This window comes from Bradyrhizobium cenepequi, assembly GCF_020329485.1.
GTDB lineage: Bacteria > Pseudomonadota > Alphaproteobacteria > Rhizobiales > Xanthobacteraceae > Bradyrhizobium > Bradyrhizobium cenepequi.
Genome location: NZ_JAGKJI010000002.1, coordinates 1 through 57,671, shown reverse-complemented (window position 1 = coordinate 57,671; position 57,671 = coordinate 1). Strand labels below are relative to the sequence as shown.

The window sequence follows — 57,671 nt, the reverse complement described above, 5'->3', positions numbered from 1 at the left end:
CGGGCATATCCAGCCACCGATTCGAGATGAAAGCGTGACTGCTCGCCGCGAGAGGTTTTGGTTATCGTGAAGCACCGTTACCCCAATCTTAACGCGGGCTTTTTGACCCTGAGCAGCGTTCCTCCTGACAACCTTGGATTAATCCTCGACTTTACTTCAAGTGCCGTCAAGGGAAATCAATCTCGCGCCCCCCGCGGCCGACGCCACACCCGCGCTCCCCTGCGCTGCACCGCAAGCAAAAAAGTTCTTCGAGTTTCACTTCTGAGCAAGCCGCCCTTCCCTCTTGGGCAAGTCGCGCGTCCATGAAGGGGATAGGGAAGAGGAACCAAGAAAAGCAGGCCGTCTCGGCGGCAGGCATAAAGATCATCATTGGGAGGAAATCACTATGCGCAAGGTGCTATTCGCGACCTCTCTCGGCGCCATCGCGGCGTTGGGTGGAGGTGTTGCCAGTGCCAATGAAGAACTCAGCAAGATGGCGCAGAACCCGAAGGACTGGGTCATGCCGGCGGGTGACTATGCCAACACGCGCTACTCGAAGCTGAATGAAATCAACGCCTCGAACGTCGGAAAGTTGCAGGTCGCTTGGACCTTTTCGACTGGCGTGCTGCGTGGCCACGAGGGCGGGCCGCTGATCATCGGCAACATGATGTACGTGCACACGCCTTTCCCGAACAAGGTCTATGCTCTTGACCTGTCGCAGGACAACAAGATCGTCTGGAGGTATGAACCGAAGCAGGATCCTAACGTGATCCCGGTGATGTGCTGCGACACGGTGAACCGCGGCGTGGCCTATGGCGACGGCAAGATCTTCCTGCACCAAGCCGACACCACGCTGGTGGCGCTCGACGCCAAGACTGGCAAGGTGGAATGGACCGCCAAGAACGGGGATCCCGGCAAGGGAGAGACCGGAACATCCTCGCCGCTGGTCGTGAAGGACAAGGTGCTGGTCGGCATCTCCGGCGGTGAATTCGGCGTGCAATGCCACGTTACGGCCTACGACCTCAAGAGCGGCAAGCAGGTCTGGCGCGCCTACTCAGAAGGGCCTGATGATCAGATCAAAGTCGACCCCGAGAAGACCACCGATCTCGGCAAGCCGGTTGGCAAGGATTCGAGCCTCAAGACCTGGCAGGGTGACCAGTGGAAAGTCGGCGGCGGCTGCACCTGGGGCTGGATGTCCTACGATCCCTCGCTGAACCTCGTCTATTACGGCTCCGGCAATCCCTCGACCTGGAACCCGAAGCAGCGTCCGGGCGACAACAGATGGTCGATGACGATCTTCGCCCGCAATCCGGATAACGGCATGGCCAAGTGGGTCTATCAGATGACGCCCCACGACGAATGGGACTATGACGGCGTCAACGAGATGATCCTGAGCGACCAGCAGATCAACGGCCAGGAACGGAAGCTGCTGACGCATTTCGATCGTAACGGTCTCGCCTATACGCTCGATCGCAACAACGGCGAACTGCTCGTCGCCGAGAAGTATGACCCGAAGGTCAACTGGACTACCGGCGTCGACATGAACAAGAGCTCGCCGACCTATGGCCGGCCGAAGGTCGTCGACCAATACTCGACCGACAAGCAGGGCGAGGATGTCAACGTCAAGGGCATCTGCCCGGCCGCGCTCGGCACCAAGGACGAGCAGCCGGCGGCCTATTCGCCGGAGACGCAGCTGTTCTACGTGCCGACCAACCACGTCTGCATGGACTATGAACCGTTCAAGGTGAGCTACACCGCAGGCCAGCCCTATGTCGGCGCGACGCTTTCGATGTATCCCCCTCCCGGCGAAACCCACATGGGTAACTTCATCGCCTGGGACAACAAGACCGGAAAGATCGTCTGGTCGAACAAGGAGCAGTTCTCGGTCTGGTCAGGCGCGCTTGCGACCGCTGGCGGCGTGGTGTTCTACGGCACGCTCGAAGGTTATCTCAAGGCGGTCGACGCCAAGACCGGCAAGGAGCTCTACAAGTTCAAGACTCCGTCCGGCATCATAGGCAACGTCACGACCTATGACCAGGGCGGCAAGCAGTATGTAGCCGTGCTGTCCGGTGTCGGCGGCTGGGCGGGCATCGGCCTTGCTGCTGGTCTGACCGATCCGACAGCTGGTCTCGGCGCGGTCGGAGGTTATGCGGCGCTGAGCAACTATACCGCGCTCGGCGGAACGCTCACCGTGTTCTCCCTCCCGCAGTGAGCCGAACGTCGTTCCGGCGCGTGGACCATCCACGCGCCGGTTTTGCCTGTATCTGATCTTGAGGACATGCCCTTGCGTAAAAGCTGGTTTGTAGTTGCGGCGATGATCGTCGCCGTATCTGGAGGATTCTCCCTTGCCGACGATGCGGTCGATCCGACCGCCGTGAAGGAAGAGAACGGCAAATATTTGGACAAGGAAGGTAACCCGACCTTCAAGGTCGCAGCCGACGGGACGGTAGATTGGTACACCTACTCCGGATACCGGCGCTATCATTCGGAATGCCATGTGTGCCATGGGCCGGACGGCATGGGCTCGACCTACGCGCCAGGATTGGCGAGTTCGCTGCAGACCATGAGCTATGCCGACTTTCTGGGCGTCGTCGCTAGCGGGCGCAAGAACGTCAATACCGCACAGGAAAATGTCATGCCGGCGTTCGGCGACAATCCAAACGTCGCTTGCTACATGGACGACCTCTATGTCTACCTGCGCGCCCGCGCGAAAGACGCGGTGGGGCGCGTACGCCCCGCGAAGCACGAAGAGAAGTCGGATGCCTACAAGCAGGCGGAGAACGCCTGCATGGGCAAAAACTGAGACTGCGGAGCGCGGGCGACAACACGCTTTACGGAGAGATCAACATGAAGACACGCGCCGCCGTCGCATTCGAAGCCAAGAAGCCGCTTGAGATCGTCGAGCTCGACCTGGAAGGCCCGAAGGCGGGTGAAGTCCTGGTCGAGATCAAGGCGACCGGCATCTGTCATACCGACGCCTACACGCTTGATGGCCTCGACAGTGAGGGAATCTTCCCTTCCATCCTCGGCCATGAGGGCGCCGGCATCGTCCGCGAGGTCGGTGCAGGCGTGACCTCGGTGAAGCCGGGCGATCACGTGATCCCGCTCTACACGCCGGAGTGCCGGCAGTGCAAAAGCTGCCTGAGCCAGAAGACCAATCTCTGTACCCAAATCCGCGCGACCCAGGGCAAGGGCGTGATGCCGGACGGCACCTCGCGCTTCAGCTACAAGGGCAAGACCATCTTCCACTATATGGGCTGCTCGACCTTCTCGAACTACACGGTGCTGCCGGAGATCGCGGTGGCGAAGATCCGTGAGGACGCCCCGTTCGATAAGAGCTGCTACATCGGCTGCGGCGTGACCACCGGCGTCGGCGCCGTGGTCAACACCGCGAAGGTCACGCCAGGCTCCAACGTCGTCGTGTTCGGCCTCGGCGGTATCGGGCTCAACGTGATCCAGGGCGCCAGGATGGTCGGTGCCGACAAGATCATCGGCGTCGACGTCAACGACTCCAAGGAAGATTGGGGCCGCCGCTTCGGCATGACGCATTTCGTCAACCCGACCAAGGTCGGTGGCGACATCGTCCAGCACCTGGTCGGACTCACCGATGGCGGCGCCGACTACACCTTCGACTGCACCGGCAACACCAACGTGATGCGCCAGGCGCTGGAAGCCTGCCACCGCGGCTGGGGCGTCTCCGTGATCATCGGCGTTGCGGAAGCCGGCAAGGAGATCGCCACGCGGCCGTTCCAACTCGTCACCGGACGGGTCTGGAAGGGCACGGCTTTCGGCGGCGCGCGCGGCCGCACCGACACGCCGAAAGTCGTCGACTGGTACATGAATGGAAAGATCCAGATCGATCCGATGATCACCCACGTGCTCAAGCTCGAGGAGATCAACAAGGGATTCGACTTGATGCACGAGGGCAAGTCGATCCGCTCGGTCGTCGTCTACTAGCCAGGCTCCGCCGAGCCGCGGCTGGCGAAAGGGAGACTGCTGTTTCGAAAGCATGCCTTCGGGGGCGCCCCGAGGGTCATGCTCAAAGAAAAGGAGGGAGCGGAAATGGTCGTCCCGCTCCGGCCTTAACAATGTCAAACACTAGGAGGATTGACCCATGACTGTTCATATCCACCCGTCGATTGACAACGGCGTCCAGAAAGGCTCCGGCAACTTTGCCGGCGGCACGCTGGTCTGCAAGTGCACGGACCGGCCGGTGAAAGTCGCGATCAAGGGCGACGTTGCCCATAACCACGCCTGCGGGTGCACCAAATGCTGGAAGCCGGAAGGGGCGATGTTCTCGGTCGTCGCGGTGGTGCCGAGACAGAACCTGACGGTCCTGGAAAATGGCGACAAGCTGCAGATCGTCGATTCCTCGGCCGTGATCCAGCGCTATGCCTGCAAGGATTGCGGCACGCATATGTACGGGCGGATCGAGAACAAGGCCCATCCGTTCTACGGCCTCGACTTCATCCATCCCGAGCTCTTCCAGGAAAGCGGCTCGGCGGCGCCAGGATTTGCGGCGTTCGTCTCGTCCGTGATCGAGTCCGGCGCCAAGCCGGAGGAGATGCCGGCGATCCGCGGCCGGCTAAAGGAATTGGGACTCGAGCCCTATGACTGCCTGTCGCCGGCACTGATGGATGCGATAGCGACTCACGTGGCGAAATCCAAGGCCGCCTAACAAGGCTGCCTGATTTGCCCGTGCCTCTGCTGGCGGTGCCCGTCACCGCCAGCGACGCTGTCCGTGCTTGCACCGCAGCATTTTGCGGCACGCGCCCATGCTTCATATTCCCGTGAGCAGGTCAGTTCTGCCTTTTCCCGATTTGCGCCTTGCTGGGCGGCGGTGCATCCTTGCAGTCGTGATTGCAAAAATATCCTGACGATCTCAGATCACCGACGGTCGGCCCCGCTTTTGACAAACGGGAAATGCAAAATACTTGGCTGTGAAGTCAGCGTCGCCTCGGTTTCTGGTATCTTGCGATTTTCCTGATGCGCGCGGGCGGCGCATTTCATTTGAACATAGCAAAGGAGCAGCCGGACACGGACTACCGGACCGATCGCGCAACGGGCTCCTCCTTCAAGCATCTCAAGAGGACCGGCCCGCCGCACGAGACCTAAGGACGGTCGCGAGCGCAGGGAGAAATATGTTCTCGCTCGTGGCCTGCAAACATCAACAGCTTAAGAAGAGCGAGGGACGATCATGGTCAAGTTGAAGATTAATGGTCAGGAACAGAATTGGGATGGCGATCCCGATCTTCCGCTACTCTGGTTCATCCGTGACGAAGTCGGGCTTACCGGCACCAAATTCGGCTGTGGCGAGGCGCTGTGCGGCTCCTGCACGATAATCATGGACAAGCAGGCGGTGCGCGCCTGCATCACCTCGGTTTCCGACGCAGCCGGCCGCGAGGTCACCACCATCGAAGGCCTGCACCCGACCGGTGATCACCCGGTGCAGAAGGCCTGGCGCCAGGTCAACGTTCCGCAATGCGGCTATTGCCAGGCCGGCCAGATCATGCAGGCCGCCGCGCTGCTCATGGACAATCCCAAGCCGTCGCACGACCAGATCCGCGAAACCATGTCGGGCAATATCTGCCGCTGCGGCTGCTACCAGCGCATCGAGAACGCCGTCCATCTCGCATCGACGGGGGTGTGACATGAATATCCTCACCAATCCCAACAAGCTTCGCGGCTTCGAGAAGCACATCAAGGTCGAGAACGTTTCGCGGCGCAGCATCCTGAAGAGCCTGGGGCTGGCCGGCGGGTTCGTGCTCGCTGCACCGCTGATGATGCGGCCGAGCTTCGCCTACGAGACCGGCGCGGGGAAGATGCCGCACGGCGTCGTGGTCGACCCGCGCGTCTTCGTCTCGATTGCGCCCGATGGCATCGTCACGATCGTGGCGCACCGCTCCGAGATGGGAACCGGTGTGCGCACCAGCCTGCCGCTGATCGTGGCCGAGGAGCTGGAGGCCGACTGGTCGCGCGTCCGCATCCGGCAGGCACATGGCGACGAAGCCAAGTTCGGCAACCAGGACACCGACGGCTCGCGCAGCACGCGCCACTATCTGATTCCGATGCGCCAGATCGGCGCCTCGGCGCGCACCATGCTGGAGCAGGCCGCGGCGAAACGCTGGGGCGTGCCGGCAAGCGAGGTGAAGGCTGTCCATCATGAGGTCGTCCACAGCGCGAGTGGGCGCAAGCTTGGCTTCGGTGAACTCGCGGCCGATGCGGCCAAGGAGTCGGTGCCGAGCGTCGAAGCTCTGAAGCTGAAGAACCCGAAGGACTTCCGCTACCTCGGCAAGGGCGAAGTCGGCATTGTCGACCTCCACGACATCACGACGGGTGCGGCCCATTATGGCGGCGACGTGCGGCTGCCCGGCATGAAATATGCCGTCATCGCCCGTCCACCGGTGACCGGCGGCAAGCTCGTCTCCTTCGATGGCTCGGAAGCGATGAAGGTCTCCGGCGTCGAGAAGGTGATGGAAGTGAAAGGATGGCCGTGGCCATCGAAATTCCAGCCGCTCGGCGGCGTGGCGGTGATCGCGCGCAACACCGGCGCAGCGATCAAAGGGTGCAACGCGCTGAAGGTGACCTGGGACGACGGCGCCAATGCCAAATACGACTCGGTCGCCTATCGCGCCGAGCTCGAGGCGGCAGCGCGCAAGCCGGGCCTCGTCGTGCGCAAGGAGGGCGATGCCGAGGCGGCGTTGAAGAGCGCCGACAAGGTGATCGTCGGCGAGTACTACCTGCCCCATTTCGCCCATGCCAGCATGGAACCGCCGGTCGCGGTCGCCAACGTCAAGGGCGACAAAGCCGAAGTCTGGGCTCCCGTGCAGAGCCCGGGCGGAACGCGCGAGGACGTCGGCAAGACACTCGGCATCCCCGCGGAGAACGTGACCGTTAACGTCACGCTGCTCGGCGGCGGGTTCGGGCGCAAGTCGAAATGCGACTTCGCGCTGGAGGCCGCGCTGCTTTCGAAGGAGCTCGGTGCGCCCGTGAAGGTGCAGTGGACGCGCGAAGACGACGTGCGCCACGACTTCCTGCACACGGTGTCCGTCGAGCGGATCGAGGCGGGCCTCGACAAGAGCGGCAAGGTGATCGCATGGCGGCATCGCAGTGTGGCTCCGTCGATCGCCTCGACTTTCGCCGCCGGGACCGTCCACCAGGCTCCGTTCGAACTCGGCATGGGGCTGATCGACAACCCGTTCGAGATCGCCAACCTGCAGTGCGAGAATCCGGAAGCGGCCGCGCACACTCGCATCGGCTGGTTCCGTTCGGTGTCGAACATCCCGCGCGCCTTCGCGGTGCAGTCCATGGTCGCCGAAATCGCCCATGCCACCAACCGCGACCAGAAGGACATGCTGCTGGAGCTGATCGGCTCGCCGCGGATCGTCAATCTTTCCTCGGTGAAGGATCCCTGGAACTATGGCGAGCCCTATGACAGCTACCCGATCGACACAGCGCGGCTGCGAAAGGTTGTCGAACTGGTCGCCGACAAGGGCGGTTGGGGACGGCAGCTGCCCAAAGGCCACGGCCTCGGCATTGCGGTGCACCGCAGCTTCGTCAGCTATATCGCGACCATCGTCGAGGTGGCCGTCGACGACAAGGGCAAGCTGACGGTGCCAAGGGTGGACACCGCGATCGACTGCGGCACCTATGTCAACCCCGAGCGTATCCAGTCGCAGATCGAGGGCGCGGCGATCATGGGCCTGAGCCTCGCCAAATACGGCGAGATCACCTTCAAGGACGGCAAGGTCCAGCAAGGCAATTTCGACGATTACCCGGTCATCCGGATGGACGAATCCCCTGCCATAACCAACGTCTACATCGTGCCGCCAGCCAGCCCCGATACGCCGCCGAGCGGTGTCGGCGAACCCGGTGTGCCGCCGTTCGCGCCGGCCTTGATCAACGCGATCTTCGCCGCGACCGGAAAGCGCATCCGTGCGATGCCGATCGGCAAGCAACTGGAGGCGTGAGGCGGAACGCAAACTGTTCATCGATCGAGTGATCCCTAACGAAGAGCGGCGGACCTTTCGGTCCGCCGCTCTTTTTGCTTGCCGGCTGTCCTGTGCGGCTATTTCTTGACTGCGAACACCCAGACGACGCCGCCCTGGGGCACGTTGTTCTCCACGCCGACATTCTGGGTGGCCAAGGCATCCTGGATGCGCTGCGCATCGACGCCCCAGCCGGACTGGATCGCGATATATTGCGTGCCGTCGACCTCGTAGGACATCGGCATGCCCATGATGCCGGAATTGGTCTTCTGCTCCCACAACAGTTCGCCGCTCTTGGCATCGAAGGCGCGGAAGTTGCGATCGTTGGTGCCTCCGGCAAAGACTAGATCGCCCGCGGTCGCCAACACCGAACCGAACAGTTGCGATTTCGGGAAGTTGTGCGACCAGACCTTCTTGCCAGTGGCCGGATCCCAGGCCTGCAACTCGCCCATGTGAGTGGCGCCCGGGCGCACCGTCAGACCGATATCCTCCGGCTTGGTGCCGAGCCAGAGCTGGCCGGGAACCAGCGGTGTTTTCTCGCCGGTGAAGCCGCCGCAGAAATTCTCGTTCGCGGGCACGTAGACGAGCTTGGTCTTCTGGCTATAAGCGGCCGACGGCCAGTCCTTGCCGCCCCACAGCGAGGGACAGAATTCGACCCGCTTGCCGAGCACCGGCTTGTGCTCCGGATCGACGATCGGCCTGCCGGTCTCCTTCTCGATCCCCTTCCAGACATTGGTGTACACGAACGGCCAACCGGTGACGTAGTTGATCCGGTCAGGCTTGGCCTCAAGCACCCAGAAGATCGCATCGCGTCCAGGATGCACGAGCGCCTTGAATGGACGACCTTCCCGTTCCACGTTGAGCAGCATCGGTGCCTCGACCTCGTCCCAGTCCCAGGAATCGTTCTGGTGATACTGGAAGTGCGTCTTGATCTTGCCGGTGTCGGGATCGAGCGCCAGCACCGAACTGGTGTAGAGATTGTCGCCGGCATGCGCCGAGCCGGGCCATGGTGCGGCGTTGCCGACGCCCCAATAGATCGTCTTGGAGTCCTTGTCGTAATTACCGGTCATCCAGGCCGATCCGCCGCCCGTCTTCCAGTCGTCACCGCTCCATGTCTCGCTGCCGGGCTCGCCGGGCGCGGGAATGGTGAAGGTGCGCCACAACTCCTTGCCGCTGTTGGCGTCGTATGCAACGACATAACCACGAACACCGAACTCGCCGCCAGACCCGCCGACGATGACCTTGCCATCGACAACCAGCGGCATCAGGGTCATATACTGGCCCTTCCTGTAGTCCTGCACCTTCGTATCCCAGACCACTTTGCCGGTCTTGGCATCGAGCGCGACCACATGGTCATCGGTCGTCGCGAGATAGAGCTTGTCCTGCCACAGGCCGACGCCGCGGCTGGTCGGATGTAGCTGGAACAGGTCCTCGGGAAGCTGTCGCTTGTAGCGCCAATATTCGTTACCGGTCTTGGCGTCGAGCGCGATCACCTGCCCCATCGGCGTCGCAACGAACATCACGCCATTATTGACGATCGGCGGCGCCTCGTGGCCTTCGATCACACCGGTGGAGAAGGTCCATACCGGCGTCAGGCTTTTGACGTTCGAGGTGTTGATCTGGTCGAGCGGGCTATAGCCCTGCCCGTCATAGGTCCGTCGATACAGCATCCAGTTGCCAGGCTCGGGATTTTCCAGACGCTGCGACGTCACCTGGCTGTATTTCTCGATCGGACCGGCGACCGCGGCGGTTGAGACAAGGCACGCCAACGCCGCTGCACTCGTAAGAAACCGTTGTTTCGCGCTCATTAGATGCTACCTCCCTGCTTTGTTCTTTATTCACAACCTTTGGTTGCATTAACCCAATTTGACTGCGTTATTTGGTTCTTTGCCTCAGGTACCTACCTTTCCTACGAACGCCGCAGACACGGTGAGCGAGCCGTCAGTGAGAGCCAACGGAAGCGCCGCCAGACGACGGGTCGCCGGCCCGAACACGACGTCCGCGCCGTGCCGCGGGTCATATTCGGAATTGTGGCAAAAGCACTTGAGGACGTTCTGGTCGCCTTCGACCGCCTTCACCCAGCCGGTGATAGGACATCCGGCATGCGCGCAGATCACTGAATAAGCGACGACGCCGTCCGCCGAGCGCGCGCGCGTATCGTCATCGAGTTCACCGGGATTTAGCCTGATGACGAGCACTTCATTCAAACGCGAACCGTTGCGGACCACCGAGCTGGCAGGGTCCTTCGGCCAGGCGCGTACCGGCGGGCCGCCGGGCTTGAGGTCGTCGGACTTGATGACCTGGCCAGCGCGCTCTCCTTCGGAGAGAACGAGGAGATCGCCCTTCTTCGGCCGATCGCTGCTGCCAGGTTGATCCTCTTGTGCCGCAGCAGGCCCGGTGGCCGCAGCGCAGGCGCCAGTGGCAAGAACCTTCAGAAGCGTACGACGTCTTTGGTCTGGATGATGCATCTCGAGTTCCATCTTCGATTGAGGTGTAACACCGAGCTTGAATTCAGACCCGGTGCAAATGAGCGCCGGAACTCTGCCAAAAAGAAGGCAATCAACGACTCCGTTGAAGCGAGTCATTTTTCTCTCGCCATTCGTAGTTGGCAGCAGCCGCGATACTCAAGCTATCATCACATCACAGCGCGAGCAGCAGTGTCATGATGATTTTGCGGATCAGGCTGGATGTCATTGAATTTGTGCGGCGCGCCAAGCAACGTGTTGCGATGCGGATGCAGGTGACAGCGTCAACGTAATAGCCCGCTAACACATCGTCGCTCGCGCTTAGCCCGAGATGAAGTTCGCGTGACGCAATCGGGCAAGGCCGCTCGGCAAGACACGCTCTGGTTTCGCATCTCGCAATGACGGGGCCTGCTGATTCAACGGGGCCTGCTGATTCAATTGTCAAAAAGCGGATGTGGGTTCGCGTTCTCGCGGCGCGTTGCGTCCGAGTTTTGCGTCTCGTTTCACCCTCCTCGATATCAGAGGGCGCAGGGAAAGCCGGGTGCCGGCTGCACCCGTGGGCCCCGTGCAACAAAAAGCACGGGGGTAGGACCACAGGTCAACCGGAGCAACACCGGCTTTCCCTGCGCGATGGTTTACGGCTTACTTCGTGATCTCCCCGGTGACCGGGCTTTCTTGCCACCGTCATCTCTCGCGCGAACTTGCTTCGCGCAAAAAACTTAGCGCCAGCGTCGGGGCGCCAGAACCACACGACTTCGCCGTCCGCGAGTGCCACGCTCGTCAGTCGCAACACTCCCGTCCACCGCATCCCACCGCAACGTTCGTGACGATCGCGAAGCGCCCCTCAATCGGGTGAGACACGCGGACTATTAGACTGATTTGCATTTCGGAAAAACAGAAATATTTTTTTCACGCGGACTGGACACGTTTTTGCTGATTTGCCCGTCCTGGTTGTTGTGTCGCACCCACGCGCCTTTATTGTCCTTGCGCCCATAGCGAAGCAGGCCACAGTTGAAAGGCCATGCTGGACTCTACGCCTCAACCGAGTGCTCGACAGGTCCGCTTTCTGGCGAAGTCCAGCCCAAGAGCCGGTTTCACCACATCCTGCACTGCCATTTACGTCTGTTACCGCACTACCAACACCGGTACGCTTCCGTCCGCTAGGACCTCCGATGTTTGGCTCCCCAACAATAGCTTCCTGAGGCCGCGACGCCCATGAGAGGCCATGACGATCAAGTCGCAGCCTCTGGACTTTGCGGTTTCGATAATCGCAGTGGCTGGATGCGCATTCGGAACATGCAAGAGCTCTGCAGACATCCCGATCTGCTCCGCCATCGCTCGAACTTCATCGAGAACTCTGCCCGCACCTTCCTTGCGGGCTGCATCAAAGCTATCAAACATTTCCTGCGAGGGAATCCATCCCGCGTGCCCGCTCCCATAGTCTACCGTCAGCGGTTCCGTCACGGTGATGACTGTCACTTTAGCGTTCAAGGCATTTGCTAACGCAATCCCATGCTTAACGCCTTTTCTCGCGACATCCGATCCATCCGTGCTCAAGAGAATATTGGCGTACATTTAGGGGCTCCCTTGCTCGTCGGACACTTTCCCTGAAAAGGTGATCTTTACTTATATGGTCCGGTCGCCGCCGTCCGTCTACGGGTCCAATCTCAAAGTTCATTCGTGGACCAACGAGCGTCCGGTGATGGCCCCGAGCCGGCCTGCTTGCTCAAGCGCCGACGTCCGCTCCTAAGCGCGAACCAGCTATGCGAGGCAATCTCGATGCCGAGATGTCCGATGCGCTCGGCAGGCGCGTCTAAACAAAATCGATGTGCTTGTTCAGCGGCAGTGCGCGGATGCGGCGGAGCGATCTATCGACGTGAACAGGGCCTGCAAGCTCGCCAGCCCATCCAAGATGCCGCTCTTCAAAAGTGTCGCAAGACTGCGACACTTTTGCCCGCGTGGTGATACCGGCTGACGGATGCCGGTATTTTCTCACCGCGCGTTAACTCGAATTCCGGAACGTGGTCGCACAGACGTCGCGTTCGAACAGCTCTCCGAGCTCTTAGATGGCCGCGGCGCGCCGTAAAATTTGAGAGAGAAAGATGCGCCGATTTTCCTTTGCGGCAATACGCTCCATTCAAACAAAGATAGCTTTCATCGCGGGATTGTGCCTCGCGATCACCTGTATCGTCCTGATCGGGTACAGCCTGTTCTCCATGCAGAGCATGAACCGCTACGTCACGCACGAGGTAATGCAGCTCGTCGACCGCCAGACAAAAGAGAGCCTGATGAATCGCGCGTCCGCCGAGGCCAATGCGATCAAGGTGGAGCTGGACGTCGGATTCGATGCGGCGCGGACTATGGCGCACACATTCGCGATGCTGGCCGACCCGAAGAACAGCGGCACGCCCGCAGGCGCTCGCCGCGCCCAGTTCAACGCGGTCCTGTGCCATGTGCTAGAGCTCAACCCGGCCTTCAACGGCACCTACTCGGCGTGGGAGCCCGGCACCCTGGATGGCGATGACGCAACCTTCAAGGGTCGCAAGGACGCGGGATCCGACAATACTGGCCGCTTCCTGCCTTATTGGACGCGAAACGCCGGCGGTGCGATCGCCGTTCAGCCGCTGGTGGAATACGACAGCAAGGAGTTGCACCCCAACGGTCTGGTGAAAGGCGCTTGGTACATCAATCCGAGCAGTACCGGGAAGGAGAACATCCTCGGCCCGCTGCCCTTATATCGTCCAGGGCAAGCCCGTCTTCCTGGCCACAATGTCGGTGCCGGTGATGATCGATGGCAAGTTCCGGGGCCTGGCGGGCGCGGATTACAATCTCGATTTCGTGCAGAAGCTCGCCCTGAAGATCAACGCCTCGTTGTTCGACGGCAAGGGAAAGGTCGCGATCCTTAATGACACAGGTCTGATCGTCGCCAACAGCGCAAATCAGGACGTCATCAGGAAGGCCGCCTCGGAGGCCGATCCGCGCTGGGGCGAAAGCCTCGCCATCGTGCGCGCGGGCCAGCGGACCGTTCTTGACGATCCCAAGTTCGCCAGTATCGACATCTATTCGCCGATCAAGTTCGGCCTCACGGAAAATCCCTGGTCCGTCGTCATCTCTATCCCGAGGGATGTCGTCCTGGCCTCGGCGCGCCAGCTTGAAGTTTCGCTTTCCGACCGCTCCACCTCGAATGCGTTCTGGCAACTCGGCGTCGGGCTCGTGATCACAGTGATCGCGATCTTCCTGATCTCCGTGGCGGCGCGCAGCATCGCTCGCCCGATCCAGGATTGCGCGAATTTCGCTAATGGTATCGCCAGGGGCGACTTCAACCAGAAGCTCGTCATCGACCAGGCCGACGAGGTCGGCAGGCTGGCCGCGTCCTTGCGAACCATGCAGGGTGACCTGAAGGGCAGCATCGAGCAGCGCGCGGCGGATCAGGCGGCCGCGGACGAACAGCGGCGACGTGCCATGAACGAGATCGCCGATCATTTCGAAGCGTCGGTTGGCGGCATCGTCGAGACGGTGTCGGCCGCATCGGGCACACTGGAGACTTCCGCAGGCACCTGAGTACGACTGCGGAGCGCGCGCAGGAGCTTGCGGTGACGGTTGCATCTGCGTCCGAACAGGCGTCGACCAATGTCCAGTCCGTTGCTTCGGCGACCGAGGAGATGGCCTCATCCGTCACCGAGATCAGCCGCCAGGTCCAGGAATCGGCGCGGATGGCGAGCGAGGCGGTCGACCAGGCTCGCGCAACCACCGACCGGGTCGGCGAACTCTCGAAGGCGGCCGCGCGGATCGGCGACGTCGTCGAACTCATCAATTCCATCGCGGGCCAGACCAACCTGCTGGCGCTCAACGCGACGATCGAGGCTGCGCGGGCGGGTGATGCCGGACGCGGCTTCGCCGTCGTCGCCTCCGAGGTCAAGGCGCTCGCCGAGCAGACGGCACGCGCGACCGGTGAAATCGGCCAGCAGATCACGGGAATCCAGACCGCGACCCAGGAGTCGGTCGGGGCCATTCGCGAGATCAGCCAGTCGATCGAGCGCCTGTCGGAGATTTCGGCCACGATCGCGGCCGCCGTCGAGGAGCAAGGCGCCGCCACGCAGGAAATCTCGCGCAACGTCCAGCAGGCGGCGCAGGGCACGCAGCAGGTGTCGTCGAACATCACCGACGTGCGGCGCGGCGCAACCGAAACCGGCTCGGCCTCCTCCGAGGTGCTGTCCGCAGCCCAGATGCTTTCGCGCGACAGCGGCCGCCTCAAGGTCGAAGTCAGCAAGTTTCTCGCTTCAGTCAGGGCAAATTGATTGGAATTCCTGACCGCTTCACACTTTTCCGGATCATGCTCTAGGCAAAATCGATGTGCTTGTTCAACGGCAGTTCGCGGATGCGCTTGCCGGTGGCGGCGAAGATGGCGTTGGCGAGTGCTGGAGCGGCGGGAGGGACCGGGGGTTCGCCGATGCCGCGGATCGGGCTGCCGCTATCGACGGCGCGAACTTCGATCGCCGGCGCCTGATTGAGGCGCAAGCCCTGGTAGACGTCGAAGTTCGTCTGCTCGGCGACGCCATCCTTGAAGGTCAGCTCGCAATTGATGGCGTGGCCCAGTCCCCAGATCACGGCGCCCTGCACCTGGTTCTCGAAGTTCACGGGGTCGAGCACCTTGCCGACATCGGCGGCGACGAACACCTTGTCGATCCTGATGCCGCGCGGCGTGTTCGAGACCTCCACGACCTCGGCCACCGGCACGCCGAATGACAGCGTGAACGCGACGCCGCGGCCGCGGTCCTTGCCGGGATCGCTGCCCCATTTCGACATCTCGCCGACAGCTTCAAGCACCTTGCGCGACGGCCCGTGCCAGCACAGCCGGATCAACTCCTGCAGCGGATCGGCGGCCGCCGCGTGGATCAACTCGTCGAGGAAGCCACTGTGCAGGAAACCGTTTGCCGACGCGCCGACGGAGCGCCAGGAACTCACCGGCACCAGCTCCGGCACGCGATAGCCGGTGACGCGATAGTGCGGAATCCGGAACGGCTGGTCCCAGGCGCCCGCCACGATCGCGATATCCGGCCCGTAGGTCGGCATGTGCAGCCGGCCGATCTGCGAAGCGGTTACCGACGGACAGGCGACCTTCAGGTCATAGGCCTCGACCTTTGCATCCTTGACCGCGCCGCGCATGCGCGCCATGCCGAGCGGACGCGGGAAGTCGTGGGTCATGTCCTCTTCGCGCGTCCAGATCATCTTGATCGGATGCCCGCGATGCGCCTTTGCGAGTTCGACCGCCTGACGGACATAGTCATCCTCGAGGCGTCGGCCAAAACTGCCGCCCGACATCAGCGAATGAAGGTAGACGTTCTCCGCCGCAAGCCCGCTGACCTCGGCCGCCGTCGCCACCACGAACAACGGAATCTGCGTGGCCGTCCAGATGTCGAGCCGTCCGTCCTTGAGCTGGACCACGGCGTTCATCGGCTCGAGCGGCGCGTGCGCGAGATATGGCACCTTGTATTCGGCCTCGATCACGCCACCACCCTGCAGCGCCGTCTCGACATCGCCCTCATCCTTGAGCCGGCTATCCTGCCGCTCATCGGTGAACGAGGACGCGACCGTCTCGAACATCGCCGCGCTGGATGGTGGATAGGGCGCCGGTCCCCAATCGCATTTGACCAACTCCGCCGCCTTGAAGGCGCGCCAGGTGTTGTCGGCAATCACACCGATGCCGCCGGTGATCGGCACGACGGCGATAATCCCCTTTGCCTTCTCCGCCGCGCTTGCGTCGTAGCCCTTGATGCTGCCGCCGATGGCGGGATTAGCGCGGACCGTCGCATAGACCATGCCGGGCATCCTGATATCGATGCCATAGGTCGCTGTGCCCGTGGACTTCGCGATGATGTCGATGCGCTGCATCGGTTTGCCGAGATAGCGCCACTCCGTCTCCGGCTTGAGCCGGACCCTCCGCGGCGGCTCGATCTTGGCGGCATCCGCGGCCAAAGACGCGTAGCTCAGCGTCTCGCCGCGCGGCGTGATCACGCTGCCGTCCCTGGTCTTCAACTGGTGCTTTGGAATTCCGGTCCGCAGTGCTGCCGCCTGCAGCAGAACCTCGCGAGCGGCTGCACCGGCAATGCGCATCTTCTCATAGGCATCCGCCACCGACGACGACCCGCCGGTGATCTGCAGACCCAGGAACTTGCTCACCGCATCGCCCACAACGCGCACCGAGCGCGCCTTGAAGCCGCTATCGGTTGCCGGGACAGGAAGGCCCTCGGCGGCGGCGATACCATTGTAATATGCGCCGCTCGGCGGCCCGAAATCGATCCTGATGTCGTTCCAGGCGATATCGAGCTCCTCGGCGACCAGCGCCGCAAGCATTGAGGCGACACCCTGCCCGAGATCGGCGCGCGGCGTGATGATGGTGACGCCCGTCTGGTCGATGCGCACGTAAGGCGTCAGCGCCACCTGCCCATCGCCGAGGTCCTTGAGCAGCGGATTGATCGGCTCGCGCTTATAGGCATAGACGCCGAACGCGACGCCGCCCGCAATTGCCGCAGCGCCGATCAGAAAGGTGCGTCGGGCGATGGTGCCGACCCTGCTCATGTCGGGCGGCCCCTAAGCTCACGCGCCGCGGTCTTGATCGCGGCGCGGATGCGCGGATAGGTTCCGCAGCGGCACAGATTGCCGGACATCGCCTCATCGATATCGTCGTCACTCGGATTGCCATTGGCGCTGAGCAGCGCGGCCGCCGATATGATCTGGCCGGACTGGCAATAGCCGCATTGCGCGACCTGGTGCTCGACCCACGCCTTTTGGACCGCATGCAGTGCCGCCGGCGTGCCCAATCCTTCGATCGTGGTGACATCGGCTTTGACATCGCCGACGGGCAGCGAGCAAGAACGCACCGGCTCGCCACCGACATGCACCGTGCAGGCCCCGCACACCGCGATGCCGCAGCCATATTTGGGACCGGTGACGCCGAGCACGTCGCGCAAGACCCACAGCAGGGGCATCTCGTCTTCGACGTCAACCTCATGCGTCTTGCCGTTGACGATGAGCCGCATGCGACCTCCGGAACTTGTGCGACGACGATTCCGGATCGCGGACGCACAGCTTCTCCGCCATTCACGTCAGAGTAACGGCAGCTTATGACAAAGCCTTGGCTCTATCATAGCGGTTCGGAAGGCAGTTCACACACGCGTGTGCGCTTCGCGGCATCACGCCGCATGTTGGAGTGGCGAGTTCACCTCACCTGTCCCGCTTGCCGCCGCAAGCGAGAGAGGGGCCGCAGCTTTAGCGTGGACACGGTGGCGATCTGATTTCGGTCAGGCGCGGCGGCGCTGCGGCGGGGCGCCCTCGACATTGGCGTCCCAATGGCTCCAGCTCACGCTGGCGAGGCTTCGCCGGTCGGTGGCCAGCGGTCGCTTGGTCCGCCGCTCGTAGTCGGCGATGCAGCGCTCCGCTTCGATGATCTTCCGCTTCAGCTCGCTGATCGCTTGCTCGGTTTGCCGGTTGAAGGTCGGGATCGGAGCGCCTCCGAACCGGGCGATTTCCAATTCCTTGAGCGCAGCGCGGTGCTTCCTGACTTGCGCCCGTTGCCAGGCGATATGGCTATCGCTGTCTGCCGTCATGTCGCAGCCACCATCTTGGATCGTTGCAGAGCATTGGGCACTTCGATATCGACCTCGAGCATCGAGACAAATTTGCCCCGATCCATCTTGACCACGACTTTCTCCGGATCGAGATCGACATGCCTGGAAACCACGGCGAGGATTTCCGACCGCAGCAGTTCCAACAGTTCGGGCGCACCGCTGCCGCCGACCCCGCGTTCGTGCGCGAGCAGGATCTGCAGCCGTTCCCGCGCAACCGGCGCGGAGCCGGAGCGGCCGCCGATAAACCGCAGGAGATTCATCATGCCGCCCTCCGTCGTAATAGCCTATTCATCAATCCTTTGCGTTCAACCGGCACCGTCATCGGCACCGTCTCGCCCATCAGGCGGCGCACCGCATCCATATAGGCGCGGGACGGTGCGCTGGTCGTATTGTTCAGCGTGACCGGGCAACCGACGTTGGATGCACGGAGCACGTCCTGGCTCTCGGGGATGATGCCGAGCAGCGGCGTCGCGAGGATTTCCAGGATATCGTCGATCGAGAGCATCTCGCCACGCGAGGCGCGCGAAGCGTCGTAGCGAGTGACCAGGAGGTGCTTCTCGACCCGCTCGCCACGCTCCGCCTTCGCGGTCTTCGAGTCCAGCATGCCGATGATGCGGTCTGAATCGCGCACCGAGGAGACTTCGGGATTGGTGACGATGACCGCCTCGTCCGCATAGCGCATCGCCAGCGTCGCGCCGCGCTCGATGCCGGCTGGGCTGTCGCAGAGGATCCAGTCGAACTTGGTCTTGAGCTCGTTGATGACCCGCCGCACGCCTTCATCCGTCAGCGCATCCTTGTCGCGGGTTTGCGATGCCGGAATCAACCACAGATTCTCCAGCCGCTTGTCGCGGATCAGCGCCTGCGAGAGCTTGGCGACGCCCTGCACCACGTTGATGAGGTCGAACACGACCCGCCGTTCCGCGCCCATCACGAGGTCGAGGTTGCGCAAGCCGACATCGAAATCGATCACGACAACGCTTTGTCCGGCTTGCGCGAGAGCCGCACCGAGCGCAGCAGTGGACGTCGTCTTGCCGACGCCTCCCTTTCCAGACGTCACGACCAAAACCTTGGCCATATTCTCCTCCTTTGGTCGATCAATTCAGCGCTGTGATTTTGAGGGCATCGTCTTCGAGCCAGGCCTGGGCCGGCCGGTGGCGCAGGCTCTCGCCGATATCCTCTGCGGTCTGGTAGTAGCCATCGATGGCCAATAGCTCGGCCTCGATCCTCTGGCAGAAAATGCGTGCCGATGAATTGCCGTTGATGCCGGCCATCGCCCGGCCGCGCAGCGTTCCATAGACGTGGATGGAACCGCCGGCGACGATTTCGGCGCCCGAGCCGACCGAGCCCAGCACGGTGACATCGCCATCGGCAAAGACGATCGACTGGCCGGAACGCACCGGCTGGTCGAGCAATAGCGATGTCGGTCTCGGCTTCTGCGGCTTGGCCTGAGGCTTTTGCGGCTCAAACTGCGGCAGCCCGCAGGGCCGTCCGCCCGTGAGCAGCGGCGGCAGGCTCTTGGTGAGATGGTCGGGGCTGACGCCCTCGATGCCGAGCACGCGGATGTTTCGCTGCTCGAGGTTTGCGACGAGATGCGCGATGGCGCTCTGGCTGAGGTCCAGCGCAGCGAGGTCAAGCACCACGGGCTTGCCGACGAAAAATCCGGGCGAACGGGCGAGCGTCGCGTCGATTTCCCCAAGCCAGTCCACGATCGGGACGACAGGGGTAAACACGAACGCAACGTAGGATCGGCCCCGCATGCGGACCAGTTGACGGTTTGACTGCACAGGTGCGTCCATCGCGGCCGACTCAGCTCCTTTTCAATTGGTTAAAGATCGGTAGCCGTGGTTAATCATCCGTTAACGGCCGCACTTTTTCACGGAAAAGGGCATAAAAGGCCCCGTCACGGGATTAGCTGTCCAGATGATCTTCCTGCAGGACCGCATCATCCTGGAAAACCAGCGCCCGCGGCTGTTGCCACTGGAACCACGCGCGGAAATCCCGACCCGAGCAGACGCCTCCTCCGTGGTATACCGGCGCTGGCTGAAGGAAAAACGCGTGGTTTACGGAACCACGCTCGGGGCCGCGTAACGACAGGCGACGGCGGCATTTTCGTAGGGGTATTGGAACGTCTTCTGGCTGATGCGTTGGCAGGCAGTGAGGTGCCTGTCACAGGCATGCCAAACTATGGCCGTACCCGCGTTGAATACACGCGATTCGCGCCACGCCCTCATGATCGCTGAGATTTCATGCCGAGCAAATATCTTCGACTCCTCACGATCGCGCTTGCCTTTCTGCTGCTGACCGCGCCTGCGCGGTCGCAGATGATGCTCCCGAACACTTCGCCGCCTCCGGCCCCGCCGACCTCAGCACAGCAGGCGCAAGCGACCCTGGACATCCTGCAGGACGACCAGAAGCGGGCGCAACTGATCCAGACGCTGCAGACCATCGCGAAAGCGTCCTCCTCGCCCGCGCCGGCGCAGCCGACGGCCTCGTCGGCCTTTGCAGATAATCTCGGCGTGCAGCTTCTCGCCCAGGTCTCGGACTGGTTCGGCGACGTCTCGGACCAGCTCGCCACCGCAGCCCGCGCGGTGTCCGACTTTCCGATGATCTGGCGCTGGCTGGTCAATCTCACGACCAATCCGTACATGCAGCAGATGCTGCTCGACACGGTCTGGCGGCTTGCGCTGGTCATCGCCTGCGCGTTCATGGCGGAATGGATCATCCGCCGCGCGATCCGGCGTCCGCTCGCCGCCCTTGACCATTATATTCCGTTGCACGCGCGGCATGCCGATGTCGCGCAAGATGCATCCGCGAGCACAGCCACCGAGACGCAACCAGTCCGCCGCTGGCACTCGACACTGACTTACGTGTATCAACTCGCCATCCGCTTTCCTTTCGCGCTGGCGCGCCTCTTCCTGGACCTATTGCCCGTCGCCTGTTTTGCCGCAATCGGCAATCTCCTGCTCGCGACCGATATCGGCAGGGAAGCGACGCCGCGCGTCGTGATCCTGGCGATGGTCAACGCCTATGTGATCTATCGCAGCATTCTTGCGGTGACGGAGGCGGTGATCTCACCGGCCTCCAGCCAGCCCAGCCTGTTCATCATCCGCGACGAGGCCGCTGCCTATCTGGACATCTGGTGGCGGCGCATCGTGGCGTTCACCGTGTTCGGTATCGCCGTCGCCAACATCGCGCTGCTGCTCGGCCTGTACCGGCCGGCTTATCACGCCGTGGTCCGGCTGTTGATGCTGGTGGTGCACCTGTTCGTGGTGGTCATCATCCTGCAATGCCGCCGAAGCGTCGCCGACTGGATACGGGCGCCGGAGGGCGCGCGCGGCCCGCTGGTCGTGATGCGCAACCGCTTCGCCGACGTCTGGCATATTCTGGCCATCGTCCTCGACCTGGCGCTATGGACGGTGTGGGCGCTGCGGGTGCAGAACGGCTATGCGCTGTTGTTCCGCTACTTCATTGCCAGTCTCGCCGTACTCTTGATCGCGCGGTTGGCGTCGCTCGCGATGATGGCGGCGCTGGACCGCGTGTTCCGCATCAGCCCGGAATTCACACGCCAGTTTCCGGGCCTCGAAGCACGCGCCAACCGGTATTTCCCGGCGTTGCGCAGCATCGTCTCGGGCGTGATCTCCGTCATCACCGTGATCGCGCTGCTCGAGGTCTGGGGGTTGGATGCCGCGGAATGGTTCTCCAGCGACCATATCGGCGGACGCCTGCTATCCGCACTGATCACCGTCGCCATCGCCGGCGTGGTTGCGCTCGCGATCTGGGAAGCGGTGAATGCCGCCGTCGATCAGCATCTGCTGCAGCTTTCGCGTGAAGGACGTTACGCGCGCGCCGCGCGGCTGCGCACCTTCTTGCCGATGCTGCGCACGACCTTGCTGTCGATCATACTCACCGTCGTCGCGCTGACGGCGCTGAGCCAGCTCGGCGTCAACATCGCGCCGCTGCTCGCCGGTGCCGGCATCGTCGGCATCGCCATCGGCTTCGGCTCGCAGAAGCTGGTGCAGGATGTCATCACCGGGCTGTTCCTCCTGCTCGAGAACGCGATGCAAGTCGGCGACTTCGTTACCGTGTCGGGTCTGTCGGGCGTCGTCGAGAATCTCTCGATCCGCACGATCCGGCTGCGCGCCGGCGACGGCTCCGTGCACATCATCCCCTTCAGCTCGGTGACATCAGTCACCAACACCAACCGCGGCATCGGCAATGCCTCGGTCAGCGTCAACGTGGATTTCAGGGAAGATCCCGATCGCGTCGGCGCCGTGCTGAAGGAGATCGGCGCCGAGCTGCGCAAGGATCCCGCATTCCAGCACATGATCCGCGGTGATCTCGATCTCTGGGGCGTCGACAAGGTCGACGCGACGATGACCACTCTCGTCGGTCAGATCCAATGCACGGACTCCGGACGCTGGCCGGTGCAGCGCGAATTCTACCGGCGCATGAAGAAGCGCTTCCAGGAGCTCAACATCCAGATCGCCCGCCCGCCGCAGACGATGCTCGTGCTGCAGTCGCCGTTCGAGCGGAAGGACGAGCCGCGCGGCGCCGAAGCCGCGGAGTAGCTGCGGCTGCAATTCCAGTTGAGCTAGTTCCGCTTCGCACTTACCCCATCTCGCCGAGAGGTCGCGCCCATCGGGCGCGGCGGCTCGTGTGCGGACACGTGCGCCACTGCGGCCACGGGCCGCATCTGAATTTTCAAAAAACGAGTATGGTAGTTGCCAGCGCGCTTGAGAGCGGCCGCCTTCATGCACGAAGCTGTTGCAAGCGTGCTGGCCGGTGATACGATCCAAGCAATAGTGAGGAAACGATCGAAATTGCCGCGTTGCAACGCAAATTGAGCGGCAAATTTCTCCTCACGAAAAATCGGCAACAGACCGATTGCACGAGGGAGGGACTGCAAGGTGAGGCTGACGAACACTCGTTTCGAACTTCCGGCATGCTCGATGGCTGCGACGGCCCGCGGGTAGGCCGTTGTACGGGTACATTGTGCGCCGGCTGCTGGCGCTGATCCCTACGCTGCTGTTTGCAAGTCTGATCGTGTTCGCCACGGTCCGGATGATTCCCGGCGACGTGATTGACATGATGCTGAGCCAGAACGATCTGGCGGCCGACAAGCTGAGCCGCGAACAGCTCGTTCAGGCGCTCGGTCTCGACAAGCCCATGGCCGAGCAATACCTGATCTGGATTGCCGGCATCCTGAAGGGCGATTTCGGCCAGTCGCTCTGGCAATCCACGCCCGTCCTCGAGCTCGTCCTGCAGCGCCTGCCTGTCACATTTGAGCTCGGCGTCATCGCGCTCGCGGTGGGCCTCGTGATCGCGCTGCCGATCGGCGTCTACTCCGCCGTCCGGCAGGACACGGTCGGAGATTTCCTCGCGCGCTCCTTTTCAATTCTACTACTTGCGGTGCCGAGCTTCTGGATGGGCACCATGGTGATGGTGTTCCCGTCGATCTGGTGGGGCTGGTCGCCCGAAGTGAATTACGTGAAGTTCGGCGACGACCCGATCCAGAACCTCAAGCAGATGATCGTGCCGGCCATGGTCCTCGGCGCGAGCCTATCGGCCGTGACGATGCGCATGACGCGCACCATGATGCTGGAGGTGCTGCGCCAGGACTATATCCGCACCGCCCGGGCCAAGGGTCTCAATCAACGGCTGGTCATCATGCGCCACGCGCTGCGGAACGCCCTCATTCCGGTGATTACGCTGGTGGGCCTCCAGGCCCCCTTGCTGATCGGCGGCGCCATCGTCATCGAGCAGATCTTCGTCATCCCCGGCATGGGGCTTCTCCTGCTCGAGGCAGTGAATCAGCGCGACTATCCGATCATCACCGGCGTGTTCCTGACGGTGGGACTTGCAGTGATGCTCATCAACCTCATGGTCGATCTCAGCTACGGCCTGCTCGATCCGCGCGTGAGGACCAGATGACGGCGATCGAGCAGACCAATGCCTCTCTCGGTCAAGAGATGAGACGCAACCCGGCACTGCAGTTTCTCGGCCGCCTGTTCCGCGAGAAACCGTTTGGTGCAGCGGCCGGAATCCTCTTTCTGATCTTCGTCCTTGCCGGCCTGTTTGCAGATGTGCTGGCGCCCTATGGCTTCAACGAGATCAACCCCATCCAGCGGCTGAAGCCGCCGTCGTGGGCGCACCTGTTCGGCACCGACAATCTCGGCCGCGACCTGTTCTCGCGCTGCCTGTATGGCGCCCGCCTTTCGGTGATCATCGGCTTCTCGGCGGCGTTCCTTGCAACCGTCATCTCGGTCGTGATCGGCGCATTGACCGGCTATCTCGGCGGCCGCTTCGATCTTGTCACGCAGCGGTTCGTCGATGCCTATATGTCCTTTCCCGAGCTCGTGATCCTGATCGCTGTCGTCTCCGTGGTCGGTCCGGGCATGCCGCAGATCATCGGCGTCCTGAGCCTTGCCTTCGGCATCGCCGGTTCGCGCATCATCCGTGGCGCCGTCGTTTCAGTGCGCGAGCACATGTATGTGCACGCCAGCCAGTCGATCGGCGCCTCCACCAGCCGTATCCTTTGGCGGCATATCCTGCCCAACATCATGCCGCCGATCATCGTGCTGTTCACGACGCGTGTCGGCGCCGTGATCCTCGTCGAGTCCGGACTGTCGTTTCTGGGGCTTGGCGTCCCGCCGCCGGCACCGACCTGGGGCGGACTGCTGTCGGGCAGCGGACGAACCTACATGTTCCAAGGTCCATGGCTGGCACTGGCGCCCGGCCTCTGCCTGACCATCGTGGTCTATGCCACCAACGTCTTTGGTGATGCCTTGCGCGATCTGCTCGACCCGCGCATGCGCGGATCGCGATAGCTCGCCAGCGATAAGAATAAACAAAGAGGGAGGGAAATATGGATTGGGAAGCAAGATTCGGAAGGTTCGCGCGAAGTTTGGCCATCGCAGCCACGCTTGGCCTGTCGCAATCGCCTGCCGTGGCGGACGAAAAGCCGCAAGCAGGCGGCACGCTCAACATCGGCATGGTCTACGTGACCTTGTCGCCGCTATCGTGGGATCCCGCCGACTGGACCTGGAAGTTCCAGCAGGACACCGGGCTGATGTACGAGCAGCTCTTTGCCGGCGATCTCTCCAAGGCAAAGCGCAACGGCGGCAAATACAGCTTCGTGCCGGATGCCTGGCTGCCGAGCGACGCCATAAGAGGTGAACTTGCGGAAAGCTGGGAGTGGAAGGAAAATCCGCTCCGCGTCGAGGTCAAGCTCCGCAAGGGCGTGATGTTTCCGGAAAAGCCGGGCGTGATGGCCTCACGCGAGTTCGTCGCTGACGACGTCGTGCAAAGCTACTACCGCCTGGACAAGAGCCCGAAGAAGGTCCCGACCTATTTCGATCATGTGCAGAAGGTCGAAGCCACCGACCCGCACACTGTCGTCTTCACCTTCAACAATTATCACGCCGAGTGGGATTACCGCTTCGGCTGGGGCTACTATTCCGGCATCCTCCCAAAGGAGGTGGTCGACGCCGGCGCCGGCAACTGGAAGAACGCCAACGGCACCGGCCCGTTCATGCTGACCGACTACGTGCAGGGCAGCGCCGTCACGTTCTCGAAGAATCCGATCTACTGGGACAAGGAAAAGATCGGCGGCCAGGAGTACAAGCTCCCGTTCGTCGACAAGATCGTTTATCGCACGATCAAGGACGAGGCCACATACCTCACCGCGCTCCGCACCGCCAAGCTCGACCTTCTCGAAGCCATCCGGTGGAGCGCCGTCGACGAATTGAAGAAGAGTGCGCCACAATTGCAGTGGTCACGTTCGCTCGGCACCGGCGGCACCTTCCTCGCCATGCGCGTCGACACCAAACCGTTCGATGACATCCGCGTGCGGCGCGCGCTGAACATGGCGGTCAACAAGAAGGAGATCGTGGCTTCCTACTACAATGGCAATGCCGAACTGTTCGCCTATCCAATGCATCCGGACTACATCGGCTATTACGAGCCGCTGGAAGGCATGCCCGACAGCGTGAAGGAACTCTTCACCTACAATCCGGAGAAAGCGAAGGCCTTGCTGAAGGAAGCCGGATACCCCAACGGCTTCTCCTTCAAGGTCCAGGTCTGCTCCTGCTCGCCGGATCATATGGACCTGCTGCCGTTGGTTGCGGCCTATCTGGAGCAAGTGGGCGTCAAGGTGGAAATCCAGCCGATGGAATATGGCGCCTTCCTCTCCGCCATGACCACGAAAACCAACGCCGCCGGCTATTTCATGCGTAACGGCCACACCAATCCGACGACGTCGATCCGCAAGAGCTTCGTCACCAAGCAGACCTGGAATCCGTCGCAGTACTCCGATCCGGAGTTCGACAAGAAGATGAACGCAGTCTACCTGGAACGGGACGAGTCCAAGCGCCAGGAAATGATCAAGGCGTTGACGCGCGAGATATTGGACAAGGCTCCCTATATCTGGCTGCCGGTCGACTACTTCTATACGGCGTGGTGGCCGTGGGTGAAGAACTATGGCGGCGAACTGCGTGTCGGCTCCGAACGGCCCGGCCCGATCCATGCTCGACTCTGGATCGACCAGGATCTGAAGAAGAAGCTTGGCTACTAGCGAAGAAAATGAGCCTTGCAATGACGACGGCAGCCAGACCGCTCCTTAGCGTACGCAACCTCGTGACCCGCTTCGGTCGCGGGCGGGGAGCGGTGACTGCCGTCGATGATGTCTCCTTCGATGTCGGCGTGGGAGAGACGGTGGCGATCGTCGGCGAGTCAGGCTCAGGCAAGAGCGTGACCGCGCTGTCGATCCTTCGCCTGATTCCCTCGCCGCCCGGCCGAATCGAAAGCGGCGAGATTCTTTTCGAAGGCAGGGATCTCACCAAGCTTTCTGAGCGGGAGATCATGGAGATACGCGGTAACCGCATCGCCATGATCTTCCAGGAGCCGATGAGCTCACTCAACCCGGTGCTTACGGTGGGATTGCAGGTTGCCGAGCCGATCAATGTCCATCGACGCAAGCCCTGGGATGCGGCGCTTGGCACCGCGAAGCAACTGCTCGGCCGCGTGCGGATGTCGGATGCGGAATCGCGGCTCCGCGCCTATCCGCACCAGTTCTCGGGCGGCATGCGCCAGCGCGCCATGATCGCGATGGCGCTGGCCTGCGAGCCACGGCTGATCATCGCGGACGAACCGACCACCGCGCTCGACGTAACGGTTCAGGCGCAGATCCTCGATCTCCTGAAGGATCTCGCGCAGGGTTCTCGTTGCTCGCTGATCCTGATCACGCACGATCTTGGGGTCGTCGCGCGATACGCTGACAGGGTCGTCGTGATGTATGGAGGGCGCGTGGTGGAACAGGCGCCGGCGCGCGAGCTTTATGCCAATCCCCGCCACCCCTATACGCGCGGCCTGATGGCATCGGTGCCGCGGCTCGACGGCGACACCAGCAAGCGTCTGGTGCCGATCGACGGACAGCCGCCCAACCTCGCCAGGCTGCCGGCAGGATGCGCGTTCGCGCCGCGCTGCAGGCAGGCCACCGACCTTTGCCACCGCGAGCGGCCCGCCTTGGCCGAGATAGGACCGCAACACCAAACCGCCTGCTGGCTGGAGACACCTGCACATGTCTGAGGCCGATGTCCTCCTCCGCGTCGATGATCTGCAGGTGCACTTTCCCGTGCACAAGGGCGCGGTCTTCCGCAAGCAGGTGGCGACGGTCAAGGCCGTCGACGGCGTCTCGTTCCAGTTGAAGCGCGGCGAAACGCTTGGCCTTGTCGGCGAGAGCGGTTGCGGAAAGTCGACGACGGGGCTGGCGATCCTGCGCATGCTGGAACCATCCGGGGGGCGCATCGAGTTCGAAGGCCAGGATATCACCCACTTCGACAAGTCCAGCCTGCGTCCGCTGCGCCGGCGCATGCAGATGGTCTATCAGGACCCGTTCGGATCGCTCAATCCGCGCATGAAGGTCCGCGATATCATCGGCGAACCGCTCGAGGTCCACGGCCTGGCGAACGACAGGAAGGCCTTTGATCAACGGATCGCCCAGCTCATGCGAACGGTCGGGCTGCTGCCCGACATGGCCGACCGCTTCCCGCACGAATTCTCCGGCGGCCAACGACAGCGGATCGGCATAGCGCGCGCGCTGGCGCTCGAGCCAGCACTCATCATCTGCGATGAGCCGGTGTCAGCGCTTGATGTCTCGATCCAGGCGCAGGTCGTCAACGTCTTTGTCGAGCTGCAGCAACGGCTCGGAATGGCCTATCTCTTCATCGCTCACGACCTTGCTGTGGTCCGTCACGTCAGCGATCGCATCGCCGTGATGTACCTGGGGCGGATCGTCGAGATCGCGGCGCGGGACGAGATCTATCGCAAGCCGCTTCATCCTTATACTCAGGCACTGCTGGCGGCCGTGCCGGTTGCCGATCCCGTTGTCGAGGCGACCCGCAAGCGCGTTCCGGTCTCGGGCGAAGTGCCGAGCGCGATGAATCCTCCATCCGGCTGCCGCTTCCACACGCGCTGTCCGCTCGCGATGGATCGTTGTCGGCAGGAGGATCCGACATTGCGCGACCTCGGTGCCGGCCGGGCCGTCGCCTGTCACCTCCACGACATGGCGGCCTGACAATGCCGTCCAACAGCTCGACACGGCGCGGTGATCCGGTTCCGTACACGCAAAAATACCTGAAGCGGCGCGAGGCGATCATCGGAGCCTCGGCGCGCCTGTTCAATCGCGATGGACTGAAGGGCGCAACCCTTGCTGAGATCGCGAGGAACGTCGGACTCCTGACCCACAGCATCACCTACTACTATCGCCGCAAGGAAGACCTGGCGGCGGCATGTCTGCTCGCAGCGATTGAGACGACCAAGGCCGTCGTCATCGAGGCGGCACGCGAGAGCCGACCGGAAGACAGAATCCGCAGCTACGTCTGCGGCTACGCCGATCTCTTGGCGGAGATCGCCACCGGCGCGCGGGACGAGTTGGTGTTTTTCAACGATATCCGTGCATTGACCGGATCCCATGCCCGTCGCGTGTTCGACGCCTACAACGATCTGTTCCGCAGCGTGCGCTCGCTGCTTCCCTGCAGCGAGTCCGCGGAAGATCGCTTGTCGCGAAATGCGAGAGCGCATCTGTTGCTATCGCTCGTCAACATGATGCGGGCATGGATCTCGCGCTATGAACCGTCCGACTATCGGCCCGCGGCTGAACGGATGTCTGCGATCCTGATCGATGGCCTTGCCCGGTCCCCGAAGTCCTGGCGGGAAGGCGGCGCGCCCGAGCTCGGCTGGCCGCGAGCTGCGAGCGCACGGGATGTCGTTCCGGAAGCCTTTTTGCGCGCGGCCACGATGATGGTGAATGAACAGGGCTATCGCGGCGCATCGCTGGAAAGGATCGCGAGCAGCCTCAACCTGACCAAGGGATCATTCTATCATCACTACGCGAGCAAGGAGGAATTGATCATCGCCTGTTTCGAGCGGACCTTTGACGTGGTCCGCAGAATGCAGTCGCTCGCGATCGAGCGTAGTCCCTCCGGCTGGGTTCGCCTCTGCAGCAGCGCGCGGGAACTCGTCCGCTTTCAATTGTCCGATCAAGGACCGCTGCTGCGGATTACCGCTTGGGGTGCGCTCCCCCTCGGCCAGAGGAAGGATGCTCAGGCAGGGCTCAACCGTCTCACCGAGCGCTTCGGCAGGTTCTTCGTCGAAGGAATGGAGCAGGGGCAGGTTCGCGTGCACGACCCATCCATCGCCGCGCAGCTCGTATCGACGATGGTCAATGCAGCGTCGGAGTTGCCGCGGTGGACGCCAGGGATCACGGCGGAGAATGCAGTTAGGCTCTACGTTCGTCCCCTCTTCACAGGTCTGTTGTCGGTAGACAATTCAATTGTAGCTAACTCGCCGGCGGTGAGAACCTGAGCTTGAATTGAAGACCGGGCGAATGATCGAGCATCTCGATCCGGGCGCCATGAAGGTGGGCCACGGCGGCGACGAGGCTCAGTCCAAGACCGTTTCCAGGCGTGTAGCGGCTCTGCTCGAGCCGGTAAAAGCGCTTGAAGACATGGTCGCGCTCGCAAGGAGGAATGCCCGGCCCGTCATCGGTGATCGCAATGACAGCATCGGCATCGACGTTTTCACAGACGACGACGATCTTGCCACCGGCGCGACCGTGCTTGATGGCATTGTCCACGAGGTTGGCGATGGCATCGAACAGCAGATCGCGGTCGCCGGTCACCCGCACCTCGCGGTCGCCCGTCAGGGAGAGATCGGTGCCATCGCGCTCCGCCGCGGCATCATAGAGCTCAACGACCTCGCTTGCGATCTCGACCAGGTTCACGTTGCGGAACGCGCCCTTGCGCACCTGGGTTTCGATGTGCGCAATCCGCGTGATCGACGCAAACATCCTCAGTACAGCGTCAAGGTCCGCGAGCGTATCGCCGATCAGCGCTTGATCGTTCTCTCCGAGACGCTCGCCGTGATAGGCCTTCTCCAGCCGTCCGCGCATCCGAGTGAGCGGCGTCCGCAGATCATGAGCGACATTGTCGCTCACCTGCTTGACGTCTCCCATCAAGGCTTCGATGCGGTCGAGCATCAAGTTCAGGTTCTCGGCCACGCGATCCCATTCGTCATGGCTGCCGCGCAGCGGGATGCGCTTGTCGAGACCGCTTTCCATGATGGCCCGGCTGGTTGCGTCGATCGATTCTATCCGTCCCACCGTCCGCTGCGTGACCAGGATACTCGCCACGACCGCAATGACAAACATCAGGAAGATGATCGCAATCACGGCCGCTCTGATCTTGGCGGCAAAGCTGTCGAGGTCGCTGATGTCGGTGCCAACCAGCAGACGATCGCCGCTCGGCAGGGTTGCAGACATGGCACGAAACAGAGGCTCGCTTGCCGCATCCGGCCCATGAGGCGCACGAAATTCGGTCCATTCGCGCGCGGCTGTGGCCGCCGAAGGCCATTTGTCGAGGTTGCCGGCGAGAACGGCCGAGGCAGAATCCACAAGGAGATAGACGTCGTCTGCAGAACTGCGGTCGGCTATCCGATTTCGGATCAGCTCGATCAGCCCCTCGCGCCCCGATCGCTCGTAGGCGCCGCGCAGACTGGAATACTCGGTCATGATGGCCTGATCTGATCGGCTGCGCACGAACGAGGCGGCAGACAGATAGACAAAGCTGAAGATGGCGGAGGCGATCAGACCAAAGGTCACAATCGCGACCAGCGCCAGCTTGAAGGTCGTTGACCTCAGTGTATCAGCCAGGAGCACGGAGACAGTACCCCACGCCGCGGACCGTATGGATCAGCGGATAGGCCTGCTGATCGTCGACCTTGCGACGTACGCGTCCGACATAGACGTCGATGATATTGGTCGAGGGATCGAAGTGAAGATCCCACACGTGCTGCAGCAGCATCGCGCGGGACACGACGCGGCCTTCGTTGCGGACCAGATACTCAAGAAGCTGGAATTCCTTTGGGAGCAGCGGAATGTCCTTGCCGTGGCGGTAGGCGGTGCGGGAGATCAGGTCGATCGCGAGATCGCCGACCCGCAGGATGGTGTCCTTGGCGATGGTCTCACTGCGCCGGCCAAGCGCTTCCAGCCGCGCCAGCAATTCGACGAAGGAGAAAGGCTTGACCAGATAATCGTCGCCGCCGGCGCGCAGGCCGCGCACCCGATCATCGACCTCGCCAAGCGCGCTGATGATCAGGAAGGGGGCGGCGACGCCGCCATCGCGTAGTTGACGCATCACCGTGATGCCGTCAATATCGGGAAGCATGCGGTCGATCGTGATCACGGCATGGTCGCAAGACGCGCCGCGACGCAGGGCCTCGCCGCCACTCGCGGCCAGATCCACCTGGTAGCCGCTGCTCGTGAGCTGCTCGGTGAGTTGCCCGGCGGTTTCCGGATCGTCCTCGACGACCAGAATGCGGCGATGGCCTCCCGTCATGGTCTTCTTTTCCGAACGACTGGCCAAGGGCACGCGACGTTCCTGCAAGCCGGAAAGTCGCGCGGCTTTATCGGAGACGCTTATCGTACTCCGATGGTTGCGCGGGACGGCTCACATCAGTGTGACGATCATCGCCCACCCGCCCGGCTCGACTCGCCGGAAGGTGCCATCTCGCGATCATCACACTGCGGTTCGGCAGCTAGTAGTCGTAGTAGCCGCAGACGTTGACCCACCGCAGCCGATATCCCGTCCACACCCGGCGCCAGCAATCGTCGTAAGCGGCGTAGGCGAACGGCGCGCCGAAGAACGCAAAACGATTGAAGCGACGATGGACGAAGCGACGGTGGAAGCCATGCCGAAAGCCGGCGCGCGGAAAACGCGGCGAGAATGCGGCATGCGCGAAGCGCGCACCGGCAAACCTCGAGCCCGCAAAACGCGGACCGCCAAACCGCCCGCCGACAAAACGCGGACCCCCGCCGATGGCACCGAAGCGCGGACCGGCGCCCATGCGGCCGAAACGCGTTCCTCCACCCATGCCGCCGAAACGTGTTCCTCCGCCCACGGCATGCATCCCGCCGCCGAAACCGCCCGTCCTGGCGCCGAAGCCTCCGCCCATGCCGCCGCGGAAGCCTCCGCCCATGCCACCAGCGTGGAAGCCGCCGCCCATCCCGCCGCCGCGAAAGCCGCCGCCGCCTCCACCGCCCCCGAAGCCACTGCGAGCGAGGGCCGGCGATGCCAGCGCAAGCGCGGTCGTGAGCGCACCCGCGATAAGGGAATTGACGAGCTTGCTCTTCATCCCGATTCCTCCCTGGTTGAATTGCAGCGACGCATCACGCCGCAACAAGAGGAGGATCAGGAGAGCCAAATGCTCCTTCGACTTCAACTGACAAAGGTGACAGATTCTGACACGGAAGTTAGCTTCCGCGTCTGATCCTGATAAAGGCGAGCGATGGCGCCTATCCTGGCTCTCGCGGGAGCCGAGACAAGCACTAGCGCCAAGTACTAGCGCAATAAGTACTAGCGCAATGGCTTGCCGTTCTTCTCGCTGGCGCGGCGGAAGGCGTCGGCGAAGGCGCCGCCGGATTGCCCCTCGCCCTTGCGCGGCGCGGAGGATTTCATCGGCCCGCGAGAGACATCGCGCGATGAACCCTTCGAATCCTTCTTGCCGGTCTCGTCGTCGAGCCGCAGCGTCAGAGCGATGCGCTTGCGGGCGACTTCGACGTCCATCACCTTCACCTTGACGATGTCGCCGGGTTTGACGATCTCGCGCGGATCCTTGATGAAGGTCTTGGACATCGCCGAGATGTGCACCAGCCCGTCCTGGTGCACGCCGATATCCACGAACGCGCCGAAGGCGGCGACGTTGGTGACGGTGCCCTCGAGGATCATGCCGACCTTAAGGTCCTTGATTTCCTCGACGCCTTCCTTGAACACCGCGGCCTTGAACGCCGGACGCGGGTCGCGGCCGGGCTTTTCCAGTTCGCGCAGGATGTCGGTGACGGTCGGAAGACCGAAGGTGTCGTCGACGAATGACTGCGGCTTCAACTGGCGCACGATCTCGCCGTTGCCGATCAGCGCCTTGATGTCGCTCTTGGTCGCCGCGAGAATCCGGCGCACCACCGGATAGGCTTCGGGGTGCACACCGGAAGCATCAAGCGGATCCTCGCCGTCATTGATCCGCAGGAAGCCAGCGCATTGCTCGAACGCCTTCGGCCCCAGCCGCGGCACCTCCTTCAGCGCCTTGCGGGACTTGAACGGGCCGTTCGAGTCGCGGTGCTGCACAATGCTTTGCGCCAAGCCCGGTCCGATGCCCGACACCCGTGACAGCAGCGGGACGGAGGCGGTGTTGACGTCGACGCCGACGGCGTTGACGCAGTCCTCCACCACGGCGTCGAGCGAGCGCGCCAATTTGCTCTCGCCGAGATCATGCTGATACTGGCCGACGCCGATTGCCTTGGGATCGATCTTCACGAGCTCGGCGAGCGGATCCTGCAGGCGCCGCGCGATCGACACTGCGCCGCGCAGGGTGACGTCGAGCCCGGGCAGTTCGTCGGACGCATAGGCAGAGGCCGAATAGACGGAAGCGCCGGCCTCGGAGACGACGATCTTCGTCATCTTCAAATCCGGCAGCCGCTTCACCAGCTCGGTCGCGAGCTTATCGGTCTCGCGCGAGGCGGTGCCGTTGCCGATCGCGATCAGGTCGACGCGGTGCTGGATCGCGAGCTTGCCGAGGATCGCCAGCGCCTCGTCCCACTGCCGCTGCGGCTCGTGCGGATACACCGCGGTGGTTGCCAGCACCTTGCCGGTCGCATCGACGACGGCGACCTTGACGCCGGTGCGGTAGCCGGGATCGAGCCCCATGGTGACGCGCGCGCCGGCCGGCGCCGCCAACAGCAGGTCACGCAGGTTGGAGGCGAACACCCGCACGCCTTCGGTCTCCGCCGCCGTCCACAGCCGCATGCGCAGGTCGATGTTGAGATGCACCTGGATCTTGGTGCGCCACGCCCAGCGCACGGTTTCGATCAGCCATTTGTCGCCAGCGCGGCCGAGATCGGAAATGCCGAAACGCTTCATGATCTTCAATTCATAAGCGCTGGGCACGCCGGCCACCGGCGGCTCTGCCTCCGGCTGCATCTGCAGGTCGAGAATCTCTTCCTTCTCGCCGCGGAACAGCGCCAGGATGCGGTGCGACGGCAGCTTGTGCAGCGGCTCGCTGAAATCGAAATAGTCCTTGAACTTCTCGCCTTCGGTCTTCTTGCCCTTGCGCACGGTCGAGACCATGCGCGCGTTCGCCCATACCTCCTCGCGCAGTGCGCCGATCAGATCGGCATCCTCGTCGAAGCGCTCGACCAGGATGGCGCGCGCGCCTTCGAGCGCCGCGGCGGCATCGGCCACGCCTTTCTCGGCGTCGATGAAGGGCTTCGCCCGAGCTTTTGGATCATGCTGCGGCTGCGTCAGCAACAGCTCGGACAACGGTTCAAGCCCGGCCTCCTTGGCGATCTCGGCCTTGGTGCGACGCTTCGGCTTGTAGGGAAGATAGATGTCCTCCAGACGCGCCTTGTTGTCGGCGGCCATGATCTGCGCTTCGAGCGCAGCATCGAGCTTGCCCTGCTCGCTGATCGAATTGAGGATCGCGGTGCGACGCTCTTCGAGTTCGCGCAGATAGGTGAGCCGCTCCTCCAGCGTGCGCAACTGCGCGTCATCGAGCGCGCCGGTCAATTCCTTGCGGTAGCGGGCAATGAACGGCACCGTGGCGCCGCCGTCGAGCAGCGTGACGGCCGCCTCGACCTGCTGTTCGCGCACGCCAAGCTCTTGCGCAATCTGCTGATGAATCTTTGCCACGCAATTCCCCTGAACAACTTCGAAGCAACCGAACCGTCGGTCGCGAGGACGCCGCTTATGGACCATGCGCGCCGATCTGATCAAGCCGCAGCGAGAGGCAGTTCACAAGCGCAGTCGCATGGCTGGCGAATCGGTATCGCGGTCTGTGCGCCGTCAATCTGCCGAAGATGTGTCGACGCGGTCGTGCGAAGCGCCTGCGGCTTTTTCTGATTCGAGCCGCTTGACGCACGCTTTGTTTCATGATGTTCTACTTTTGTTCTTACTATTTATCGTTGCGTTCGGGGGCTTTCATGCGAGACGTTTTCGCCAGCGCCGAGTCGGTTCGGCTTGTCTTCCACAATGACGATGACACGCCGGAGGAGTTCGTCAGGGACCTGCTGCGAGACGTGTTCGGCAGGTCGGAGGGCGACATCGCCGCGTTCGTGTCGGAGATCGAAAGCAACGGCAAGGCCGCCTGCGGTCCCTATCCGGCGCCAATGGCCGCGACGCTGCTCAATGCCGCGAAAGAGCGCATCCGTAGCGCCGGGCACCACCTTTACATCGCCAGCGAACCCGCAACCCCGGAGGCAGAGCCGGAACCGGAGCCGGAGCCGGAGCCGGAGCCGGAGGAAGAGTTCGACTACTCCCATCTTGCGCTGCAATGGCATTTTCATGGGATTCCGCGCAGCCGGCTGGTGACGTCCGCACGCCAATTTCCCGGCCACATGCGCGCTGACATCCAGGCCGCGATCGACAGGCTGTTCGCTTCGCCCATTTGCTTCTTCGGCATTCACGAAGAACACCGCTACGAGACATTGACGTTTGCTGGCCTGATGAAAGAGGGCCGCAATGCGCAGGAGATCGCGCCACCACAGTATCAGGATATCGATGTCGGCGAGGCCGCACCGGTACGATCCCTGTACAACGGATTGTGGCTCTGCGAAATCGATGGGCTCCGTTACGCAGCGCTGCTCGGCCAACATCGCGAATTCGGCCGCGAAGCAGGAATCCGCATCGAGATCGCGGTGCCCGCCGGCGCCGCCGGAGAGGCGTTGGTGCGGCGCTGCTTCGCGGAGCTGGAACGGGCCGTGCGGGCCGCGCGGTCCTATCGCGGCAAGATCCTCTCCTTCGACGCCGATGACGATTATCGCGGGCGATCGCATGGCATCATGGTCCATCGGCTGCCGCCGGTCGATCGCGAGGCGGTGATCCTGCCCGAGCGGACGCTGAGGCTGCTCGATCGCAACGTGCTCAGCTTTGTCGGCAGCCGCGACAAGTTGCGAGAGCTCGGCCAGTCCACGCGCAAGGGCGTTTTGCTCTATGGCCCGCCCGGCACCGGCAAGACCCATACGATCCGCTATCTCGCCACCAACCTGCCCGGCCACACGACATTGATCATCACGGCGGAGCAGGTCGGACTCCTCAGCGCTTACATGAGCCTGGCGCGGCTGCTGCAGCCGGCGATAGTGGTGATCGAGGACGTTGACTTGATCGCCAGTGACCGCGAATATATGGGCCCGTGCGAGGAATCGCTGCTCAACAAGCTGCTCAACGAAATGGACGGGTTGAAAGAGGACGCCGACGTCCTGTTCATCCTCACGACCAACCGGCCCGAGGAGCTCGAGAGCGCGCTGGCAGGCCGTCCCGGCCGCATCGACCAGGCGATCGAGGTGCCCCTGCCCGATGCAATCGGCCGCGGCAAGCTGGTGCGGCTCTATGGCAAGAGTCTGCCACTTGACGAGAGCGTGGTCGATGAAGCGGTGCGGCGCACGGATGGCGTCAGCGCCGCCTTCATCAAGGAGCTGATGCGGCGCCTCGCGCAGGCCAGCATCGCGCGTGACGGCGGCAAATCGGTGATATCAGCCGACATCGACGAGGCGCTCGACGACATGCTGTTCGCCGGCGGCCGGCTCAATGTGAAATTGCTCGGCGGCGCGCAGGAGATGGCCGCGGAGTGATGGATGCCCATGTGAAGGGCCGCAGCGCCTGGTCCGGCGCCCTGATTGGCGGCCCTTCATGCCGCGCTACTCCGACCTATATTAAGGCGTGACCCTGCCATGCCGAGATAAGGACCGCCGGCTTGACCGAGCAGCTCGCCCTTTTTGCCGACAATTCCTCCACGTCGTCCGCGCCGGAGGGATTGCGCTATGCTGCCGATTTCATTTCGCCAGAAGTCGAGCAGGAACTGATCGCGCGCATCGCAGCGCTTCCGCTGCAGCCGTTCCAGTTCGGCCAGTATCAGGGCAAGCGGCGGGTGGCCTCGTTCGGATTCCGCTATGACTATACGGAGCGACGGCTGCGCGAAACCGACTTCATTCCCGACTGGCTCGGCCCCTTGATCGAGCGCATCGAGGCGTTCGGCGGGTCACAGACCGAGATCGCCCAGGTGCTCTGCACCGAATACGACACCGGCGTCGGCATCGGCTGGCACCGCGACAAGCCGCAGTTCGAGCGGATCTTCGGGCTGTCGCTGGGATCACCGTGCAAGTTCCGCTTCCGCCGTCCGGCCGGCGACAAGTGGGAGCGCTTCACGCTGGAGGCGCAGCCCCGGTCGATCTACCTGCTCTCGGGCGCCGCGCGCGACGTTTGGGAGCACAGCATCCCAGCGGTAGAGTCGCCGCGCTATTCCATCACCTTGCGTACGATGCGCGACTGACCGCCACCTTCACCTCTCCCAGAGGGAGAGGTCGGCGCGCAGCGCCGGGTGAGGGGTTCCGGTCCCTCGATAGAGCAGATCCCCTCACCCGCGCCTTTGGCGCGACCTCTCCCTATGGGAGAGGTGTAGTTAGCTGCTACACTCAGCCTGATTCAACATCGGGAGCCCCATGGCACGACGAACCGGCAGCGCCGACCTTCCGCTCCACAACAGGCGCGTGCCCGCGTGGCTGGGACAGCGCATGTCCGCACTCGGTGCGATCATCACGCAGGCGATCGTCCATCACTACGGGCGCGAGGAATTTCTGCAGCGCCTCGCCCATCCGTTCTGGTTCCAATCGTTCGGCGCGGTCATGGGGATGGACTGGCATTCCTCTGGAATCACCACCTCCGTGATCGGCGCATTGAAGCGCGGGCTCGCGCCGCTGCAAGGCGAGCTCGGCATCTATGTCTGCGGCGGCCGTGGCAGCAACTCGCGCCGCACGCCGGACGAACTGACCGCGCTCAGCGAACGCACCGGATTCGACGGCGCCGCGCTGACCCGCGCCAGCCGACTGGTGGCCAAGGTCGACAGCGCCGCCGTCCAGGACGGCTTCGAGCTTTACCTGCACGGCTTCTTCGTCACCGAGGACGCCAAGTGGACCGTGGTGCAGCAGGGCATGAATGGCGACAAGCGGCAGGCACGCCGCTATCACTGGCATTCCGAAAATCTGCGCAGCTTCGTCGACGAGCCGCACAGCGCCATCGACGGTCCCGCGCAGGGCGAGATTATCAACCTGACCGACCACCGCGCCGAACGTTCGCGCTCAACGCAGCTCGATCTGCTCGGCACGCTCGGTCCCGACGGCATCGCGCGCGAATATGCCGCGCTGTCGAAGCAGCCCGACGCGCAGCCGGAGCTGCCGCACCTGATCATGCCCGCGCATCACGACGTGCGCGCCAGCGACGTGTTCACGCGCCGCCTGCACGGGACGCTGGCGGCGGCGGCCGAATGCGGTCCGCGCGATTTCCCGGAATTGCTGCTGACGCCGGGCATCGGCGCGCGCACCGTGCAATCACTCGCGATGGTCGCCGAGGTCGTGCACGGCGCGCCCTACCGCTTCAAGGATCCCGCGCGGTTTTCGCTCGCCCACGGCGGCAAGGACCGCCATCCCTATCCTGTGCCGATCAAGGTCTATGACGAGACAATCCGCGTGCTGAAATCCGCCGTGCAGCAGGTGAGCCTCGGCCGCGACGAGGAGATGCAGGCTTTGAAGCGCCTCGACAATCAGGCGCGCCTCTTGGAGCGAACCGCAACCGGTCCATCGTTCGATGCGTTCGTCGCGCAAGAGCGCACCCGATCACCTGCGCTTGGCGGACGCTCCGTGTTCGGATGGGAAGCGGATGTCGTCGGCAGCACGCGCGTGATGCCCGGCAAATCGAAGTAGACGCCGCCGAATTCACGCAACTTGCAGCCGTCGCGCCTCCTTGAGGGCCGTCTTCATCAGCGGCTTGACCGCCTCGTCCTCCCGGCCAACCACCACGCCGGCCGCAAGTGCCCGCGCCCGCCTGTTCCTGCGTGGAGCCTGCAGCGCCGCCGCCAGCGCCATCTTCCGGTGCGCAACGAAGTCATTGAGCGCACCAAGCGCATCCTGGATCTTCTTGAGATGGCTGGACAGGCGTTTAAGCCTCTTTCGCTCGCGCTTGGCCGGAAAAAGCCCCTCGAAGAAGTCTACCGCATACCTGATCTTCTTGATCCTGATCCGGAGCTTGTGCCGTGCGCGCGGAGACAGCCGGTCAAGACGCTGGCCTTCCTTGCGTGCCTTCCTGGTACGGCGGTGCAAAACGTCGGTCGCAAATTTTTCGATCGGGACGTCCCCGTGCTTGGCTGGCGAGGCCGGCTTCAACTCGATCCACTCCAGCGTGTCGACCGGCAGCCTGCGAAAGCGCTCCGAGTTCACCGCTTTCTTCGCCCGCGCGAAGGCGTGGGCGCGCTTCTCGCCGAATTCGTCCTTGATTGCCTCGCCGCCGCGGCTCAGTGCGCGGTCCAGCGTGATCGGCTCGACCTGCTCCTTGATGAACACGTCGATTTCGCGCGCAGGCGCGAGCTCGCCCGTGAGCCACTTCAGCTCACGCTTGACGGCTCCCGTCCTCGCATGAGGCAGCACCTTCGCAAACAGCGAGATCGCCGCGCGCAGCCTGCGGAGTCCCACCCGCATCTGGTGAACGCCTTCCGGATCAAGGTTGCGGACCGCGTCCGCATTTCCGGAGAAATGACGAACCGTCCCGCGGGCGATGACCCGGAACGCCTCGCTCGCCGTCATGTCGGCATCCAATTCGATCGGGTCAGCGAACACGACCTGTTCCTCGCTACCTTGCGCGAGGCCATAGCCGCGGTCCGATTTTGACCGCAAGTCGAGCTCGGCGCCCGACCGTCGCTCGATCGCTCTGGCAATACGGAACAGGTCAGTCAGCCGGCCGCTTTTCAGCTCAAGTTCGAGTTCCTCGATCGGGCTGGCACGGTGTCCCGCGACGATCCTTCCCCGATCGATGGCGAGTTCGACCTCGCTCCTCCGGGTTCGGATCGGAACGATGGTGCGATGAACCGACGTCTTGAAGACGGGCTTCAGTTTGCGGCGCAGCTTGCCGGAGGCGAGCGGCGCGAGCGGACTACCATCGGCTTCACGAAGGTCGGGCGCGCTGTTCTTGATCTCGGCTTCCCATTCGCCTCGGCCAAGCCCCGCGCCGTTTGCCGACTTGACCGTCTGGATGTTCGTGTCGCCGTTTTGCCGCACGCGAAGCGTCAAGCCGTGGCGCCTTAGCTTGTGTTTCCCGGTATCGAAATAGGTCGAGACAAGATCGCTGTCCGACCGCACACCGATTTTTCCACCGGGAATGCGCCAGCCGGCGAGAGATCTGAGGTCGTGCGCGGCGACGCGGAATTTCAGTTCCGTCTCGACAGCCATCCTTCCTCCGTACTGCTCGTTGACCTGACCGATGCAGTCCCGACCATATAACGCCCAAGAGCAGCCAAGGTGCCGCAAGCCCGTAACGATGGTTCCAGTTTGCAGCCCGTATCGTCCGAGGGGCATACCGAGAGAGGTGTAATCCGCTGCCCACGCGAACCGGAAGCGTGGAGGTTGAGCGAAATCAAACGAATCTGTGCTCGCGTCCGGCAGACTGGAACTGGTCCGAAAAAGTGGGCAAGTTCTCCGTTGCGGTAAGCGCGAATGTTTCTGCGGGGGTGATGCTCGAGAAACAATACAGAGCGGGATGATTTGAAGAAATCATCAGCCCTTGTGGCCTCAGAGAGGTATTTCTGATGTATGCCATGGTCCTGCAGGCATCCAACGCGCCGCTCGTGCTTGAAGAGCGTCCCGATCCGTCGCCCGGGCCGGGCGAGGTGCGCGTCAAGGTCTCCGCCTGCGGCGTTTGCCGCACCGACCTGCATGTCGTCGATGGCGAACTACCCGACATCCGCTATCCCATTGTCCCGGGCCACGAGGTCGTTGGACGGATTGATGCGCTTGGCGAAGGTGTTGACGATCTCGCGCCCGGCGCGCGCGTCGGCGTGCCCTGGCTCGGCTTCACCTGCGGCGCCTGCCCCTATTGCCGCGAGGGCAAGGAGAATCTTTGCGACCATCCGCGCTTCACCGGTTACACGCGCGATGGCGGCTTTGCGAGCCACCTGATTGCCGATGCGCGCTACTGCTTTCCGCTCGGCGAGGATGGCGACGATGTCGCGCTGGCACCGCTGCTCTGCGCCGGTCTGATCGGCTGGCGCTCGCTGGTGATGGCCGGCGACGGCAGGCGCCTCGGCATCTACGGCTTCGGCGCGGCTGGCCACATCATCGCGCAGGTGGCGCGCTGGCAGGGCCGCGAGATCTACGCCTTCACGCGCGAGGGTGACACCGAGGCGCAGCAGCTCGCTCTATCGCTTGGCGCCGACTGGGCAGGCGCCTCCGGCGATAAACCGCCGGCCGAACTCGATGCCGCAATCATCTATGCGCCGGTTGGCGCCCTGGTGCCGCAGGCATTGCGCGCCTTGCGCAAGGGCGGCCGCGTCGTCTGCGCCGGCATCCACATGTCGGACATTCCGTCCTTCCCTTACGATATTCTCTGGGGCGAGCGGCAGATCGTCTCGGTCGCCAACCTGACGCGCCAGGACGGCAGGGATTTTCTGAAAGTGGCACGCCAGGCGGGCATCGAGACGACCACGACCACATTTCCGCTGGATCGGGCCAATGAGGCGCTGACGCGCTTGCGCAGCGGCAATCTCGTCGGCGCGGCGGTGTTGCGGCCATGACGCCATCGTCCCACCATCAAGGCGCAACCGGCCAGGATCGCGTGCTGGATTTCCTCGGCAAGCCGTCCGGCGGCCACGATACGCAGCGCGTCGACACGCACGGCTCGATCGTGTTCTTGTGGCCCGACCGCGTCTACAAGATCAAGCGCGCGGTGAGGCTGCCCTATCTCGACTACTCCTCGCTCGATAAGCGCAAGCATGCCTGCGAGGAGGAGATAGCCGTCAACCGGCGTTTCGCGCCGGATATCTATCGTGGCGTGGTGCCGATCACGGAAGGCGAAACTGGCCCTGAAATCAACGGCAAGGGGGATGTCATCGAGTGGGCGGTCGAGATGGCGCGGTTCGACGAGAACCAAACGCTCGACCATCTGGCGGCTAGAGGCGAGATCACACCGGGACTCGCCGAGCCGCTGGCCGAGGCGCTCGCGGCGTCCCACCATAGCGCGCCGGTTTCGGATGGCCAGACCTGGCTCGCGTCGCTTCCGAGCCTCATCGAGCACAACACGACAGCGTTTCGCGGCCACGCCGCACTTGCGAGCGCGGACGTCGAGCGTCTTCACGTCCTGAGTTGCGACCGGCTCGCCGAAAACCAAGCGCTTCTGAAACACCGCGCCGCCGCTCGCATGGTGCGCCGATGCCATGGCGACGCGCATCTCGGCAACATCGTGATGATCGACGGCAAGCCCCGCCTGTTCGATGCGATCGAATTCGATCCCGTCATCGCCACGACGGACGTGCTCTACGACTTCGCTTTTCCACTGATGGACCTGCTGCATTTCGGCAACCGCGCTGCCGCGAACCGCCTGTTGAACTTCTATCTGCAGGCGACCTGGCGGCAGAACGCCGGCGCGCTTGCGTTGCTGCCGCTGTTCCTGTCCATCCGCGCAGCTATCAGGGCCAATGTGCTCCTGACCAAGCATGCGCAGGGCGCCGGTGCGGCCGCGCTGTCGGATGCGCAGTCGTATTTCGGGCTCGCGCTCGATCTGACTGCGCCGGGAAAACCGTCGCTGATTGCGATCGGCGGTCGCTCCGGCACCGGCAAGAGCGTTCTGGCGCGAGCTATTTCGGGACTGGTCCAGCCTGCACCCGGCGCGGTGCTGCTGCGCTCGGACGTGATCCGCAAGGAGATTTTTGGCGTCGACCCGCTCGTCAAACTACCCGAGGCGGCCTATGCGCCCGGAACGTCCGAACGTGTCTATGGCGAGATGCTTGATCGCGCGCGATGCGTGCTGGCTCAGGGACTTTCCGCCGTGGTCGACGCAGCGTTCCTGAAACAAGACGAGCGAAACCAGCTTCGCCCGCTTACGGCTTCCTGCGGCGTCGATTTCTTCGGCATATTCCTGGTTGCCGAAACCTCCGTCCGCCTCGCGCGCATCGGCGCGCGCCGGAACGATGCATCCGACGCAAACCAGGATGTGGCGCTGTTTCAGGAACGCATCGACACGGGTGTCATCGATTGGGCGATCGTCGATGCATCGGGAACGCCGGAGGAGACATTGGAGCGGAGCGTACGGCATCTTCCGCGGGATGCCACACGGGAGCATAGATCGGACCGATGATGGTTCTTCGTCTCCTCCCGCTCTTGAAAAGAAAACACCTCGCCGCTTGCGCCCGACGCAACTCCTTCCCCCTTTCAGGCCTGAAAGGGGGAAGGTTGGGATGGGGGTCCAGCCACGGATGCAGGCGGTCGTGAGAGCACGACTCGTGGAAGCAGGATCCCCACACGGTTTGCGCGTAGCCGCGCAAACCGACCTCCCCTTTTTCAAGGGGAGGTGACGCCTCGCCGCTAATGCTGCAGCACGTACTGGCCAGGCGCATCCTCCAGCGCGCTGGCGTCCCTGCCGCATCCGCCCATGGGCGGCGGCGAAACCGGTTCGCCGGAATGGGCATTCAGGAACTCAACCCATTCGTGCCACCAGGAGCCCTCGCGCTTTGGCGCGACCTTCAGCCATTCATCGGGCCCGATATAGAGTCCATCCTTCAGCTTGGTCAGGATCTGGTACGAATGCCAGGGCTCGTCGGGAGACGCGACGATGCCGGCGTTGTGGCCGCCGTTCGTGAGCACGAACGTCGTGTCGGCATCGCCGAGGAAATGGATCTTGAAGGTCGATTTCCAGGGCGCGACATGATCGCGAAGCGTGCCGACGACGAACATCGGCGAATGCAGGTCGGACAGCGAGATCGGCTTGCCGTCGACGCGATAACGCCCTTCGGCAAGATCATTGTTGAGGAAGAACTGGCGGAGGTATTCCGAATGCATCCGATAGGGCATGCGGGTTGCATCCGCGTTCCATGCCATCAGATCGCTGAGCGGCTGCCGCTCTCCGATCAGGTAGTCGCGGATCATCCGGGACCAGATCAGGTCGTTGGAACGCAACATCTGGAACGCGCCCGCCATCTGCGTGGTCTCGAGCACGCCGCGCTGCCACATCATGTCCTCAAGGAACGCGACCTGGCTTTCATTGATGAAGAGCGTGAGTTCGCCGGCTTCCGTGAAGTCGGTCTGCGCCGCAAGCAGTGTCACGGTACGAAGGCAATCCGGCTTCTCCTTGTTCAGCCGCGCCGCCGCGATCGACAGCAGCGTACCACCGAGACAATAACCGGTGGCGTGAATGGGCTGCCCGCGGACGATCCGGTTGATGACCTCAATCGCGGCGTCGACGCCGAGCCGACGGTAGTCATCGAGACTGATGTCGCGGTCCTCGGGCGTCGGGTTGCGCCAGGATATCATGAACACCGTAAAGCCGTTCTCGACCAGGAAACGGACCAGCGAATTGTGCGGCGACAAATCGAGGATGTAGTATTTCATGATCCAGGCCGGCACGATCAGGATCGGCTCGGGACGGACTTCAGGCGTGGTCGGCGAATACTGGATCAGTTCGATCAATTCGTTGCGATAGACCACCTTGCCGCTGGTGACGGCGACGTTCTGGCCGACGACGAATTCATGGGCCGCGCCGTGACCGGTCACCAGCGCCTTCCAGTCCTCAAGCCAGTTGTGCAGGCCGCCGACGAAGTTGCCGCCCCCGGTCTCGATGATCTTGCGCAGCACCTCGGGATTGGTCAGCGCGAAATTGGTCGGCGCCAGCACGTCCAGACACTGCCTGATCGCAAAATCGGCGATCGCCGCACCCTGCCGCGCCACACCATGGACATCGGTGGTGGCCGATTGCCACCATCGCTCGGTCAGCAGGAATGCCTGCGCCAGCAGGTTGAAGGCCGGCAATTCCCAGTCCGGCTCTGAAAACCGCCGGTCGTTCGGCGCCGGCGCAATCAGGCTCCAGGTGCGGTAGACCGGATGCGGATTGGCGAGTGTCTCGAAAAACTGCATCGCGTCGCGGATCGCATCCCGTGTCAGCGTAAGCTGCTTGCCCGGCGAGATCGCCAAATGGAGCTGCCAGTCGAGCAGTGCCAGCGTCAACGCGGCCGGGGACAACCCGCCGGTCCAGCGGGCGATCGTGGCATGGGCGAGGTGATCGATCATGTCGAACGCCGATAGCGGCTCGAACGGTGCTCGTACCGCGGGGACCGCCGCACCGACCTGCAACGGCGGCCTGACCGGCTCGAATGGGACGACTTGGGAATCGATTGCCTGTGCTGTCATGCCAATCTCCGTTGGCTCCGTTTACGCTATCGCCTTTGCGAGCCGTTTGAGCTGCGTCAAACACGAAGCATTCGCGCAAAGATCATTTCCCAAACGCAAAGATGGATGACACTTCGAGAGAGAATTCATCGTGAGCTCGATTGCAGTCGAACCATGCAACGGGCAAATCGTCGCAGCCCGCATCCGCTCTCTTCGGACTCCAGGAACAAGCTGCACTCGAACCGCACAAGTCTGGAGCGATTCTACGAACCACCCATCGTACTCCGAAGATAGCTGCGATAGAGCGAAGCATCAAAATTATACCGGCCAAGCCGGCAAGACTTCGGGCATCGCAGCGTGGCAACAGGACCCCATTCGCTTCCCATCACTCGACTGCAACTCATGCGAATGATCTGCCTCGGAGCAGTCAGCGCACTCCCTCTGTCCTTCCCGACCGGTGACGCGCGGGCGCAGTCGTCACTCCCTGCAATCACTGTGGATGCACCGCCGCAGCGTGCACGTTCCGCTGCGGCCCAGCCGTCCCGCCGTGCGACAACCACGCGCACCGCACGTGCCAATCGCGCCGCTCGTGCGCCGCAAGCTGCACCGATCGCGACCGCGTCAGGGCCTGGCGCCGGTGAGCGCGCCAACGGTCCGGTTCAAGGCTTCGTTGCAACCCGCACCGGCACCGCGACCAAGACCGACACGCCGATCATCGAAACCCCGCAGTCGATCTCCGTTATCACCACCGACCAGATCAAGAACCAGGGTGTCGAATCGGTCGGCGCCGCACTGCGCTACACCGCGGGCGTCAGCGGCGACGTCAACGGCGGATCGGATACGCGCTTCGGAGGCTTGCAGATCCGCGGTTTCGATATGACCATGTCTGGCCTCTATCTCGACGGCCTGCGGCTACCCAGCAGCAACTACGTGCACTTCCTCGGCCTCGACCCCTACGGCGCCGAGCGGCTCGAAGTGCTGAAAGGCCCATCGTCGGCGATGTATGGCGGCAGCGGCACCGGCGGCATCCTCAACTATGTCAGCAAGCTGCCGACGGCCGAACAATTCGGCGAGATTTCGGTGTCGGGCGGCAGCTTCAACCGCTATCAGGGACAATTTGACGTCGGCGGCGCTGCCAACAAGGAAGGCACCGTGTTGTGGCGCCTGACAGGCGTGGTCCGCGACGGCGAAACCCAGGTCGACTTCACCAAGGACAACCGCATCTTCATCGCGCCGGCCGTCACGTTCAAGCCGAACGATGACACCACGATAACGCTGCTGGCCAACTACCAGAGAGATCAGGCCGGCTGGGGCCTGCAGTTCCTGCCGCCATCGGGCACGGTGTTCCCCAACAACGGCCGCATCATCCCAGTTACGTTTTTCGGCGGCGAACCGAACTTCAACCAGTTTGATACCGAACAGAGCTCGGCAGGCTACCTGCTCTCGCACGACATCAACGAGGCCATCACCTTCCGGCAGAACCTGCGTTACTCGTGGATGCACAACGAACAGCGGAGCTTCTATGGCACGGGCTACGCCTCAGCGGCTGACGAAGCCGCAGGCCTGATGTCGCGCGCCGGCAGTGCCGGAGACTCGACCATCAATTCCTTCGCCGTCGACAACCAACTCCAGGGCAAGTTTGTGACCGGCATACTCAGTCACACCACCCTGTTCGGCATGGATTATCGCAACACGTCATTCCGGGATTCCGCTTCATCGTACAGCACCGGAAAGATCAACGTGTTTGCGCCTGTCTATACCAACACGTGGACTTATGACGGCCCATATGACGATACAGGCATCAAGCAGTCGCAGTTTGGTCTTTATGCACAGGATCAGATCAGGATCGGCGGCCTCTCGTTCCTGCTCGGCGGGCGGCAGGACTTCGTCACCACCGATCTCGACAACTATCTCCAAAGGTCCTCCGCCACGACGGACGCTTCGGCGTTCACCGGTCGTGCGGCGGTGATGTACAATCTCGATAACGGTATCGCGCCGTATTTCAGCTACGCCGAATCGTTCCTGCCAGTCCTCAGCGTCAATGCGGCCGGCGAGTTGCTGAAGCCGGAAACTGGCGTCCAGTACGAAGTCGGCGTGAAGTATCAACCCGTCGGCATCAATGCGCTGATCACCCTGGCGGCGTTCGATCTGACCCGGTCCAACGTCGTCACCTACGCGCCTCCATTCAACTTTGCCGAGCAGACGGGACAGGTGAAATCGCGCGGTATCGAACTCGAAGGCACCGCCACACTGCGGGAAGGCGTCAACATCCGTGCCGCCTATTCCTACATCGACGCCGTGGTCACCCAGGACCCCGTCAACGTCGGCAAGGCGCCACCCACAGTGCCTCTCAATCGGTTCTCGCTGTGGACCGACTACACGGTGCAGGACGGCCCGCTTGCCGGTCTCCAGATCGGTGGCGGCATTCGTTACGTCGACTCGACCTTCGGCGATGATGCAAACACCTTCAAGGTGCCGGCGTCGACCGCGGTCGATGCACTGCTCGCCTACACCAGGGACAACTATCGGTTCGCCCTGAACGTCACCAACATTGCCGACAACCGCTTTGTCGCGGCCTGCTACGGCACCACGAGTTGCTTCTATGCCGAAGGCCGCAAGGCGATCGCAAAGCTGACCTATCGATGGTGAGTCGACGGCTGCGCACCACGACGACTACGTCATCGACCTGCGGTGACGATGTTTGATGATTTAGGGCAAACCACCCGAGAGTGGGCGAAGACCATGAGATCGATCTTCGGACGACTGCACCGCTGGGCCGGCCTTCTCACTGCCGGCTTTCTGTTCTTTTCGGGCATCACCGGCGCGATCATCTCGTGGGATCACGAGATCGACGACGTGCTCAACAAGCACCTGTTCGACGTGACCAGCAACGGTCCCGCCATTCCCTCCGTCGATCTTGTCAAGCTGATCGAACAGCGCGACCCGCGAGCGCGCGTCGTCTACATGTTCATGACGCCGGAACAAGGCGAGTCGCTTTGGTTCTTCGTGCTGCCGCGGATCGATCCCGTCACCGGCAAGCGATTTGACATCGATTACAATCAGGTCTTCCTCGATCCCAACACCGGAGCAGAACTCGGCCGGCGCTACTGGGGCGCGGTGTGGCCGGTGACGCGTGCGAACTTCGTCTCGTTCCTCTACAAGCTGCATTACACCATGCACATTCCGGAGTTCTGGGGTAGCGATCGATGGGGCATGCGCCTGCTTGGCATCATCGCCATCATCTGGACCATCGATTGCTCCGTCGGTTTCTATCTCACCCTGCCGTCCCGCCGTCGCCCTAAGGCAGAGCGCGCACCTGCCGTGCAGCGTGAACTTCGCCGCGGCTTCTGGGCGCGCTGGGCGCCGGCCTGGAAGATCAAGACCTCGGGCAGCACCTATCGCATTAATTTCGACGTTCACCGTGCCTTCAGCCTTTGGACCTGGGCGCTGCTGTTTGTCATCGCGTTCACGGCGTTCTCGCTCAATTTGTATTTCGAGGTGTTCTCACCGCTGATGAAAACGGTGTCGAACTACACCCCGACTCCCTATGAGCAGCGCCCGTATCGGCATCTCGACGATCCGATCGAGCCCAAGGTCACGTTTGCGGACATCGCCGCGCGTGCGGCGGCCGACGGCAAAAGCCGCGGGTGGAGCACGCCGGTCGGTTCGATCAACTATGGCCCGGCCCACGGCGTGTATGCCGCGGCCTTCTTCCATCCGGGCGACGACCATGGCGCCGGCGGCGTCGGCCCGGCACAGCTCTATTACGACAGTGAGGACGGACGCTTGATCGGCGAGAAACTGCCGTGGGTCGGCACCGCCGCCGACATCTTCGTGCAGGCACAATTTCCCCTGCATTCCGGCCGCATTCTCGGACTGCCCGGCCGTATCCTGATCTCGATCATGGGGCTGGTGGTCGCGGCGCTGTCGGTGACCGGCGTGGTGATTTGGTGGCGCAAGCGGCGGGCCCGCGTCCGGATGCGCGAGGCCGCTGCAGCACGCCCCCGCGGACAGCTCGCGCCCGCAGAATAGTAGTTCAGGCGAAGCCGAAAAACTCCTGGCCGCGGGCGATGATCTCCTTGTCGATCGGATGATCGCTCGCCTGGACCCGAAGGATGATGTTCGAGTGCATGTCCTGCAGCTGCTGCAGTAGCTCGGTCTTCTCGATGCCCGGACCCATGATCACAACGTCAGTACAATATGGTTTCGAATGCTCAGCCGCCCATGTATTGGCCGCCATTGATCGACAGCGTTGATCCCGTGATGTAGCCGGCGTCATCGGCGGCGAGAAAGACGACAGCGCGCGCGATGTCCTCGGGCCGGCCGAGCCGGCCGATCGGGATCTGCGGCAGGATCACATCCTTCATGACCTCCGGCGAGACTGCATCCAGCATCTCGGTGTGGATGTAGCCCGGACAGATCGCGTTGACGGTGATGCCGAGGCGCGCACTTTCGAGCGCGAGCGCCCGCGTGAAGCCGAGCTCGCCGGCCTTTGCGGCCGAATAATTCGTCTGTCCGAACTGCCCCTTCTGGCCGTTGATCGACGCGATGTTGACGATGCGGCCGAACTTTCGTGATCGCATGCCCTCGATCACGGACCGGCACATGTTGAACAGGGCATCGAGGTCGGTATTGATCACCGCGTCCCATTGCGCCTTCGTCATTTTGTGCAGGCTGCTGTCGCTGATGATGCCGGCATTGTTCACGAGGATCTCGATCGGACCGAGCTCGGCTTCCACCTGCTTCACGCCGGCGCCACAAGCGGCGAAATCGCCGACGTCCCATTGAAACACCGGGATCGCTGTTTCAGCATGAAACGCCTCGGCAGCCCTGGTGTTGCCGGCATAGGTCGCCGCGACGCGGTAACCCGCCGATTGAAGTGCCCGTGCGATCGCGGCGCCAATGCCCCGAACGCCGCCCGTAACCAATGCAACGCGTGCCATGTCGATCCTCCCTTGCGTCTGCGCTCCGCGCGTGAACCAATAGAGAAGGGAAGACGAATGCCCTTTGATGTGGGTCAACAAAGGCGCAAACTGCGCTGACATAGTGACTTGGCCAATAACGATAAGCGCCCGCAGGCGGCTTTCGTCGTCATCACGGAGAGGTTCATGTACAGGAATATTCTGGTGCTGGTGCCCACGGAGCTGTCGGCGCGTCCGGTTTCCGATGGCTCCATATCGCTCGCCGCCGCATGCCAGGCCGAGCTCGAGGCAATCGCGATCGGTTACGAGGCAAGCAGCATACCGATGGCTGCGGAAGGTGGTGCCGCGGTTGCCTCGATCTACGAGATCGAGCGGCAGCGCGCGCTCGAGCGCGCGGAAGGTTCGCTGCGCGTGTTCGAGGCGCAGGCGAAGAATGCAGGCATCAGCTATCGCTGTCGCGCCATCAGCGCGCTTCCGGGCGAGGCGGCCGACATCGGCGGCGCGGCCGCGAGGCTGCACGACTTGACGATCGTGTCGCAGCCCGAGAGAGATCGCGACACCTTCGACAACAATCTCGCCCAGGAAATCCTGTTCGAGGCGGGTGGTCCGGTGCTGTTCATTCCCTACATGTTCAAGGGCGCGTTCACCGCAAAGCGGATCGGCATCTGCTGGGATGGCAGCCGCCTTGCGGCGCGTGCTGTGCATGACGCCATGCCATTCCTGAAGGCGGCCGACGCGGTGACGGTCATCACTGTCAACGAGGACGAGAACGTGGCGAGCGAGGCGTCGCCGACGCATCTCGCGCGGTACCTGGCGCAAACCGGTGTGCCGGTCCGCCTGACCTCGCTCAAGATGGACGATTCCGAGATCCAAGCGGGCATCCTCTCGCTCGCGGCCGACGAGTCGCTCGATCTTTTGGTGATGGGCGGCTATGGGCACTCGCGCCTCAAGGAAACCGTGCTCGGCGGCGTCACGCGCGACATGCTGCGCGCCATGACCACGCCGACGCTGATGTCGCACTAGAGCTTCGGTTCTGATTGAACCATGACCGAAGCTCTGGATTCTTGTTTGACGCGTTTTCTCTATGCAAACCGGTATCCCGCTTCGTTCGAAACGCTCTAGCTCCCGGAGAGACATGCCATGCGCGCCCACGAGATCATGACCAGGGACGTCATCACCATCAGTCCGCATGCATCCATCATGGATGCCGCCAACATCATGCTGCGCTGCCACCTGAGCGGCCTGCCGGTGATGGGCGAAGATGGTACGCTCAAGGGCATCATCTCCGAAGGCGACTTCCTTCGCCGCAGCGAGATCGGCACCGGACGACGACGCTCAAGCTGGCTGCAGTTCTTCACCGGGCCCGGGCGCGCGGCCATCGATTTCGTGCACGAACGCGGCCGCCGGGTCGAAGACGTCATGACGTCCGATCCGATCACGGTGGACGAGCAAACTCCCTTGGATGAGCTCGTAGGCATCATGGAAAAGAAGGGCGTGAAACGCCTGCCGGTGATGAACGGCAAGATGCTCGTCGGCATCATCACGCGCGCCAATATCCTTCAGGCGGTCGCGAGCCTCGCCGAGGAGATCCCCGACCTGACCGCTGACGATCAGCATATCCGCGATAGTATCCTGCGGCAGATCCGGGACATGGACTGGCGGCCCGCTGGCTTCCAGGTCACTGTGCGCAACGGCGTCGTTCACCTCCACGGTGTCATCTTCGACGACAGCACGCGCAAGGCGGCCATCGTTCTCGCCAAGAACATCGCCGGCGTTAACAAGGTCCACGACCATCTCTGCTTCGTGGATACCTATTCTGGCTACTATGTGGAGTCGCCGGAAAACATCAAAGCGGCGGTGAACCGTCCCGACGGGCATTCCTGAGAGAGAACGTTTGCGGATTCCTCCCGGACGTGCCGCTGATTCCGAGATCTGCAGCGGCATCTCAATTCACCTTGCCGATCGCCTGGATACGCAAGACCCAGGTGACGACGACCACGCTGCTGTCGCTGTGACGCTATGCGGCCGCATCGCAAGCGATGCCTGACAATCCCTACAATGTAGCCGGATGTTTTTTCCCAGAAGAGAAGCAAACTTTCAGACCGCACATTCGTTCTCGAATGCTCGGGCCGGCAAGCGGAAGCTATACGAAGGTATATGCGCAGTCCTACTAACGATTGCCTACACAGTTTTATTCGCGACCAACTCTTTCAGAAGTAAAGCAAATTCGCTCGGAGCGCAGGCGATCACGCTACGGCGCTTTGCAATATCTAACACCCGCTAAGCATCTATAACGAGCATCATGGCGCGAAGGGCTTATGCTCGTCAGCATCGCAACCGTTGCATTCGCAGAGTTCCTCGGTCGCAGGCGATGAAGCAGGCCGACCGAAACTAGAAAGGATGAGCGATGCTTACGCAGGCTTTCAACGAGAGGCTGGGCCATCCCCACGTCAGCCTCCCGATCCGCTCGGAAACGCACCACGTCCATCCCGATACCGAAGGGCCTCGTCAGGAGCGCAAATGGCGCGACCTGAAAGTGGATGATGTGGCTGCGATTGGGGAGATCGCGATTTCGCGCTGGGCAGGTTCGCAAACCGGTTCCCGATACGAGGAGGCAGCAACGCCGCCCGGTCGATATGTGGTGGCGATCGCCTTAAAGAGCACGCGCCTCACCCTGACACGGGGACGTCAGGTCATCTTCGACGGTGTCATGCCGGCAGGCACGCTGCATGTCACGGCGCCTTCGACGCAGCTCGCTGCGCAGTTTCACGCCCCGTACGACTTTCTGCACTTCCATGTCCCGGCCGAGTATCTTCGCGGGCAGCGCGCGGCGGCCGAGCCGCGCTCGACCAGCGAAGATCTGGCCGATCTCATCCTGCTGCGAGACCCGTTCGCCGAGCAGCTCGGCAGGGCGCTGATCGAGCGCGGCAATGCCAGGGATCCAGCGTTCACCCGCTGCATCGGCCAAACGCTGGCGATGCATATTGCCCGGCTCGAGACGCCGCGGAGCAAGGTCAACGCTCTGCCGAAATGGCGGCTCAGGCGGGTCGAGGAGTACGTCAACGCAAACTACCATCGCGGCGTCAGCCTCGCCGATCTGGCCAAGGCCGCCGGCCTGTCCCGCATGCATTTCGCCGCCCAGTTCCGGGCGGCGACGGGGTTTCGCCCGCGCGAATATCTGCTGCATCGGCGCGTCGAGCGCGCGAAGGCGATCCTGTCGGATGGCGAGACGCCGCTCGCCGAGGTCGCGTTGGCGGTAGGCTTCTGCACCCAGGCGCATTTCTCGACCGTCTTCAAGCGCATCACCGGAGAAACGCCGGCGCGCTGGCGAACCGCCAGCCGAGGCGCATCAGCCTCGCCGGTCGACCAAAGCGTCCGGGCAAAGATCCCATTCCGCGTGCGGTGGCCCGGAGCACGACACGCAGACCTCGCCGCCAACGGTCACGCTTCGCTGTGAAAAGACCTGAGGCGGCGTCGCGACCAGCGACAGCCGCCGCGTCATAGTCATCTGCAATCATTCGATTGAAAATCGGCATCGCTGCCGTGGCAGCTCGCGCGAGCATTGCCGCTCTTGCCGCGCGGAGCGACATTATTCCTATTTCGACCTTTGGACGCGGAGCGATCCGGATAACACCTTTGGCTAAGGTTGCTAGGGGTCCGGAAAGCAATATGATGCAGGGCATTGGTCCCTCGACGATCTCAGGTCATTTGGGTTCGGTCGGGCACCGCGACGTGTTGCTCCGGTGCGCATCAAGCTCATGCAGTGAAGGACGGAGAGCGTCGGCCACTTGCTTGGTTGAGGTCCCGAACATGGGCGACCGCGCGCAACGTGCCGTCCGCGACGCCGGTCAGGATTCGGCTGCGCCGGAGACCGTTTTCTTCGGCCCGTTCCGGCTGCATGTGGGGCAAAGGAGGCTGGAGCGGGACGGCAGTCCGATTCAGCTCGGCGGCCGGGCGCTTGATCTTCTCATCGCGCTGGTCGAGCGGGCCGGGACTGTCGTCAGCAAGAATGACCTATTGGCCAGGGTATGGCCCGACGTCATTGTCGATGAAGGTAGCCTCAGGGTGCAGGTCGCAGGCCTACGAAAAGCGCTCGGCGACGGCGAGGCAGGCGCGAGATACCTGACCACGGTTTCGGGACAGGGCTACTGCTTCGTCGGGCGGCTTTCGCATCCGAGCAGCCAGGCACCGCCCTCAATCGGACCGACCTCCGAGCCGCCTCACAATCTGCCGGCGCGGCCGACGCGGATGGTGGGACGCGACCAGGCCGTCCGCGACATATCGGCCAAGCTGAGGAGCGAACGTTTCGTCACCATCGTCGGCCCCGGCGGCGTCGGCAAGACCACCGTGGCGGTCTCCGCCGGCCATGACTTGCTCGAAGAGTTCGCCGGTGCGGTCAGCTTCCTCGACTTTGGGGCCCTCTACGACCCCGCACTCGTTCCAAACGTCGTCGCCTCGACGCTCGGCCTCCTCAGTCAGGCCGGGAATCCTTCGGACAGTCTGGTGAACCTGCTTCGTGACAAGCGGATGCTGCTGATTCTGGATTGTTGCGAGCATGTGATCGAGACAGTCGCCGCGCTGGCCGAGCGGCTCTATGCGGAGGCGCCGCAGCTCCATGTCCTGGCTACGAGCCGGGAGTCGCTTCGGGTCGAGGGCGAGCATGTTCACCGTCTGCAGCCGCTCTCAAGCCCGCCTGATGACGGCGGCCTGACGGCCGCGCAGGCGCTCGCCTTTCCTGCAGTCCAGCTTTTCGTGGAGCGCGCGGCTGCAAGCGGTGGCCGGTTCGTCGAGCTGAGCGACGCGGACGCACGCCTGGTTGGCGAGATCTGCCGCAGGCTGGATGGCATTGCGCTTGCGATCGAGCTCGCCGCCAGTCGCGCCAGCTCCTCAAATATCAAGGACACGGTCGCGCTGCTGAACGATGCGTTCAAGCTCCTGGGCGAGGGACAACGCGCGGTGCTGCCGCGGCACCAGACCCTGCGCGCGACGTTCGACTGGAGCTACAAGCTGCTGTCGGACCCCGAGCGCATGGTGCTGCGGCGGATGTCCGTGTTTGCCGGCAGCTTCACCCTGGAAGCAGCCCGCTCCGTTGCGGGCGCGGAGCACGCTGACGATGGTGAGGTGATCGGGGCCATTGCAAGCCTGGTTGCGAAGTCGATGCTTGCGACAGGCAAAAGCGGCGCATCGACACGATACAGGCTGCTGGATACAGCACGGGCTTATGCCCTGGAACGCCTTGCCGTCAGCGCGGATGGCGATGCGACGGCGCGGCGGCATGCCCGCTATTTCCTGCGTCTGCTGCAAGGGATCAGCAACAACCCGGCCGGCTCATCGGAAATGAACGGCTTTGCGGCGATCGCCGACCAATTCGCAAACATACGCGCCGCGCTGACCTGGTGCTTCTCCGAACATGGCGACCGCGCCACAGGCGTCGCCCTGGCCGCAGCGGCGATGCCCTTTTTTCTCAAATTGTCCCTGTTCGCCGAATGCCAGTTCTGGGCGAAGCGCGCGATCGAGCAGCTTGAGGCGACAAATCACGGCCGGAAATATGACCTCGATCTTCACGCCGCCCTGGGCCTGGCGCTGTTGCTCGCAAAGGGCACCACCGACGAGGTCCACGCGTTCCTGACGCGAGCGCTTCGAATAGCCGAAGAGATCGGCGACGTACCAAGCCAGCTTCGTTTGATCGAGCGGCTTCACGTGTTCCAGATGAGGACAGGAAATTTCAGCGAAGCGCTGGCGCTCGCCCAGCGAGGCGAAGCCGTCGCGTCCGATCACGGCGACCGCATTCGACTGGCGCACATGCGGATTGCGCTCGGTGTCTCCTGCCATCTTGCAGGAGACACGCCGCTGGCTCGCTCCTACGTGGAATCGGCATTGCTGCAGCTGCCGGGATCTGAACCTGATGTCGACGATCCCCTGAACTACGATTATTTCAGTCGCGCACGGATCACGCTCGCTCGTATCCTCTGGCTTCAGGGATATCCCGATCAGGCAGTCGACACGGCGCGGCGAGCGATCGCCGACACGATGCGTATCGGCCATCCCGTCAAGCTCTGCATGGCGCTGCTTTGGGCATTCTCGATCTTTGTCTGGAACTCGGAAACAGAGAACTACGAAGAATACGCCGACAGACTTATCCTGGAAGCCAGCAAGCACTCGCTGGGCCCGTACCAGACGATTGGCTACGGAACAAAAGGCGTTGTCCTGGTGGCGCAGGGCCAGGTCGAAACCGGGATCGCGCTGCTGCGCGGAGCGCTCGAAGTCATGCACAGCCATCGATATGGCTCGCTCGCGGATTTCCGCATCGCGCTGGCGCAGGCGCTCGCCACGATCGGGCAAGAAAAGGAAGCGCTTGATACGATCGATCTGGCAATCGCCCGTGTCGGGCAGAACAAGGACCTGTTCTGCATGCCCGAACTGCTGCGTGCCAAGGCGGAAGTGCTGCTCGCAGCGAGAAGCCCCGATTTGGTGGAGGCGGAGCGCTGCCTCAAGGAGTCGATTGAGCTGGCCCGGCGTCAATCGGCGCTCGCCATGGAACTGGTTGCCGCGACCTGCCTCGCAAGGCTTTGGCGGCAGGATCGTGGTGCGGACGCGTGGCAATTGCTCGCGCCGACCTATGCCCGTTTTACCGAAGGGTTCAACAGCCGCGCGCTCAGAGCGGCCAGAGAGCTGCTGGATGAGCTGAGCGTGCAGCATCCGGGCGCGTCAACGGATGCAAGGCTGGCTGCTCGAGGATAGGCCCGAACGCTGGTCGATTTGCGTCTGTCCGGCAACCGCGATCATGCGAACTCGAAATGAAGGTGCAGATCCGAAAGACCTGAGGCCGTCCGATCTGGCACCTTCTCTCCTGTAAGCATTCAAGACCCCAGCTTGCACCCATCGGCTCGCAGCGCCCCTCCCAAGGCAACGAGCCCCGGGGGCCGTCCTATCCCCCCGCCCCATCCCAGGAC

At 62.9% G+C, this 57,671-nt stretch carries 42 protein-coding genes and 3 pseudogenes (1 of these 45 running past the window's edge); 26 read left to right on the top strand and 19 right to left on the bottom strand.

Translation table 11 applies throughout. The features are described 5' to 3' along the window. Positions 1-7 carry the 5' portion of a helix-turn-helix domain-containing protein gene (locus J6497_RS03585; RefSeq protein ID WP_225702851.1) on the bottom strand. 974 nt of this gene lie to the left of the window's left edge, so only the first 7 of its 981 coding nucleotides appear in the window; it begins with the start codon at positions 5-7; its stop codon lies off the left edge, out of view. A gap of 378 nt (positions 8-385) precedes the next feature. Here J6497_RS03585 and xoxF5 point away from each other — a divergent pair, with 378 nt between their 5' ends. The 6 genes from xoxF5 to J6497_RS03555 all read left to right on the top strand — a co-directional run bounded on the left by xoxF5 (position 386) and on the right by J6497_RS03555 (position 7,949). Continuing rightward, complete coding sequence (gene xoxF5 / locus J6497_RS03580; protein ID WP_225702850.1) at positions 386-2,191, top strand: lanthanide-dependent methanol dehydrogenase XoxF5; 1,806 nt, start codon at positions 386-388, stop codon at positions 2,189-2,191. Positions 2,192-2,293: 102 nt separating this feature from the next. Next, positions 2,294-2,782 (top strand): c-type cytochrome, methanol metabolism-related, encoded by a 489-nt coding sequence (locus J6497_RS03575; protein WP_225703211.1) that lies wholly within the window; start codon positions 2,294-2,296, stop codon positions 2,780-2,782. Between the two features lie 44 nt (positions 2,783-2,826). Further along, positions 2,827-3,936 carry an S-(hydroxymethyl)glutathione dehydrogenase/class III alcohol dehydrogenase gene (locus tag J6497_RS03570; RefSeq protein WP_225702849.1) on the top strand — a complete coding sequence of 370 codons (1,110 nt, stop codon included), beginning with the start codon at positions 2,827-2,829 and terminating at the stop codon, positions 3,934-3,936. A 157-nt stretch (positions 3,937-4,093) separates the two neighbouring features. Next, a complete protein-coding gene (gene gfa / locus J6497_RS03565) occupies positions 4,094-4,657 on the top strand; it encodes an S-(hydroxymethyl)glutathione synthase (RefSeq protein WP_225702848.1) in 564 nt (187 codons plus the stop codon). Between the two features lie 519 nt (positions 4,658-5,176). Further along, positions 5,177-5,629: a (2Fe-2S)-binding protein gene (locus J6497_RS03560; RefSeq protein ID WP_225702847.1), complete on the top strand. Its 453-nt coding sequence runs from the start codon at positions 5,177-5,179 to the stop codon at positions 5,627-5,629. Position 5,630: 1 nt separating this feature from the next. After that, positions 5,631-7,949, top strand: coding sequence for a xanthine dehydrogenase family protein molybdopterin-binding subunit (locus J6497_RS03555; protein ID WP_225702846.1), 2,319 nt, complete (start codon positions 5,631-5,633; stop codon positions 7,947-7,949). Positions 7,950-8,047: 98 nt separating this feature from the next. Here the strand turns inward: J6497_RS03555 and J6497_RS03550 are convergent, their stop codons facing one another. The 3 genes from J6497_RS03550 to J6497_RS03540 form a co-directional block, all read right to left on the bottom strand. Next, positions 8,048-9,775 carry a methanol/ethanol family PQQ-dependent dehydrogenase gene (locus J6497_RS03550; protein WP_225702845.1) on the bottom strand — a complete coding sequence of 576 codons (1,728 nt, stop codon included), beginning with the start codon at positions 9,773-9,775 and terminating at the stop codon, positions 8,048-8,050. A gap of 84 nt (positions 9,776-9,859) precedes the next feature. Continuing rightward, positions 9,860-10,435 (bottom strand): QcrA and Rieske domain-containing protein, encoded by a 576-nt coding sequence (locus J6497_RS03545; protein WP_225702844.1) that lies wholly within the window; start codon positions 10,433-10,435, stop codon positions 9,860-9,862. Between the two features lie 1,122 nt (positions 10,436-11,557). Next, entirely contained in the window at positions 11,558-12,007 is a 450-nt protein-coding gene (locus tag J6497_RS03540) for a universal stress protein (protein WP_225702843.1), read from the bottom strand. 527 nt (positions 12,008-12,534) lie between these two features. Between J6497_RS03540 and J6497_RS42415 the strand changes: the two are divergent. After that, positions 12,535-14,730 (top strand): annotated as a pseudogene (locus tag J6497_RS42415) (methyl-accepting chemotaxis protein). A 40-nt stretch (positions 14,731-14,770) separates the two neighbouring features. Here J6497_RS42415 and J6497_RS03520 read toward each other — a convergent pair. The 6 genes from J6497_RS03520 to minC form a co-directional block, all read right to left on the bottom strand. Continuing rightward, a complete protein-coding gene (locus J6497_RS03520) occupies positions 14,771-17,011 on the bottom strand; it encodes a xanthine dehydrogenase family protein molybdopterin-binding subunit (protein WP_225702840.1) in 2,241 nt (746 codons plus the stop codon). Next, positions 17,008-17,472: a (2Fe-2S)-binding protein gene (locus J6497_RS03515; RefSeq protein WP_225702839.1), complete on the bottom strand. Its 465-nt coding sequence runs from the start codon at positions 17,470-17,472 to the stop codon at positions 17,008-17,010. The genes J6497_RS03520 and J6497_RS03515 overlap by 4 nt, the downstream gene beginning before the upstream one ends. Positions 17,473-17,733: 261 nt before the next feature. Then, positions 17,734-18,039, bottom strand: coding sequence for a hypothetical protein (locus J6497_RS03510; protein WP_225702838.1), 306 nt, complete (start codon positions 18,037-18,039; stop codon positions 17,734-17,736). After that, positions 18,036-18,320 carry a cell division topological specificity factor MinE gene (minE, locus tag J6497_RS03505; RefSeq protein WP_225703209.1) on the bottom strand — a complete coding sequence of 95 codons (285 nt, stop codon included), beginning with the start codon at positions 18,318-18,320 and terminating at the stop codon, positions 18,036-18,038. The genes J6497_RS03510 and minE overlap by 4 nt, the downstream gene beginning before the upstream one ends. Beyond that, the gene (minD, locus tag J6497_RS03500) at positions 18,320-19,135 is read right to left on the bottom strand and encodes a septum site-determining protein MinD (protein ID WP_225702837.1); all 816 of its coding nucleotides are present in this window, start codon (positions 19,133-19,135) and stop codon (positions 18,320-18,322) included. The genes minE and minD overlap by 1 nt, the downstream gene beginning before the upstream one ends. A 19-nt stretch (positions 19,136-19,154) precedes the next feature. Further along, positions 19,155-19,856 (bottom strand): septum site-determining protein MinC, encoded by a 702-nt coding sequence (gene minC / locus J6497_RS03495; protein WP_225702836.1) that lies wholly within the window; start codon positions 19,854-19,856, stop codon positions 19,155-19,157. A 121-nt stretch (positions 19,857-19,977) separates the two neighbouring features. Here minC and J6497_RS03490 point away from each other — a divergent pair. Together J6497_RS03490 and J6497_RS03485 are read left to right on the top strand one after the other, a co-directional pair. Continuing rightward, positions 19,978-20,148 (top strand): annotated as a pseudogene (locus J6497_RS03490) (aromatic ring-hydroxylating dioxygenase subunit alpha); the annotation flags it as partial. A gap of 158 nt (positions 20,149-20,306) precedes the next feature. Continuing rightward, positions 20,307-22,628: a mechanosensitive ion channel domain-containing protein gene (locus J6497_RS03485; RefSeq protein ID WP_225702835.1), complete on the top strand. Its 2,322-nt coding sequence runs from the start codon at positions 20,307-20,309 to the stop codon at positions 22,626-22,628. 23 nt (positions 22,629-22,651) lie between these two features. Here the strand turns inward: J6497_RS03485 and J6497_RS03480 are convergent, their stop codons facing one another. Beyond that, positions 22,652-22,984, bottom strand: coding sequence for a hypothetical protein (locus J6497_RS03480; RefSeq protein ID WP_225702834.1), 333 nt, complete (start codon positions 22,982-22,984; stop codon positions 22,652-22,654). Between the two features lie 53 nt (positions 22,985-23,037). On the opposite strand from J6497_RS03480, the gene J6497_RS03475 reads away from it, so the two are divergent. The 6 genes from J6497_RS03475 (at position 23,038) to J6497_RS03450 (ending at position 29,922) form a co-directional block, all read left to right on the top strand. Further along, positions 23,038-23,991 carry an ABC transporter permease gene (locus J6497_RS03475; RefSeq protein WP_225702833.1) on the top strand — a complete coding sequence of 318 codons (954 nt, stop codon included), beginning with the start codon at positions 23,038-23,040 and terminating at the stop codon, positions 23,989-23,991. After that, on the top strand, positions 23,988-24,887 hold the full coding sequence (locus J6497_RS03470; RefSeq protein ID WP_225702832.1) for an ABC transporter permease: 900 nt from the start codon (positions 23,988-23,990) through the stop codon (positions 24,885-24,887). The genes J6497_RS03475 and J6497_RS03470 overlap by 4 nt, the downstream gene beginning before the upstream one ends. Positions 24,888-24,964: 77 nt before the next feature. Then, positions 24,965-26,632 carry an ABC transporter substrate-binding protein gene (locus J6497_RS03465; protein ID WP_225702831.1) on the top strand — a complete coding sequence of 556 codons (1,668 nt, stop codon included), beginning with the start codon at positions 24,965-24,967 and terminating at the stop codon, positions 26,630-26,632. 20 nt (positions 26,633-26,652) lie between these two features. Continuing rightward, the gene (locus J6497_RS03460; protein WP_249793356.1) at positions 26,653-27,645 is read left to right on the top strand and encodes an ABC transporter ATP-binding protein; all 993 of its coding nucleotides are present in this window, start codon (positions 26,653-26,655) and stop codon (positions 27,643-27,645) included. Continuing rightward, entirely contained in the window at positions 27,638-28,633 is a 996-nt protein-coding gene (locus J6497_RS03455; protein ID WP_225702829.1) for an ABC transporter ATP-binding protein, read from the top strand. The genes J6497_RS03460 and J6497_RS03455 overlap by 8 nt, the downstream gene beginning before the upstream one ends. Before the next feature lie 2 nt (positions 28,634-28,635). Beyond that, on the top strand, positions 28,636-29,922 hold the full coding sequence (locus tag J6497_RS03450; protein ID WP_225702828.1) for a TetR/AcrR family transcriptional regulator: 1,287 nt from the start codon (positions 28,636-28,638) through the stop codon (positions 29,920-29,922). Here J6497_RS03450 and J6497_RS03445 read toward each other — a convergent pair. From J6497_RS03445 to J6497_RS03430, 4 genes and pseudogenes are all read right to left on the bottom strand, one after another. Further along, a pseudogene (locus J6497_RS03445) lies at positions 29,897-30,832 on the bottom strand (sensor histidine kinase); the annotation flags it as partial. The gene J6497_RS03450 and the pseudogene J6497_RS03445 overlap by 26 nt on opposite strands. 427 nt (positions 30,833-31,259) lie before the next feature. Continuing rightward, positions 31,260-31,952, bottom strand: a complete 693-nt coding sequence (locus tag J6497_RS03440; RefSeq protein ID WP_225703208.1) for a response regulator transcription factor — start codon at positions 31,950-31,952, stop codon at positions 31,260-31,262. Positions 31,953-32,151: 199 nt separating this feature from the next. Then, entirely contained in the window at positions 32,152-32,748 is a 597-nt protein-coding gene (locus tag J6497_RS03435) for a hypothetical protein (protein WP_283844385.1), read from the bottom strand. A 221-nt stretch (positions 32,749-32,969) separates the two neighbouring features. Further along, positions 32,970-35,294 (bottom strand): Tex family protein, encoded by a 2,325-nt coding sequence (locus tag J6497_RS03430; RefSeq protein WP_225702825.1) that lies wholly within the window; start codon positions 35,292-35,294, stop codon positions 32,970-32,972. 290 nt (positions 35,295-35,584) lie between these two features. On the opposite strand from J6497_RS03430, the gene J6497_RS03425 reads away from it, so the two are divergent. The 3 genes from J6497_RS03425 to J6497_RS03415 all read left to right on the top strand — a co-directional run bounded on the left by J6497_RS03425 (position 35,585) and on the right by J6497_RS03415 (position 39,355). Further along, entirely contained in the window at positions 35,585-37,231 is a 1,647-nt protein-coding gene (locus J6497_RS03425) for an ATP-dependent Clp protease adaptor ClpS (protein WP_225702824.1), read from the top strand. A gap of 122 nt (positions 37,232-37,353) precedes the next feature. Beyond that, positions 37,354-37,929: an alpha-ketoglutarate-dependent dioxygenase AlkB gene (locus tag J6497_RS03420; protein WP_225702823.1), complete on the top strand. Its 576-nt coding sequence runs from the start codon at positions 37,354-37,356 to the stop codon at positions 37,927-37,929. Between the two features lie 169 nt (positions 37,930-38,098). Next, a complete protein-coding gene (locus J6497_RS03415; protein ID WP_225702822.1) occupies positions 38,099-39,355 on the top strand; it encodes a DUF763 domain-containing protein in 1,257 nt (418 codons plus the stop codon). Between the two features lie 12 nt (positions 39,356-39,367). On the opposite strand, the gene J6497_RS03410 is transcribed toward J6497_RS03415, so the two are convergent. Beyond that, on the bottom strand, positions 39,368-40,873 hold the full coding sequence (locus tag J6497_RS03410) for a CYTH and CHAD domain-containing protein (protein ID WP_225702821.1): 1,506 nt from the start codon (positions 40,871-40,873) through the stop codon (positions 39,368-39,370). A 356-nt stretch (positions 40,874-41,229) separates the two neighbouring features. Here J6497_RS03410 and J6497_RS03405 point away from each other — a divergent pair, with 356 nt between their 5' ends. Continuing rightward, positions 41,230-42,213 (top strand): zinc-dependent alcohol dehydrogenase family protein, encoded by a 984-nt coding sequence (locus tag J6497_RS03405; protein ID WP_225702820.1) that lies wholly within the window; start codon positions 41,230-41,232, stop codon positions 42,211-42,213. After that, positions 42,210-43,772, top strand: coding sequence for a bifunctional aminoglycoside phosphotransferase/ATP-binding protein (locus J6497_RS03400; RefSeq protein WP_225702819.1), 1,563 nt, complete (start codon positions 42,210-42,212; stop codon positions 43,770-43,772). Before J6497_RS03405 ends, J6497_RS03400 begins: the two co-directional genes overlap by 4 nt. Positions 43,773-43,999: 227 nt before the next feature. Here the strand turns inward: J6497_RS03400 and J6497_RS03395 are convergent, their stop codons facing one another. After that, entirely contained in the window at positions 44,000-45,817 is a 1,818-nt protein-coding gene (locus tag J6497_RS03395) for a PHA/PHB synthase family protein (protein WP_225702818.1), read from the bottom strand. 387 nt (positions 45,818-46,204) lie between these two features. Between J6497_RS03395 and J6497_RS03390 the strand changes: the two genes are divergently transcribed. Beyond that, complete coding sequence (locus J6497_RS03390; protein WP_225703207.1) at positions 46,205-48,445, top strand: TonB-dependent siderophore receptor; 2,241 nt, start codon at positions 46,205-46,207, stop codon at positions 48,443-48,445. Between the two features lie 93 nt (positions 48,446-48,538). Next, on the top strand, positions 48,539-49,828 hold the full coding sequence (fsrB, locus tag J6497_RS03385; protein ID WP_225702817.1) for a siderophore utilization protein FsrB: 1,290 nt from the start codon (positions 48,539-48,541) through the stop codon (positions 49,826-49,828). Positions 49,829-49,832: 4 nt separating this feature from the next. Here fsrB and J6497_RS03380 read toward each other — a convergent pair whose 3' ends face one another. Together J6497_RS03380 and phbB are read right to left on the bottom strand one after the other, a co-directional pair. After that, the gene (locus J6497_RS03380; protein WP_225702816.1) at positions 49,833-49,976 is read right to left on the bottom strand and encodes a hypothetical protein; all 144 of its coding nucleotides are present in this window, start codon (positions 49,974-49,976) and stop codon (positions 49,833-49,835) included. 34 nt (positions 49,977-50,010) lie between these two features. Further along, a complete protein-coding gene (phbB, locus tag J6497_RS03375) occupies positions 50,011-50,739 on the bottom strand; it encodes an acetoacetyl-CoA reductase (RefSeq protein ID WP_225702815.1) in 729 nt (242 codons plus the stop codon). Between the two features lie 165 nt (positions 50,740-50,904). Here phbB and J6497_RS03370 point away from each other — a divergent pair, with 165 nt between their 5' ends. From J6497_RS03370 to J6497_RS03355, 4 genes are all read left to right on the top strand, one after another. Further along, entirely contained in the window at positions 50,905-51,741 is an 837-nt protein-coding gene (locus tag J6497_RS03370; RefSeq protein WP_225702814.1) for a universal stress protein, read from the top strand. Positions 51,742-51,858: 117 nt separating this feature from the next. Next, positions 51,859-52,602, top strand: a complete 744-nt coding sequence (locus tag J6497_RS03365) for a CBS domain-containing protein (protein ID WP_225702813.1) — start codon at positions 51,859-51,861, stop codon at positions 52,600-52,602. A gap of 754 nt (positions 52,603-53,356) precedes the next feature. Continuing rightward, positions 53,357-54,175 carry an AraC family transcriptional regulator gene (locus tag J6497_RS03360; RefSeq protein WP_376708159.1) on the top strand — a complete coding sequence of 273 codons (819 nt, stop codon included), beginning with the start codon at positions 53,357-53,359 and terminating at the stop codon, positions 54,173-54,175. Positions 54,176-54,528: 353 nt separating this feature from the next. Continuing rightward, complete coding sequence (locus J6497_RS03355) at positions 54,529-57,459, top strand: ATP-binding protein (protein WP_225702812.1); 2,931 nt, start codon at positions 54,529-54,531, stop codon at positions 57,457-57,459. The last annotated feature ends 212 nt before the right edge of the window (positions 57,460-57,671 follow it).

Bases quoted from the DNA above. Each gene is read 5' to 3' on its own strand.
- xoxF5 (WP_225702850.1), top strand. From the start codon at position 386: ATGCGCAAGGTGCTATTCGCGACCTCTCTCGGCGCCATCGCGGCGTTG.
- J6497_RS03575 (WP_225703211.1), top strand. From the start codon at position 2,294: ATGATCGTCGCCGTATCTGGAGGATTCTCCCTTGCCGACGATGCGGTC.
- J6497_RS03570 (WP_225702849.1), top strand. From the start codon at position 2,827: ATGAAGACACGCGCCGCCGTCGCATTCGAAGCCAAGAAGCCGCTTGAG.
- gfa (WP_225702848.1), top strand. From the start codon at position 4,094: ATGACTGTTCATATCCACCCGTCGATTGACAACGGCGTCCAGAAAGGC.
- J6497_RS03560 (WP_225702847.1), top strand. From the start codon at position 5,177: ATGGTCAAGTTGAAGATTAATGGTCAGGAACAGAATTGGGATGGCGAT.
- J6497_RS03555 (WP_225702846.1), top strand. From the start codon at position 5,631: ATGAATATCCTCACCAATCCCAACAAGCTTCGCGGCTTCGAGAAGCAC.
- J6497_RS03550 (WP_225702845.1), bottom strand. From the start codon at position 9,775: ATGAGCGCGAAACAACGGTTTCTTACGAGTGCAGCGGCGTTGGCGTGC.
- J6497_RS03545 (WP_225702844.1), bottom strand. From the start codon at position 10,435: ATGCATCATCCAGACCAAAGACGTCGTACGCTTCTGAAGGTTCTTGCC.
- J6497_RS03540 (WP_225702843.1), bottom strand. From the start codon at position 12,007: ATGTACGCCAATATTCTCTTGAGCACGGATGGATCGGATGTCGCGAGA.
- J6497_RS03520 (WP_225702840.1), bottom strand. From the start codon at position 17,011: ATGAGCAGGGTCGGCACCATCGCCCGACGCACCTTTCTGATCGGCGCT.
- J6497_RS03515 (WP_225702839.1), bottom strand. From the start codon at position 17,472: ATGCGGCTCATCGTCAACGGCAAGACGCATGAGGTTGACGTCGAAGAC.
- J6497_RS03510 (WP_225702838.1), bottom strand. From the start codon at position 18,039: ATGACGGCAGACAGCGATAGCCATATCGCCTGGCAACGGGCGCAAGTC.
- minE (WP_225703209.1), bottom strand. From the start codon at position 18,320: ATGAATCTCCTGCGGTTTATCGGCGGCCGCTCCGGCTCCGCGCCGGTT.
- minD (WP_225702837.1), bottom strand. From the start codon at position 19,135: ATGGCCAAGGTTTTGGTCGTGACGTCTGGAAAGGGAGGCGTCGGCAAG.
- minC (WP_225702836.1), bottom strand. From the start codon at position 19,856: ATGGACGCACCTGTGCAGTCAAACCGTCAACTGGTCCGCATGCGGGGC.
- J6497_RS03485 (WP_225702835.1), top strand. From the start codon at position 20,307: ATGCCGAGCAAATATCTTCGACTCCTCACGATCGCGCTTGCCTTTCTG.
- J6497_RS03470 (WP_225702832.1), top strand. From the start codon at position 23,988: ATGACGGCGATCGAGCAGACCAATGCCTCTCTCGGTCAAGAGATGAGA.
- J6497_RS03460 (WP_249793356.1), top strand. From the start codon at position 26,653: ATGACGACGGCAGCCAGACCGCTCCTTAGCGTACGCAACCTCGTGACC.
- J6497_RS03455 (WP_225702829.1), top strand. From the start codon at position 27,638: ATGTCTGAGGCCGATGTCCTCCTCCGCGTCGATGATCTGCAGGTGCAC.
- J6497_RS03450 (WP_225702828.1), top strand. From the start codon at position 28,636: ATGCCGTCCAACAGCTCGACACGGCGCGGTGATCCGGTTCCGTACACG.
- J6497_RS03440 (WP_225703208.1), bottom strand. From the start codon at position 31,952: ATGACGGGAGGCCATCGCCGCATTCTGGTCGTCGAGGACGATCCGGAA.
- J6497_RS03435 (WP_283844385.1), bottom strand. From the start codon at position 32,748: ATGAAGAGCAAGCTCGTCAATTCCCTTATCGCGGGTGCGCTCACGACC.
- J6497_RS03425 (WP_225702824.1), top strand. From the start codon at position 35,585: ATGCGAGACGTTTTCGCCAGCGCCGAGTCGGTTCGGCTTGTCTTCCAC.
- J6497_RS03415 (WP_225702822.1), top strand. From the start codon at position 38,099: ATGGCACGACGAACCGGCAGCGCCGACCTTCCGCTCCACAACAGGCGC.
- J6497_RS03410 (WP_225702821.1), bottom strand. From the start codon at position 40,873: ATGGCTGTCGAGACGGAACTGAAATTCCGCGTCGCCGCGCACGACCTC.
- J6497_RS03405 (WP_225702820.1), top strand. From the start codon at position 41,230: ATGTATGCCATGGTCCTGCAGGCATCCAACGCGCCGCTCGTGCTTGAA.
- J6497_RS03400 (WP_225702819.1), top strand. From the start codon at position 42,210: ATGACGCCATCGTCCCACCATCAAGGCGCAACCGGCCAGGATCGCGTG.
- J6497_RS03395 (WP_225702818.1), bottom strand. From the start codon at position 45,817: ATGACAGCACAGGCAATCGATTCCCAAGTCGTCCCATTCGAGCCGGTC.
- J6497_RS03390 (WP_225703207.1), top strand. From the start codon at position 46,205: ATGATCTGCCTCGGAGCAGTCAGCGCACTCCCTCTGTCCTTCCCGACC.
- fsrB (WP_225702817.1), top strand. From the start codon at position 48,539: ATGAGATCGATCTTCGGACGACTGCACCGCTGGGCCGGCCTTCTCACT.
- J6497_RS03380 (WP_225702816.1), bottom strand. From the start codon at position 49,976: ATGGGTCCGGGCATCGAGAAGACCGAGCTACTGCAGCAGCTGCAGGAC.
- phbB (WP_225702815.1), bottom strand. From the start codon at position 50,739: ATGGCACGCGTTGCATTGGTTACGGGCGGCGTTCGGGGCATTGGCGCC.
- J6497_RS03370 (WP_225702814.1), top strand. From the start codon at position 50,905: ATGTACAGGAATATTCTGGTGCTGGTGCCCACGGAGCTGTCGGCGCGT.
- J6497_RS03365 (WP_225702813.1), top strand. From the start codon at position 51,859: ATGCGCGCCCACGAGATCATGACCAGGGACGTCATCACCATCAGTCCG.
- J6497_RS03355 (WP_225702812.1), top strand. From the start codon at position 54,529: ATGGGCGACCGCGCGCAACGTGCCGTCCGCGACGCCGGTCAGGATTCG.